The organism is Pseudomonas sp., assembly GCF_030150285.1.
GTDB lineage: Bacteria > Pseudomonadota > Gammaproteobacteria > Pseudomonadales > Pseudomonadaceae > Aquipseudomonas.
In genome coordinates this window covers 1-49498 of the sequence record NZ_JASLGE010000006.1, presented here as the reverse complement: position 1 = coordinate 49498, position 49498 = coordinate 1, and the positions used below count along the sequence as shown (strand labels likewise).

59 protein-coding genes and 3 pseudogenes are annotated in these 49498 nt (G+C 60.0%); 57 read left to right on the top strand and 5 right to left on the bottom strand.

The annotated features are described in order from the left end of the window. Positions 1-281: IS66 family insertion sequence element accessory protein TnpB (tnpB, locus tag Q1W15_RS00825; RefSeq protein ID WP_300719606.1), on the bottom strand; the 281-nt coding region annotated here is incomplete at its 3' end. Continuing rightward, complete coding sequence (locus Q1W15_RS00820) at positions 278-595, bottom strand: transposase (protein ID WP_300719605.1); 318 nt, start codon at positions 593-595, stop codon at positions 278-280. The genes tnpB and Q1W15_RS00820, both read right to left, overlap by 4 nt. A gap of 91 nt (positions 596-686) precedes the next feature. Here Q1W15_RS00820 and paaK point away from each other — a divergent pair, with 91 nt between their 5' ends. Continuing rightward, entirely contained in the window at positions 687-1955 is a 1269-nt protein-coding gene (gene paaK, locus Q1W15_RS00815) for a phenylacetate--CoA ligase PaaK (RefSeq protein ID WP_300719604.1), read from the top strand. A gap of 37 nt (positions 1956-1992) precedes the next feature. Continuing rightward, entirely contained in the window at positions 1993-4134 is a 2142-nt protein-coding gene (locus Q1W15_RS00810; protein ID WP_300719603.1) for a hypothetical protein, read from the top strand. 105 nt (positions 4135-4239) lie between these two features. Here Q1W15_RS00810 and Q1W15_RS00805 read toward each other — a convergent pair whose 3' ends face one another. Further along, positions 4240-4860, bottom strand: coding sequence for a hypothetical protein (locus Q1W15_RS00805; protein WP_300719602.1), 621 nt, complete (start codon positions 4858-4860; stop codon positions 4240-4242). Between the two features lie 375 nt (positions 4861-5235). Between Q1W15_RS00805 and paaA the strand changes: the two genes are divergently transcribed. From paaA to Q1W15_RS00535, 54 genes and pseudogenes are all read left to right on the top strand, one after another. Beyond that, positions 5236-6222, top strand: coding sequence for a 1,2-phenylacetyl-CoA epoxidase subunit PaaA (paaA, locus tag Q1W15_RS00800; protein WP_300719601.1), 987 nt, complete (start codon positions 5236-5238; stop codon positions 6220-6222). 1 nt (position 6223) lies between these two features. Next, positions 6224-6505: a 1,2-phenylacetyl-CoA epoxidase subunit PaaB gene (paaB, locus tag Q1W15_RS00795; protein WP_300719600.1), complete on the top strand. Its 282-nt coding sequence runs from the start codon at positions 6224-6226 to the stop codon at positions 6503-6505. 14 nt (positions 6506-6519) lie between these two features. Continuing rightward, a complete protein-coding gene (gene paaC / locus Q1W15_RS00790; RefSeq protein WP_300719612.1) occupies positions 6520-7287 on the top strand; it encodes a 1,2-phenylacetyl-CoA epoxidase subunit PaaC in 768 nt (255 codons plus the stop codon). Continuing rightward, on the top strand, positions 7274-7777 hold the full coding sequence (paaD, locus tag Q1W15_RS00785) for a 1,2-phenylacetyl-CoA epoxidase subunit PaaD (RefSeq protein ID WP_300719599.1): 504 nt from the start codon (positions 7274-7276) through the stop codon (positions 7775-7777). The genes paaC and paaD overlap by 14 nt, the downstream gene beginning before the upstream one ends. Positions 7778-7810: 33 nt before the next feature. Continuing rightward, on the top strand, positions 7811-8887 hold the full coding sequence (gene paaE / locus Q1W15_RS00780) for a 1,2-phenylacetyl-CoA epoxidase subunit PaaE (RefSeq protein ID WP_300719598.1): 1077 nt from the start codon (positions 7811-7813) through the stop codon (positions 8885-8887). Positions 8888-8943: 56 nt separating this feature from the next. Next, the gene (locus tag Q1W15_RS00775) at positions 8944-9252 is read left to right on the top strand and encodes a DUF485 domain-containing protein (RefSeq protein ID WP_300719597.1); all 309 of its coding nucleotides are present in this window, start codon (positions 8944-8946) and stop codon (positions 9250-9252) included. Continuing rightward, entirely contained in the window at positions 9249-10895 is a 1647-nt protein-coding gene (locus Q1W15_RS00770; protein ID WP_300719596.1) for a cation acetate symporter, read from the top strand. Before Q1W15_RS00775 ends, Q1W15_RS00770 begins: the two co-directional genes overlap by 4 nt. Before the next feature lie 71 nt (positions 10896-10966). Then, positions 10967-12175: pseudogene (locus Q1W15_RS00765) on the top strand (OprD family porin). Positions 12176-12205: 30 nt separating this feature from the next. Beyond that, positions 12206-14278, top strand: coding sequence for a phenylacetic acid degradation bifunctional protein PaaZ (gene paaZ, locus Q1W15_RS00760; RefSeq protein WP_300719594.1), 2073 nt, complete (start codon positions 12206-12208; stop codon positions 14276-14278). A 67-nt stretch (positions 14279-14345) separates the two neighbouring features. Beyond that, positions 14346-15098, top strand: a complete 753-nt coding sequence (locus Q1W15_RS00755) for an ATP-binding protein (RefSeq protein ID WP_300719593.1) — start codon at positions 14346-14348, stop codon at positions 15096-15098. Positions 15099-15279: 181 nt separating this feature from the next. Continuing rightward, entirely contained in the window at positions 15280-15495 is a 216-nt protein-coding gene (locus Q1W15_RS00750) for an AlpA family transcriptional regulator (protein ID WP_300719591.1), read from the top strand. A 12-nt stretch (positions 15496-15507) separates the two neighbouring features. Beyond that, positions 15508-16359, top strand: coding sequence for a ParA family protein (locus tag Q1W15_RS00745; RefSeq protein WP_300719589.1), 852 nt, complete (start codon positions 15508-15510; stop codon positions 16357-16359). Further along, the gene (locus tag Q1W15_RS00740; protein ID WP_300719587.1) at positions 16349-16552 is read left to right on the top strand and encodes a hypothetical protein; all 204 of its coding nucleotides are present in this window, start codon (positions 16349-16351) and stop codon (positions 16550-16552) included. The genes Q1W15_RS00745 and Q1W15_RS00740 overlap by 11 nt, the downstream gene beginning before the upstream one ends. Next, positions 16545-17864 carry a ParB family protein gene (locus Q1W15_RS00735; protein ID WP_300719586.1) on the top strand — a complete coding sequence of 440 codons (1320 nt, stop codon included), beginning with the start codon at positions 16545-16547 and terminating at the stop codon, positions 17862-17864. Before Q1W15_RS00740 ends, Q1W15_RS00735 begins: the two co-directional genes overlap by 8 nt. Next, positions 17861-18421: a DUF2857 domain-containing protein gene (locus Q1W15_RS00730; RefSeq protein ID WP_300719584.1), complete on the top strand. Its 561-nt coding sequence runs from the start codon at positions 17861-17863 to the stop codon at positions 18419-18421. The genes Q1W15_RS00735 and Q1W15_RS00730 overlap by 4 nt, the downstream gene beginning before the upstream one ends. A gap of 3 nt (positions 18422-18424) precedes the next feature. Next, on the top strand, positions 18425-19576 hold the full coding sequence (locus Q1W15_RS00725; protein ID WP_300719582.1) for an STY4528 family pathogenicity island replication protein: 1152 nt from the start codon (positions 18425-18427) through the stop codon (positions 19574-19576). A gap of 178 nt (positions 19577-19754) precedes the next feature. Then, complete coding sequence (locus Q1W15_RS00720; protein ID WP_300719580.1) at positions 19755-20516, top strand: PFL_4669 family integrating conjugative element protein; 762 nt, start codon at positions 19755-19757, stop codon at positions 20514-20516. Beyond that, positions 20504-20971, top strand: a complete 468-nt coding sequence (locus Q1W15_RS00715) for a DUF3158 family protein (protein ID WP_300719578.1) — start codon at positions 20504-20506, stop codon at positions 20969-20971. The genes Q1W15_RS00720 and Q1W15_RS00715 overlap by 13 nt, the downstream gene beginning before the upstream one ends. After that, the gene (locus Q1W15_RS00710; protein WP_300719576.1) at positions 20968-21384 is read left to right on the top strand and encodes a single-stranded DNA-binding protein; all 417 of its coding nucleotides are present in this window, start codon (positions 20968-20970) and stop codon (positions 21382-21384) included. Before Q1W15_RS00715 ends, Q1W15_RS00710 begins: the two co-directional genes overlap by 4 nt. Beyond that, positions 21362-21691, top strand: a complete 330-nt coding sequence (locus Q1W15_RS00705; RefSeq protein ID WP_300719574.1) for a hypothetical protein — start codon at positions 21362-21364, stop codon at positions 21689-21691. Before Q1W15_RS00710 ends, Q1W15_RS00705 begins: the two co-directional genes overlap by 23 nt. 248 nt (positions 21692-21939) lie before the next feature. After that, on the top strand, positions 21940-22218 hold the full coding sequence (locus tag Q1W15_RS00700) for a type II toxin-antitoxin system RelE/ParE family toxin (RefSeq protein ID WP_300719572.1): 279 nt from the start codon (positions 21940-21942) through the stop codon (positions 22216-22218). 11 nt (positions 22219-22229) lie between these two features. Further along, positions 22230-22514 carry a HigA family addiction module antitoxin gene (locus Q1W15_RS00695; protein WP_300719570.1) on the top strand — a complete coding sequence of 95 codons (285 nt, stop codon included), beginning with the start codon at positions 22230-22232 and terminating at the stop codon, positions 22512-22514. Between the two features lie 153 nt (positions 22515-22667). Beyond that, entirely contained in the window at positions 22668-23570 is a 903-nt protein-coding gene (locus Q1W15_RS00690) for a hypothetical protein (RefSeq protein WP_300719568.1), read from the top strand. A gap of 246 nt (positions 23571-23816) precedes the next feature. Continuing rightward, entirely contained in the window at positions 23817-24209 is a 393-nt protein-coding gene (locus tag Q1W15_RS00685; RefSeq protein ID WP_300719558.1) for a hypothetical protein, read from the top strand. A gap of 375 nt (positions 24210-24584) precedes the next feature. Then, positions 24585-25049 carry an STY4534 family ICE replication protein gene (locus Q1W15_RS00680; protein ID WP_300719556.1) on the top strand — a complete coding sequence of 155 codons (465 nt, stop codon included), beginning with the start codon at positions 24585-24587 and terminating at the stop codon, positions 25047-25049. Positions 25050-25138: 89 nt separating this feature from the next. Continuing rightward, positions 25139-25432 carry a hypothetical protein gene (locus Q1W15_RS00675; protein WP_300719554.1) on the top strand — a complete coding sequence of 98 codons (294 nt, stop codon included), beginning with the start codon at positions 25139-25141 and terminating at the stop codon, positions 25430-25432. A 166-nt stretch (positions 25433-25598) separates the two neighbouring features. Beyond that, a complete protein-coding gene (locus Q1W15_RS00670) occupies positions 25599-25916 on the top strand; it encodes a hypothetical protein (RefSeq protein ID WP_300719552.1) in 318 nt (105 codons plus the stop codon). 94 nt (positions 25917-26010) lie between these two features. Then, the gene (locus Q1W15_RS00665; RefSeq protein ID WP_300719550.1) at positions 26011-26481 is read left to right on the top strand and encodes a hypothetical protein; all 471 of its coding nucleotides are present in this window, start codon (positions 26011-26013) and stop codon (positions 26479-26481) included. Further along, on the top strand, positions 26478-27113 hold the full coding sequence (locus Q1W15_RS00660) for a hypothetical protein (RefSeq protein ID WP_300719548.1): 636 nt from the start codon (positions 26478-26480) through the stop codon (positions 27111-27113). The genes Q1W15_RS00665 and Q1W15_RS00660 overlap by 4 nt, the downstream gene beginning before the upstream one ends. Before the next feature lie 3 nt (positions 27114-27116). Further along, positions 27117-27863 (top strand): TIGR03759 family integrating conjugative element protein, encoded by a 747-nt coding sequence (locus Q1W15_RS00655; protein WP_300719546.1) that lies wholly within the window; start codon positions 27117-27119, stop codon positions 27861-27863. Continuing rightward, the gene (locus Q1W15_RS00650; protein WP_300719610.1) at positions 27860-28411 is read left to right on the top strand and encodes a transglycosylase SLT domain-containing protein; all 552 of its coding nucleotides are present in this window, start codon (positions 27860-27862) and stop codon (positions 28409-28411) included. Before Q1W15_RS00655 ends, Q1W15_RS00650 begins: the two co-directional genes overlap by 4 nt. Continuing rightward, positions 28408-28827, top strand: coding sequence for an integrating conjugative element protein (locus tag Q1W15_RS00645; RefSeq protein ID WP_300719544.1), 420 nt, complete (start codon positions 28408-28410; stop codon positions 28825-28827). The genes Q1W15_RS00650 and Q1W15_RS00645 overlap by 4 nt, the downstream gene beginning before the upstream one ends. 1 nt (position 28828) lies before the next feature. Beyond that, a pseudogene (traD, locus tag Q1W15_RS00640) lies at positions 28829-30838 on the top strand (type IV conjugative transfer system coupling protein TraD); the annotation flags it as partial. 46 nt (positions 30839-30884) lie between these two features. After that, positions 30885-31628 carry a TIGR03747 family integrating conjugative element membrane protein gene (locus Q1W15_RS00635; RefSeq protein ID WP_300719608.1) on the top strand — a complete coding sequence of 248 codons (744 nt, stop codon included), beginning with the start codon at positions 30885-30887 and terminating at the stop codon, positions 31626-31628. A 36-nt stretch (positions 31629-31664) separates the two neighbouring features. Further along, positions 31665-31865: pseudogene (locus tag Q1W15_RS00630) on the top strand (type II toxin-antitoxin system HicB family antitoxin); the annotation flags it as partial. Positions 31866-32035: 170 nt separating this feature from the next. Further along, complete coding sequence (locus tag Q1W15_RS00625; protein ID WP_300719542.1) at positions 32036-32377, top strand: RAQPRD family integrative conjugative element protein; 342 nt, start codon at positions 32036-32038, stop codon at positions 32375-32377. Beyond that, a complete protein-coding gene (locus Q1W15_RS00620; RefSeq protein ID WP_300719540.1) occupies positions 32364-32603 on the top strand; it encodes a TIGR03758 family integrating conjugative element protein in 240 nt (79 codons plus the stop codon). The genes Q1W15_RS00625 and Q1W15_RS00620 overlap by 14 nt, the downstream gene beginning before the upstream one ends. 11 nt (positions 32604-32614) lie before the next feature. Continuing rightward, entirely contained in the window at positions 32615-32953 is a 339-nt protein-coding gene (locus Q1W15_RS00615) for a TIGR03745 family integrating conjugative element membrane protein (protein ID WP_300719538.1), read from the top strand. A gap of 12 nt (positions 32954-32965) precedes the next feature. Beyond that, positions 32966-33358 (top strand): TIGR03750 family conjugal transfer protein, encoded by a 393-nt coding sequence (locus Q1W15_RS00610; protein WP_300719536.1) that lies wholly within the window; start codon positions 32966-32968, stop codon positions 33356-33358. Further along, complete coding sequence (locus Q1W15_RS00605; protein ID WP_300719534.1) at positions 33355-34014, top strand: PFL_4703 family integrating conjugative element protein; 660 nt, start codon at positions 33355-33357, stop codon at positions 34012-34014. The genes Q1W15_RS00610 and Q1W15_RS00605 overlap by 4 nt, the downstream gene beginning before the upstream one ends. Continuing rightward, complete coding sequence (locus tag Q1W15_RS00600; protein WP_300719532.1) at positions 34011-34850, top strand: TIGR03749 family integrating conjugative element protein; 840 nt, start codon at positions 34011-34013, stop codon at positions 34848-34850. The genes Q1W15_RS00605 and Q1W15_RS00600 overlap by 4 nt, the downstream gene beginning before the upstream one ends. After that, positions 34840-36222, top strand: a complete 1383-nt coding sequence (locus Q1W15_RS00595) for a TIGR03752 family integrating conjugative element protein (RefSeq protein WP_300719530.1) — start codon at positions 34840-34842, stop codon at positions 36220-36222. The genes Q1W15_RS00600 and Q1W15_RS00595 overlap by 11 nt, the downstream gene beginning before the upstream one ends. Continuing rightward, positions 36203-36619: a TIGR03751 family conjugal transfer lipoprotein gene (locus tag Q1W15_RS00590; RefSeq protein WP_300719528.1), complete on the top strand. Its 417-nt coding sequence runs from the start codon at positions 36203-36205 to the stop codon at positions 36617-36619. The genes Q1W15_RS00595 and Q1W15_RS00590 overlap by 20 nt, the downstream gene beginning before the upstream one ends. Continuing rightward, positions 36619-39441 (top strand): conjugative transfer ATPase, encoded by a 2823-nt coding sequence (locus Q1W15_RS00585; protein ID WP_300719526.1) that lies wholly within the window; start codon positions 36619-36621, stop codon positions 39439-39441. Before Q1W15_RS00590 ends, Q1W15_RS00585 begins: the two co-directional genes overlap by 1 nt. A 64-nt stretch (positions 39442-39505) precedes the next feature. After that, positions 39506-39817, top strand: coding sequence for a type II toxin-antitoxin system RelB/DinJ family antitoxin (locus Q1W15_RS00580; protein ID WP_300719607.1), 312 nt, complete (start codon positions 39506-39508; stop codon positions 39815-39817). Continuing rightward, positions 39814-40131, top strand: coding sequence for a type II toxin-antitoxin system RelE/ParE family toxin (locus Q1W15_RS00575; protein WP_300719524.1), 318 nt, complete (start codon positions 39814-39816; stop codon positions 40129-40131). Before Q1W15_RS00580 ends, Q1W15_RS00575 begins: the two co-directional genes overlap by 4 nt. A 268-nt stretch (positions 40132-40399) precedes the next feature. Further along, positions 40400-40876 (top strand): hypothetical protein, encoded by a 477-nt coding sequence (locus tag Q1W15_RS00570; protein ID WP_300719522.1) that lies wholly within the window; start codon positions 40400-40402, stop codon positions 40874-40876. A 272-nt stretch (positions 40877-41148) separates the two neighbouring features. Next, positions 41149-41652, top strand: coding sequence for a DNA repair protein RadC (radC, locus tag Q1W15_RS00565; protein ID WP_300719520.1), 504 nt, complete (start codon positions 41149-41151; stop codon positions 41650-41652). A 64-nt stretch (positions 41653-41716) separates the two neighbouring features. Beyond that, a complete protein-coding gene (locus Q1W15_RS00560; protein ID WP_300719518.1) occupies positions 41717-41974 on the top strand; it encodes a DUF1778 domain-containing protein in 258 nt (85 codons plus the stop codon). A 299-nt stretch (positions 41975-42273) separates the two neighbouring features. Further along, complete coding sequence (locus tag Q1W15_RS00555; protein ID WP_300719516.1) at positions 42274-42573, top strand: hypothetical protein; 300 nt, start codon at positions 42274-42276, stop codon at positions 42571-42573. Between the two features lie 110 nt (positions 42574-42683). Further along, entirely contained in the window at positions 42684-43619 is a 936-nt protein-coding gene (locus tag Q1W15_RS00550) for a TIGR03756 family integrating conjugative element protein (RefSeq protein WP_300719514.1), read from the top strand. Positions 43620-43622: 3 nt separating this feature from the next. Next, complete coding sequence (locus Q1W15_RS00545) at positions 43623-44990, top strand: integrating conjugative element protein (RefSeq protein ID WP_300719512.1); 1368 nt, start codon at positions 43623-43625, stop codon at positions 44988-44990. Position 44991: 1 nt separating this feature from the next. Beyond that, positions 44992-45318: a hypothetical protein gene (locus Q1W15_RS00540; protein WP_300719510.1), complete on the top strand. Its 327-nt coding sequence runs from the start codon at positions 44992-44994 to the stop codon at positions 45316-45318. Continuing rightward, on the top strand, positions 45315-46823 hold the full coding sequence (locus Q1W15_RS00535; RefSeq protein WP_300719508.1) for a conjugal transfer protein TraG N-terminal domain-containing protein: 1509 nt from the start codon (positions 45315-45317) through the stop codon (positions 46821-46823). The genes Q1W15_RS00540 and Q1W15_RS00535 overlap by 4 nt, the downstream gene beginning before the upstream one ends. A gap of 1 nt (position 46824) precedes the next feature. Here the strand turns inward: Q1W15_RS00535 and Q1W15_RS00530 are convergent, their stop codons facing one another. Continuing rightward, positions 46825-47175 (bottom strand): DUF3742 family protein, encoded by a 351-nt coding sequence (locus tag Q1W15_RS00530; RefSeq protein WP_300719507.1) that lies wholly within the window; start codon positions 47173-47175, stop codon positions 46825-46827. Between the two features lie 226 nt (positions 47176-47401). On the opposite strand from Q1W15_RS00530, the gene mobH reads away from it, so the two are divergent. Then, positions 47402-49006: a MobH family relaxase gene (gene mobH, locus Q1W15_RS00525; RefSeq protein ID WP_300719505.1), complete on the top strand. Its 1605-nt coding sequence runs from the start codon at positions 47402-47404 to the stop codon at positions 49004-49006. Positions 49007-49054: 48 nt separating this feature from the next. On the opposite strand, the gene Q1W15_RS00520 is transcribed toward mobH, so the two are convergent. Then, positions 49055-49498: transposase (locus tag Q1W15_RS00520; RefSeq protein ID WP_300719503.1), on the bottom strand; the 444-nt coding region annotated here is incomplete at its 5' end.

Here is a 49498-nt window from a genome sequence, read left to right as displayed (position 1 = left end):
ACCAGCGCCTGAAGCTGCTCGGGACTGAACTCCATTTGGGCACCATGTCGACTGCTGGGCCAGTGAAATTTTCCTTGAGTCAGTCGGCGAGCCGCCAGCCAAACGCCAAACCCGTCATGTACCAGGACTTTAATGCGAGTGGCGCGACGGTTTGCAAATAGATAAGCGCAGTGCGGCTGCGCCGCACCAAAGACTGCAATGACACGAGCCAACGCGGTCTCAGTGCCGGCGCGCATATCCAGAGGCTCGGTGGCCAGCCAGATCGCATCGATGCGGATCATGGAGCAAGCCCACGAACAAAACGGGCGCAACCCTCGGGATCGGAAGACGGCCATTTCACCGTGATGGTTTGCTCGCCAAAAGGCAGCTCAATGATCACTGACGGCTCAGTCGCTCGCTTTGGAGCGACCTTTAGCGGTACGAACGCCGGCAGCGTTGCGGGCGGTTGATCTCGATAAAGCGGCAGCCACTTACGGATCACGTTGGCATTAATGCCGTGACTGATGGCAACGCTGGAGATGGATACGCCGGGTTGTAGGCATTCCTGGACAACCTGGGCTTTAAATGACTTGGGGTATGAGCTTCGTTGGCGCATTTAAGGGTTATCGCGTCCGCTTAAAAATAGGCGGACAACATCGCCCTTAGTTTGGGAGTTCGGAAGGTGTGTTCACCGTTCGCTTACCGAGTTGCGCCAACAGCAACTCGAACGTCTACGCTGGAGCCTCGATCATGCCTATCGCCATGTGCCTTTTTACCGGCAACGATTCAATGACTGGGATATTCATCCCGACAAACTCAAATCGCTGGATGATTTGAGTCAGTTCCCCTTCACCAGCAAAGCTGACCTGCGCGATAACTATCCCTTCGGCATGTTTGCCGTCCCTCAACAACAAATCGTTCGCCTGCACGCATCCAGTGGCACCACGGGCAAGCCCACTGTCGTGGGTTATACCCAAAAAGATATAGATACCTGGGCCGATCTGGTTGCCCGCTCGATTTATGTGGCCGGCGGCCGCCCTGGCGAAAAGGTGCACGTAGCTTACGGATACGGCCTATTTACTGGGGGGTTGGGCGCGCATTACGGTGCTGAGCGGTTGGGCTGTACCGTTATTCCGGTATCCGGAGGCCAGACAGCCAGGCAAGTACAACTGATTCAGGACCTTCAACCCGAGATCATCATGGTCACACCCTCCTACATGCTCAACATTGCAGACGAGATAGAGCGTCAGGGCATACCACGCGATCAGCTCGCACTGCGGCTGGGTATTTTCGGTGCCGAACCCTGGACCGATGAAATGCGCTCGGCACTTGAGACTCGACTGGGCATTACCGCGCTGGATATCTATGGGTTGTCGGAAATCATGGGACCCGGCGTTGCCATGGAGTGCGTACAAGACAAAAACGGCGCCTCGCTTTGGGAAGATCACTTTTACCCGGAAATCATTGATCCGCAGACTACTGCCGTTTTGCCCGACGGAGAACTCGGCGAACTGGTTCTGACGTCACTGAGCAAAGAAGCGCTGCCAATGATCCGTTATCGCACCCGTGACATGACCCGCCTGCTACCTGGCACCAGCAATGCAATGCGCCGCCTGGAAAGAATCACCGGGCGTAGCGATGACATGCTAATCGTACGCGGCGTGAATGTGTTCCCAACCCAGATCGAAGAACAAATTCTGAAGATCAATCAGTTCGCTGAAGCCTATGAGATCCATCTGTCCCGCGAGGGCAACATGGACCAAATGCAGGTGCATGTAGAACTCAGAAGCGGATATCAATATTCGCAGACCGAGGATCACAACGTCCTCTGTGAGGCACTGGCGCAACGCATCAAAGCGCACGTCGGCATCTCGGCACATATCGTTTTACAGCCCACGTACTCAATTAAACGTTCAGAAGGTAAAGCCTGCCGAGTCATTGATCGTCGGCCTGGCGCACCCAATACCAGCAAGTAACGAGTCCTGATACAGGACATTGCGGAAGAGAGAGCAGATGAGCATTCGCGCGATATGGAATTGGCACCACTCAAAAGACCCCCAGCACCAGGCATCAATTGCCGAACTGGCGCAACACGCGCGCCATTACCGACACCCTGACTCGGCGCACATTGCCTACCCCCTGGTCGTACAGGACAAGCTTGGAGTACTTCCCCAGCGTAATTATCGCATTGGGATTATAGGAGCAGGTTCGGCAGGGACAGTGGCGCTGTTCGAACTCGCCCGTCTGGCACAGCAACTGAGCGCACCGCATCGTATTCAAGTCAGTCTGTTCGATATGGATCCTCTGCACTTTCTGGCACCACAGCCCACCAAGCAGGATGTAAGTCCTATCCATACCCGTAAAGCTGGACGCGTGTGGGCAGCGCGTGTAGCAACCGATGCGGCAACCGGTGTTCAAAACGACCGCACGATTTATGAAGTCGGCGCTATGCGTTTCCCGGAAACAGCCGGGCTGATTTGGCACTACGCCTCCCAGGTTTACGAGCCAGCAACCCGACTGTCAGTGTTCCCCAACCCGGGCAAAGTGGCCACTGAGTTTGTTTTCGGGGCGGACACCGAACGCTACAACCATACCCACTGGGACAATCCAGAGTGCACTACCCGCCAACTGTTGCGCCTGATTCTGCGCTACCTGCCGGGTATTGACCTCGACACTGGCAAACCTACCCATGCCGCGCGATTCAAAATCGGTGATCGCGATCCCTTTGCTGTTTCGGCGCTATTGGCCAGCCCATCCAGCAATGAAACCGTACTGACCCAGATTGAGCAGGATTGGCTGGCTTTTGTTGCTCAGTACGACGGCACCACGCTGGCAAGCGCAGGCCGTCAAATCATTGAACACGCATCAGCCCAAGGGGAACTGCCCTACATCCCCGGCTTAGACCCTCAAGAAACGATCAACCATTGCGTAGAACTGTTTGGGCGATTTGGCTTCGGGACTGGAGGTTTCAAGCCCTTGTTCGGCATCTCCCTGGTTGAAATGATGCGCCTGATCCTGTGGAACTTTAGCAACGAGTATTCACTGCCCAGTGAAGAAAACTCTGACTTTATTGAGCGGCTATACAGGCATGCCCTGGAACTGGGAGGCGCAAGCTTTGCAGTTGAATTTATCAGTGCCAGGGTCTCGGACGCTTATCATCACCACGCGCCCACCAGCACAAAGCGCCAGGCAGCCCTGAGCTACTACCTCAACACGGCCAAAACACCGGTACTGGAACAGTCAGAGTTTGATTACATCATCCTGGCGCTGCCACAAACCCAGTTAGTTCCCATCATCACCCGCGCGGGCTACAGCCCCAACGGTCGAGATGAGACTCGCCTAGGTGATGCCGGTTTAGGCTTGCCAACCGAGCGGCGTAAAGAGGTGTACAACGCTTTGCAGTTGAGCGTGGAAAACGACGCCCCAACTGCCCGAATCATCAGTGCAATCAATCTGTTACCCATGGTCCGCGCTTCAAAAGTGTTCGGCCTGATTCGAAACGAAGATGCCCAGTCGGCCAATGTGCCCACCGTACAAGGGCAACCGGTGCAAGCCGTTATATCCGACTCCGGACTGGCCGCCAGCTATATTGTTCCCAGCCCAATTGCGGGGCAGGCCTATTCGAGCTTTCTCGCCAGCTACACCTGGAACGACGATTCGACCCGCCTGCAACGGGATTTCGGCCACTACCCGCAAAATAGCCAAGACCATCCGGGCGAATTCAGTCCAGACCAAATGTTCAGTAGCATGATCAACCGCGCCACCCGCGACATCTATGATCCCGAGACAAACAGCTACCGACGCTGGTGGCTCGGCGACATTCTGAACAAAGTGCAAACCGACAGCCGATTCGTCTTCGACTGGAGCACCGCCCGCTCCGCAGGTGCTTTCAAACTGGACAATCCGGGGGATCACTACCACAGCAACTTGTGCTTCCGGTTTCATACACACGCTCGTTCGCCGGCGCTAAACAATCGCTTCTTTCTTGCTTGCGACAGTTACAGCCACCTGGGCGGCTGGCTGGAAGGCGCCTTTATGAGTGCAATCAACGCTGTCAGTGGCTTGCTTGTTGCCGCGAATGGCGGTGATGTTAGAGCACTAAACAAGCAGGCACAAAAACTATTTACCACCCTGGACAACCTGGACACACACTGACCGCATCGATGTAAAGCCCATCCATGCGGGCGTGTCTGAAAGCTCACCGTGTTACTAAGCCCTGAGCTATAGGGTCAAAGCCTGGGATCCGCCTGGCCGTGTGATTCAGGACTTGTTTAGCAGCCGGATAGCAAACAAAGCGCCTTGGCCAACGTAGTGATCTACTGCGGTCATTAAAGCTTTCACCGCGTCTGTGGGGTAGCCCGCAGTAATGGCCAATGAAGCTACCGAGCCCATAAACCATAGGACCCAATCCTTGCGAGTCAGGCGCTTGGTCGCCTCAGCTGCTTCATCCAGCTGCTCCTTGAGTAACGTGAACTGCTCTTTGCTGAACAGGGCACTTTTACGCACTTCTTCAAGTACAAGGTCCAGACCATGCCGGATGGTTTCTCTGTCTTGCGGTGTAAAGGAGGACTGTGTGTCATGAGGCTCAAATGCACCGAACAATTGCGGCTGAATCGGCACTTTATCAAGCCGAACCGTCGAACTGCTGTAACTACTTTTCATCAGTCTTAACTGCACAAAACCATCGGCACCAGTGTTGACCAGAACTGATTTTCCAACGGTTAGACTCTCCTCTCGATCGGGGAACGTCTGGCCGCCGATAACAAGATTCGCACCAGCGGTTGTACAGTTACGCGCGGTGATGATGACGTTAAAAGGCTTGAAATCTTCGGCTTCATCTTGCCTGAGCTGGTGGGAAACAGGTTGAAATGCTGTAGTCATGAGCATCCTTGTCCAAGGTGGGCTGTAAGCCGGGAGCATGCAGGATAGAGCGAGTCGATTGCATTTTCAAAACGAAAAAGACCAGTCACATTCCGATGTGTGAATTCATAGGTAAAAACAGCGTCTGTAGCGCGTTCGACGACTCCCGCGACCAAGGCAGCAGTATCGATCAAACCATCCTCGCCGCGCATATATGCGCAAATTATCACGAATAAATATTACTTTTTGTGTCCTGAAAAACGCTCACACCAACCAATAACTCAATAAATTCAAATAGCTAAATACCGACCATCTAAAACGATACGCAAACATCATGATTGTTAAGATTTAACGTGTCACTTATAACGTTCTCCAAAGCCTCATCGGAGCGTTGGCATGTACGCGCAGCAAGTGGATACCGGTATCCAACACCTCAAGACCCTCGGCGAGATGACACCCGAAGAGCGCGTCTTTCAAAGCAAGCTGGATGCTGAAATCAAAATCGAGTCAGACAGCTGGATGCCGGATGCGTATCGTCAAACATTAATCCGACAGATTTCTCAGCATGCCCACTCTGAAATCGTAGGCATGCTGCCCGAAGGTAACTGGCTGACCCGGGCACCATCGCTCCAGCGAAAGTTGCAGTTGATGGCCAAAATTCAGGATGAAGCCGGACATGGGCTGTACCTCTATAGCGCCCTGGAAACCCTGGGCGCCTGTCGAGATGAGCAAGTCGCCAAATTGCTCAGTGGCAAAGCCAAATACTCGAGCATTTTCAATTACCCCACCCTGAGCTGGGCCGATATCGGCGCCATTGGCTGGTTGGTGGATGGTGCAGCGATCGTCAACCAAGTGGTGCTACAGCGCACGTCTTACGGGCCATATGCCAGGGCAATGGTGAAGATTTGCCAGGAAGAAAGCTTTCATCAGCGCCAGGGCTATGAACTGCTCATGACGATGATGAGCCACGGCAGCCAGGCGCAAAAGGACATGGTTCAAGATGCAATCAATCGACTGTGGTGGCCATCGCTGATGATGTTTGGCCCCAGCGACGAGCACTCCCCCAACAGCGCCCAGTCGATGGCCTGGAAGATCAAGCGCCAAAGCAACGATGAGCTGCGCCAGCGTTTTGTCGATCAGACGGTCCCGCAACTTGAACTCCTCGGTTGCTCGGTGCCAGACCCTGCATTGCGGTGGAATGAAGAACGCGGCCATTACGATTTTGGTGAGATTCAGTGGGACGAATTCCACTCTGTGCTGGCCGGTAACGGCCCTTGCAATGAGGAGCGGCTAGCCACCCGCCGTCAGGCTCACGAAGAAGGTCGTTGGGTACGCGAAGCAGCAATTGCCCATGCGCAAAAGATGCTTGAACGGAGCCGCTGATATGTTGCCCTTGACGTTGTTTGAGGTATTTGTCCGCAGCAAGCATGGCTTGAGCCACAAGCATGTCGGCAGTGTGCAGGCCGCTAATGCGGCGATGGCACTCGAACACGCGCGCGAGCTTTATACCCGGCGCAATGAAGGGATCAGCCTGTGGGTGGTGGAAGCTTCGGCCATCAGCGCTTCAAACCCTGAACACAAGGAGTCGTGGTTTGAGCCTGCTGAACACAAGACATTTCGGCATGCCAGTTTCTATAAGTTGCCTGATGGGGTCGGGCATATGTGAGGGTGAACGTGATGATGCATTCGCAATCCACACAAGACGTGTTCGAGTATCTGCTGCGCCTGGGTGACAGTGCGTTGATTCAAGGCCAACGCCTGTGCCAATGGTGCGGTCGGGCGCCCTTTCTTGAAGAGGAACTGGCCTTGATGAATGTGGGCCTGGACCTTGTGGGTCAAGCACGTCACTGGCTGGAGTATGCCGCGGAGATACAAGGTCACGACTGCACAGCAGATCGTCTGGCCTTTCATCGCGACGAGCGAGCTTATCGCAACCTGCTGCTGGTCGAACAACCCAACGGGGACTATGCACTGACCATGCTCAAGCAGTTTTTCTACGATGCCTGGCACCTGCCGGTACTCCAAGCGTTGTGCTGCTCCAGTGACCGGAGAATGGGTGCAATCGCCGCCAAGGCCGTGAAAGAAGTCACCTATCACCTGCAGCGCTCCAGTAACTGGGTTGAACGCTTGGGCAATGGCACGTCTGAAAGTCATCAGCGCATGGTGGGGGCCAATAACCGGCTCTGGCGTTTCACTGCTGAGCTGGTGACTCCCGACAAAAGCGAACAGATGCTTTGGGCTGAAGGTGTTGGGCCTGACCCGGCCACAATCAGGGTTGCGTGGGAGCGTGAGGTAGTCAGTACTTTTGATCGGGCCACCCTGCCCGTCCTGCCTCCCCCACACCCTGGCTACCTGAGTGCTCGACTCGGCCTGCATACCGAGCACCTGGGGCTTTTACTGGCTGAGATGCAGTCGCTGCCGCGAGCTTACCCCGATGCATCCTGGTGAGCTGATTACCAGCGATCTGGGCGCCCGCGCCTGCCAAGATCGAGATCTGGACATGGCGTGGGCAGTACTTGCCCAGGTCATGGACCCGGAAATACCTGTAGTCAGCGTGATTGATCTAGGGATTATTCGTACCGTTGGCTGGCAGCGCGGACATTTGTGGGTGCAGATCACACCCACCTACTCCGGCTGCCCGGCAAGCAAAATGATTGAGCACGACATTCGCTCAGCACTTGAGCAAGCAGGTTTCAGTTCACCACTGATCGAACAGCAACTCAGCCCGGCATGGACAACTGACTGGATTACCGAACAAGGCCGAGCACGGCTGCTGCAATCAGGCATCGCAGCACCGCCTGTTACGACGGTCATTGATTGCCCGCGCTGCGCCAGCCCCCACACCGAGCTACTAAGCCGGTTTGGTTCCACCGCCTGCAAGGCCTTGCACCGCTGTCGAAGCTGTGGCGAACCCTTTGACTGCTTCAAGTGCCTCTAAACCAGCCATCCACTGACCGCGCAAGCCCATACCATGAACAGATTCCATCAGTTGAAGGTCAAAAATCTACGTACGGAAACCCCCGAAGCGGTGTCGTTTGCGCTGGAAATCCCACCTCATCTGCGTCCGTTATTTCGTTTCTGCCCCGGACAGCATGTGGTGATCTGTACTCAGGTCGACGGTGAAGAAATCCGCCGCTCTTACTCCATTTGCTCAGGCATCAATGACGACGAACTGCGCATCGCCATCAAGCGCGTTCCAGGAGGACGCTTTTCAAATTTTGCCAACGCACATTTTTACCCAGGCCAAACACTGAGCGTCATGCCTCCCAGCGGCGTGTTCAGGCTCCAGCCCGACTCGAAACACCAGCATCGTTATTTGGCAGTAGCCGCAGGCAGCGGGATTACGCCAATTTTTTCGATAATCAAAAGCACCCTGGAAACCGAGCCCCTGAGCCAGTTCACGTTGCTTTACGGCAACCGCAACCGTGCCAGCATGCTTTTTCGTGAAGATCTGGAGGATCTGAAAAACCGCTTTATGCAGCGTTTAAACCTGATCTGGATCTTCAGCCGTGAGCCACAAGATATCGACCTCTTTAACGGTCGAATCGATGCACTGAAAAGCGAGCAGTTTTTAACCCGCTGGATCGAAGTCAATCGCCTTGAAGCTGCCTACCTCTGCGGCCCGCAATCCATGGTCACTCAAATGCGTGAGCGTTTGATCGAACACGGAATGCCGACGCAGCGTATCCACTGCGAACTGTTCCGCCTCGAAAACACCAACCACCGTTCTTCAGCGACAACACCTGCGGCGGTAGAGACCTCACTCACTTGTCATATCACCGTCATCCGTGATGGCCGGGCATTGAGCTTCGAGTTGAGTAGCAACAGCCAAAGCCTGCTGGAGGCCGGCAACGCCCATGGCGCGGACCTGCCCTACGCCTGCAAGGCTGGCGTGTGTTCAACCTGCAAGTGCAAGGTCATCGAAGGCGACGTCGAGATGCTCAACAACCAGGCCCTGGAAGCCGATGAGGTCGCGGCGGGCTTTGTATTGTCGTGCCAGAGCTACCCCCGAAGTCCACACGTGACCCTGGACTTCGACCAGCATTGACGTATCGCTACCGATCATTGCAACACCCCATAAAAACAACAAGAAGAGAAACCGCCATGACTGACCAATCGCTCGAACCCATCCTCGCTCATCCCGATTTTGTGTTGCTGGTTCGGCGCAAGCAGCGACTGTACTGGTCGCTGACCGCCGTTGTGCTGCTGGTCTATTACGGTTTCGTGCTGCTGGTAGCTTACGCGCCAGCCGCGCTGGGGCGGTCATTGAGTGGTGGCGTCACCAGTGTCGGCATGCTGGTCGGTGTGCTGATCATGCTCCTGGTGATTGGCCTGACCGGTTTTTACGTCTACCGCGCCAATCACCTGATCGACCCGCTTAACGACACACTGAAACAGGAGTTCGAGCCATGAAACGTCTCTTGTCATTCGTGCTGTTATTGACATTGTGGGTCACTGAACTGGCCACAGCCGCGGACAACACCAGCCGCTCCATGAACTGGAGCGCCATCAGCATGTTTTTGCTGTTTGTCATGTTGACCCTCGGCATCACCCGCTGGGCCGCCCTGCGCACCCGCACCACCAGCGATTTCTACACGGCTGGTGGGGGCCTGAGCGGCATGCAAAACGGCCTCGCCATCGCCGGAGACATGATCTCGGCAGCATCTTTCCTGGGTATTACCGCGATGATGTTTATGAGCGGTTACGACGGGCTGTTGTATTCACTGGGAGTATTGGCAGGTTGGCCGATCATCCTGTTCCTGATCGCCGAGCGTTTGCGCAATCTGGGCAAGTACACCTTTGCCGATGTGGTGTCCTACCGCCTGGAGCAAACGCCGGTTCGCATGACTGCCGCCTTTGGCACTCTGACCGTAGCCCTGTTGTACCTGGTGGCGCAGATGGTCGGCGCAGGCAAGTTGATCGAGTTGCTGTTTGGCATCGACTACCTCTATGCGGTGATGCTGGTTGGGGTATTGATGGTGTTGTACGTGACTTTCGGCGGCATGCTCGCCACCACTTGGGTGCAGATCATCAAGGCAGTGATGCTGCTCTCAGGCACCAGCTTTATGGCGTTTATGGTACTCAAGCACTTCGGATTCAGTACCGAAGCCATGTTCGCCGCCGCCAGCCAGGTACACGCCAAAGGCACCGCCATCATGGCCCCAGGCGGGTTACTGTCGAACCCGATCGACGCTATCTCCCTTGGCGTGGGCATGATGTTTGGTACGGCGGGGCTGCCCCACATCCTGATGCGCTTTTTTACGGTGCGCGATGCCAAACAGGCGCGCAAAAGCGTGTTCTATGCCACCGGCTTCATCGGCTTTTTCTACCTGTTGCTGATCGTCATCGGCTTCGGCGCCATCACCATGGTGGGAGCCGAGCCGATGTTTCGCGACGCCCAGGGAGCGATTATCGGCGGCGGCAACATGATCGCGGTGCATCTGGCGCAAGCAGTGGGTGGCAGTCTGTTTCTAGGTTTTATCTCTGCCGTCGCCTTCGCCACCATTCTGGCCGTGGTCGCCGGACTGGCCCTATCAGGTGCCTCTGCAGTGTCCCATGACCTGTACGCCTGTGTGATGTGCAAGGGTGAAGCCAGCGAGACTGCGCAAATGTTGGTGTCCCGAGCAGCCACACTGGTCATAGGTATTTTGGCCGTTGGTCTTGGCTTGCTGTTTGAGTCGCAAAACATCGCCTTTTTATCCGGGTTGGTGCTGGCCATTGCCGCGTCGGTCAATTTCCCCGTGCTGTTTCTGTCGATGTTCTGGAAAGGCCTGACAACCCGGGGCGCGGTTGCAGGCAGCCTGGCAGGGCTGGTCTCGGCCGTTGCGCTGGTCATTCTGAGCCCGACGGTCTGGGTCAAAGTGCTGGGGTTCGACAGCGCCGTGTTCCCCTACTCCAACCCGGCGCTGTTCTCCGTGAGCCTGGCCTTTTTCTGCGCCTGGTGGTTTTCGGTCACTGACCGCTCGACACGGGCAGAACACGAACGCGGCCGCTTTATGGCGCAGTTTGTTCGTTCCATGACCGGCATTGGCGCCACAGGTGCCAATCACCACTGAACTCGCTCACTCAATCGCAAGGGATAACAATAATGAACCTCGCGCTGAAAACCCAAAACCATTACTGGTTGATGCTGATCATCCTGATTGCGTCCATGCTCGCCCCCGACGCCATGGCCGAGTTTGTCAAAGACAGCACCGGTCGCCTTGAACTGCGCAACCACATGCTTAACCGTGATTTTCGCCACACGGGCGCAGCCCAATCCAAAGCTGATGAGTGGGCCCAGGGATTCACCCTGCGTCTGGAGTCCGGCTTCACCGAAGGCAACATCGGTGTTGGCCTTGACGCACTGGCTGAACTGGGACTTAAACTCGACAGCAGTGGCGAGCGTCGAGGTACCGGCCTGCTGCCTTATGGCGCCAGTCAGAAGCCTGCCGACTCATACAGTGAGTGGGGGCTGACCGCCAAAGTCCGCGCGTCGAAAAGTCAATTCAAGTACGGCACTTTGCAACCGACCCTGCCCGTGGTGACCTACAACGACACACGCCTGCTCGGCTCTACATTTCAGGGTGGCTGGTTGACCAGCCAGGAACTGGACGGCCTGAGCCTGAATCTCGGGCGACTGACGCAAACCAACCTGCGTGACTCCTCAAACCGTGAAGACATGGGCTACGGCAAGGCGCGAAGCGATGCCTTCGACTTCGCTGGCGGCACCTATGCCTTCAGTCCCGATCTGAGTGTCAGCTATTACTACGGCAAGTTGACTGAGGTCTATCGCCAGCAGTTCTTGGGGCTACTGCATCGACAATCGCTGCCCGGCGGTTTTGCCTTGCGCAGCGATCTGCGTTTTTTCGACAGCCGGGGTGACGGCGTCGAGCGCGCTGGCAGTATCGACAACCGCAACCTCAGTGGCATGTTCACCCTGTCCAGGGGCGCCCACAAAGTCAGTGCCACCTATCAACAACTGTCAGGGGGCAGCGCCTTCCCTTTCCTCAACGGTGGCGACCCTTAGGTAGTCAATCTGGTGACTTACAACACGTTTACCCGTACTGAAGAAGACTCATGGCAATTGCGTTATGACTACGATTTCGCCGCGTTGGGCGTACCCGGGTTGACATTTATGAGCCGCTACACGGACGGACGCCACGTCAAGGCCGGCGCGGTCAACAATGGCCGCGAATGGGAACGCGATACCGATATTGCCTATGTGATCCAGAGCGGGCCATTGAAAAACCTCAGTCTGCGTTGGCGCAACCTGACTTTTCGCTCAGGCAATGGCCTGAGCACTGCAATTGATGAAAACCGCCTGATTGTTGGTTACACCCTGGCCCTCTGGTAGCCGGTTCTATCACCTGAACGGAGTAATGCAATGCCCACTTCATTTTCGTCAACATTGCAAAGTTTCATCGCCGGCCGCTGGCAAGGCCTGCATGGCGTCCAACCTTTGCGCAGTGCGCTAAACGGCCAAACACTGACCTATATCCACTCCGAACCACTGGACTTCGCCGAGGTCCTGGAACATGGACGCAGCGTCGGCGTTGATGCCCTGTTGGCCCTCGACTTCCAGCAGCGTGCCGCCCGATTGAAAGCGTTGGCGTTGTACCTGAAACAGCATAAGGAACAGCTGTACGCCATATCTTATTACACTGGCGCCACACGCAACGACAGCTGGATCGATATCGAAGGAGGCATCAGCACCTTGTTCAGCTATGCCAGCCAGGGTGCCCGCGGACTACCGAGCGGCAATATCTACCATGAAGGTCCCCCTGTGGCGCTGGGTGCACAGGGCCATTTTATGGGCACGCATATTCTGGTGCCTAGGGGTGGCGTTGCCGTGCACATCAACGCCTTCAACTTTCCGGTGTGGGGTTTGCTGGAAAAATTTGCCCCCAGCTTTCTCGCCGGGGTGCCATGCGTAGTCAAACCTGCGACCTGCACCAGCTACCTGGCCCACGCATTGGTGCAATTGATGGACGCATCGGGTCTATTACCCACGGGCAGTCTGCAACTGATTATCGGCGGCACGGGTGATCTGCTGGACAGGCTCAACAGCCAGGATGCGGTGACCTTTACTGGCTCAGCCAGCACCGCAGCCAAGCTGCGCGTCACCCCCAACCTGATCCATCACGCCGTGCCTTTCAATACCGAGGCTGACTCCCTGAACTGCGCGATTCTAGGGCCGGACATTTCCCCGGGCGAACCTGAATTCGAGCTATTTATCCAGGAAGTGGCCCGGGAAATGACCGTCAAGGCCGGGCAAAAATGTACCGCGATCCGACGCGCCATAGTGCCGGAGGGCTTGATTGGGGTTGTCACTACGCATTTGTGCGAGTACCTCAGCCAGATCGTGACCGGCGATCCTGCGCTTCCTGACGTTACCATGGGCGCACTCGCCTCCCACGAACAACTGGCCGATGTCAGCGCCCAGTTAAATGCCCTACTGGCCAGCAGCGAGGTCTTGCTCGGTGCAGGGAATGACTTCAAACCACAAGGTGAGGGGGTCAGTGATGGCGCGTTTTTCGGTAGCACCTTGCTTCTGGCACGTGATCCGCATGGTGAGGGTGGGGCAAATGCCATCGAGGTGTTTGGCCCTGTCTGCAGCCTGATGCCCTACCATGACCTGGATGAAGCGCTGGCCATCGCTGCGCGCGGCAAAGGAAGCCTGGTGGCCAGTCTTGTCACCCGTGACCCGAAAATCGCTGCCCACGCTATCCCCATCGCCGCCACTCACCACGGCCGCCTACTGGTACTCGACAACAGTTGCGCAGCCGAATCCACCGGTCACGGCTCCCCCTTGCCTCATCTCAAACACGGCGGGCCGGGTCGGGCAGGCGGCGGCGAAGAGCTCGGCGGCCTGCGGGCAGTCAAACATTATCTGCAACGTGCTGCGGTGCAAGGCTCACCCAGCATGCTGGCGGCCATCACGGGTGAATACATACGGGGTGCTGAGGTCTACGAAAGTGATGTACACCCATTCCGGCACCATTTTGAAGATTTGCGTATCGGTGAGTCACTTCTCACTCATCGCCGGACCGTGACCGAAGCCGATCTGGTGAATTTTGGTGGTGTGTCGGGTGATTACTTTTATATGCATTTTGATCAGGTCGCGGCCCAAGACTCACAGTTCGGACAGCGCGTGGCCCACGGCTATTTTGTACTGGCGGCCGCGGCCGGGCTGTTTGTCTCCCCGGGCCCCGGCCCCGTGCTGGCCAATTATGGTTTGGACAATCTGCGTTTTGTGGCACCTGTCGGCATCGGCGACACCCTGCAGGCCCGCCTGACCTGCAAGCGAAAAACCGACCAGGGTAAACAAAGCCCCCAAGGCCAACCACAAGGTGTAGTGACATGGGATGTGGAAGTGAGCAACCAGCACGATGAGGTGGTGGCCAGCTACGACATCCTGACCTTGGTGATGAAACGCGAGCCCAGGCTGAGCCCATGAACATTCTGTTTTATTGGTGCTCACCGGGAGTAACCCGCATGCACTAGCCGTTTCCAGCAGGGTAAACATGAAACGCCATTCCCCAGCTTATGATCCATCGATCAAGGCGTATTACAGCCCTCTGGAAGCGGCAATTCGCTGGAGTGACCTCTACCCGTTTGAAAGTGCGATCATGCAAAAAATAGGGTTTCGCGCCTGTCCTGAGCCTGAGGAATACCCAGAATGGCCTGATCTTTTTCTAAATCTTGAGCGGATCTATGATGCTCTGCACAACGGTGATCTGGCCTGCGGTAAACATGGGTATACCTTGTGGAACCGGGTGCTGATCAACGAAGCGGACCTTACGATTAGGCATGTTGATCTGAAAATCTGGATGGGCCATTTCTACCCGACCCACAAACCACCGTTCCTGTTCACAGCTCTCGAGCGAAAAATGATTGAAGGCATCAACACCGACTCACTCATGCACGCACTCACAGAAAATAAAGCCCTGGCACTGCGTTATGAGTCTTGCCGCAGGGACTACGCCTTATTAAGAAAACAGCATCAGGATTTAACCAATATTCACAGCAACTTGATCCAAAAGCTCAGCGTCGAATCACCCAGCGTTCGAAGCGACACCACCTACCTCAATATTATCGGGGCCATGCTCACCTTAATGCTGGGCAGCTCGCCAGCGGGCACGCCGTACTCGGCCTTCAGAACCCAAGAGGCGGTCATCGACGCCCTGCTCGCTCACCATGGCCACCGGCTGGGGATTTCCACCAGAACCCTACAAGGTAAATTTGCGGCTGCAAAACGCAGTATTAATGATGAGTAACGCTCGAGCCTTATTCGGAAGAGAGGCCGAGCTATCTGTACAACTCAAAAGATCCTGGACTCTTACCCCCCTGCCCGATTCACCGCATCTGCGGTGATGCATGCCGCAGGTGCGGTGGCCGTCAGCCAGGACAAGCTATTGAATACCGATCACCCCTCATGAACCTTCAGGAGTGATCACAATGGCTGGGAACATCTCATCAGACCCAAGTAATGACCGCCGCGTTATGCGTCGCATAGAAGTCGAACACATGACCGGCATCAAGCGTGCACATTTGTACGCGTTAATGCGCATCGGCCACTTCCCCAAATCCTTTCACGTCGGAAAGCGTGCGGTAGGCTGGGACTCACTGGAAGTGGAACAGTGGATCGCCGAACGCCGCGCCGAACGGTACTGACGGGAGATGACCATGCGTGTTGTTTCCTTGATCTCAACCAAAGGCGGTGTGGGCAAGACCACCACCGCAGCCAACCTGGGTGGTTTTGTTGCCGACGCAGGGTTGCGGGTACTGCTGCTGGATCTGGATGTGCAACCTACCTTGTCCAGTTACTTTGAACTGGCCTGGCAAGCACCTGCCGGCACCTACGAGTTGCTGGCCTTGCATGAGCGTGACCTGGCTCAACTGATCACGCGAACCAGCCTTCCCAATCTGGACCTTATTGTCTCCAACGATGGACTGGGCCAACTCAGCACGTTGCTGTTGCATGCACCCGACGGGCGATTGCGACTGCGCAATTTGCTGTCGATATTCCAGGCTCACTACGATCTGATGCTGATCGATACCCAAGGGGCACGCAGCGTGCTACTGGAGATGGCTGTACTGGCTTCAGACCTTGCGCTGTCGCCGGTCACGCCCGAGATCCTTGCGGCCCGGGAGCTGCACCGAGGCACCCTGCAAGTTCTGGACGATATCGCGCCCTATCGCGAACTGGGTATCCAGCCGCCACCCATGCATCTGTTAATCAACCGTGTACATCCAGTTTCTGCTGATGCGAGGCAGATTCAGTTGGCGCTGCGCCAAGTGTTTGGTGTGGTCAGTCGCGTGCAGGTACTACGCACGGCGCTCCCTGCAATCGACGCCTACCCCCGCGCTGCCACTTCGCGTTTGCCCGTGCATAGAGTCGAATACCGTAAACCCTACGGTCGAGTCGCACCGGCTGCGCTGGAAACGATGCATGCCTTGGCTTGCGAGCTATTTCCGGCATGGCACGAACAATTTGCAACAGTCATCGGTCGTGGAGGCTTTCGCCATGACCCGTAATCACTTTGATTCTCGCATGCAGCGGCTGATCTTGCTGGCTCTGCGCGAGGGCTGGCAGGTGCAGATCAGCACTACCCTGCAATTGACCCTGCGCAAGCCTGGTTTCCCAGCGATTCACACAGGCGCACGCGCCAACGATGCGCGGCCTGCAATTGGGCGACATTCCCCCAACGACAGTAATGATCATGACTAAGGTATCGGCTCCCGAACTGGCTGCCCAACTACTGGCCCGGCCCTTTACCCGTGAGAGTCCGCCGGTTTCGATCGCCAGCGATCCACTGGTGGACACAGCGATGCAGGTCACGCTGGATCAGATCCAACCCTATCAGCTCAACCCGCGCCGTTCGACCAACCCGCAGTATGAGGCGATCAAGGCATCAATCCGTCAACGTGGACTGGACCAGCCGCCCAGCATCACTCGTCGTCCGGGTGAAGAGCATTTCATCATCCGCAACGGCGGTAACACACGCCTGGAGATCCTTAACGAACTATGGCAAGAGACTGCCGACGAGCGCTTTCACCGCTTCTTGTGCCTGTTCCGCCCCTGGACCCCACGGGGGGAGATCCTGGCCTTGACTGGGCATCTGGCTGAAAACGAATTGCGCGGCCATCTGAGCTATATCGAGCGTAGTCAGGGGGTCGAACAGGCACGGCAGTTGTATGAGAAGGAATGCGGGCATGCACTGAACCAGCGCGAACTCGCCGAACGCCTGACCGAAGACGGCTACCCAGTGGACCAGCCGGCGATCAGCCGCATGGGTGACACCCTGCAGTATCTGTTGCCAGCCATTCCCGAGGCACTGTATGCCGGGCTGGGCCGCCCGCAGATCCGCAAACTATTGGCGCTGCGCAAGGCCGCAGAGCGCACCTGGCAGCAGCATATACCCGACGCCAAGACCGAATTCAAACCCGCCTTTGAGCACAGCTTGGCGCGATGCGACGGTGGTCTAACGCAGTTCTCGGTGGAGCGAGCACGCGATGAACTGATCGGCGATCTGGCCCAGCGCCTGGAACTGGGCTACGACGAACTGGCGCTGGACCTGGGCGAGACAGAACTGCATCGCGAATTGCTAAGTCAACTGCTGGAACCTGAAGTCCCGCTGCCGCACCCAGAACCAGGCAAGTTACCGGTAGCTTTGACCTTCTCCACACCTCCATCGAGTGCAGCAACGCCAGATAGCGAACCGCTGCGTAAGCACATCGCTAAGCTGGCGCAGGCGATCACCGAAAGATGCGCGCCAACAATTGAGGTACTGAAACAGACCAAGGGACTGGGCTTTGCCTGTCGCTGTGAGGATCCCTGTACTTTAGCTCCCCACGGCCAGGCCCTGTTCGGGTTTTGGCAGGCGTTGATTGACCCGGCCAATACCAAACCAGCCAATATCGGTGCGCTGCTATGTGGTACCCCGACCTGCGCCCCTTGGCTGGATGATGAAGCTCTGAACCAACTGTTTCATCTGATCAAGCTCGCACGCCAACTACCCCATGCCGGTGAACCGCGATGAAGACGCATCAACCACTGAATCAGGCGATGATCGCCCAGGTTCTGCAGGATCTGCGCAACGGGCAACTGCGCCGCTGCCTGGCCATGGGCTTTACCGAACAACAACTGGCCGCGCTCAAACGCCCGGAACTGCTCAGCGTGCTGGCCAACGCCCAGGTCAACTGGTGCACGGTAAAGGTCAACGAGACCGTGGTGCAGCGCATCCTGACCCAGGCCATTACGCTGCAGGAAGAAGTCACTACCATTGACCGTCTACTGCGCGCCGGCGCCAGTACCGAGATGATGAGCCAGTACCACGGCTTGACCCACCAAGAGGTGGCGACCCGGCGCAACATCCTGGGTCTGAGCCAGCGCAAGGGCCGCCATCCGGCCCTGGACGAAGCCCAGGATACCGAGCTGTACAACCGCTGGCAGCCCTTGCGTGAGCAGCGCAAGGTGGCGCTGAACGACGAAGCGGCCATGCTGCAACTGGCGCTGGAAGTGGCCGAGGCCATGAGCCTGCCGCTGGCGGTGGTCTGGGCGACGATCCAGACCTGGGTCGCAGACAACGTGGTTTAAGCTGTGGGCCGCCGTCCCGCGCCGCCCGACACGGCGCCGGTTCGGCCGGTACAGCGCGACCACTTTGTCTACAGTGGCCAACCTCACGACTGCGTACCAAGGGCACTGCTGCTGGACCGTCGCCTGTCGCCGCTGGAGCGCAATACCTGGCAGGTGATCCGCCTGCTGCTTAACGGCGACGGCATCACGACCTTGCCCACCTACGAACGCCTGCGTCCCTTTCTGACGACCTCGCCCTGTGCGGCGCAGGCCTCCTGCGAGACTGTAGCGCGGGCACTGAGCGTGTTGCGCCTGACCCGCTGGCTCAGCCTGGCACAGCGGCGCCGACCTGGCGAGGACGGCCTGTGGCAGGGCAATCTGTATGTCCTGCACGAAGCGCCGTTGACGCCTCCCGATGCGCTGCGCCTGGACAGCGATTACCTGACCTTGCTGAGCCAGTCACTGTGCCATGCCAGCAAGGCGGTGCAGTGGGTGGCCTATGACGCACTGAAAGCCTTGGCCGAAGATCCGCTGCTGACCACCCGCCCTTTGTCAGAGCCCCTGCAACGTCTGGCCGACTGGCTGGTAAACCACCATGAACACGCGACACCTCCATTGTCGCTGATGCCCCTTCTCGACGCCGAACCTACTTCGGATTCCGAAGTACGACCTGCTTCGGATTCCGAAATCACCTTACCTGCTTCGGATTCCGAAGCAGGTCTGACAGCCCCGGAATCCGCCTGCCTTCGGAATCCGAAGCAGGTCCCTAGTACTGTATTGGGTATTAGTAAAAGCTTTAGTACATCGCGCGCGAACGAAACGAATGCACCCACCTTGCCACCCCGCTTTTTGCTGCTGCGCCCACAAGAGCGCAGCGCGGCGCTGGTCACTTTGCAGCAAGTCGACCCGGCCTTGCGCCAGGCGGTGCTGGACGAGTGGCAGTTGCGCTGCGAGGCTGGCGGCGTGCAACGCCCCGAGGCATACCTGTTTGGCATCCTGCAAAAAGCCCTGCGCGGGGACTTCCACCCCTGGGCCGCGCAGGCCAAAGCCAAGCCCGTACCACGCGCACCGTCACCGGCGCAGCCACCCCCGCTGTCAGCCGAAGAGCGACAAGCGCGGCTGGACAGCGCGCGCCGTCATCTGACCGAACTGCGTACGTTGCTCGGCATCCCCTAAACCCCGGCGAGTTGTTCCAGCAACGTCCACTGACGACTTATGTCACTGACATAAATTCAACTGGGCGGATTTTTCAGGAGGGCTGCAAACCGGGCAATGCCTCGCACCCATTGCCCACAGACAACGCCTGCACGGCTTGCCAGCCTGTGGTCTCGATTGTTGTGTGAGCCTTTAGCCCATGGCCCTGCCCACCCACGCCCCGCTCGGCAGCCTGCGCAGCCAGATGCAGCTGACCTTGCACACCCACCATGCCATACGCCTGTGGCACGGCCGTCTGCCGTCCGGGCATCTGCACGGCATTCTGGGGCTGAACGGGTTTGTGGCGCAGGTCAACCGCATCCATCGCGATGCGGCCCAGGACGACCCCTACGCCGATGCCTGGCTGCTGCGCATCGAAGCCAAGCTCGACACCGCCCGTGCCGAATTGCTCGACCTGCGTGCGCAACTGAGCGACGCCCTGACCCAAGCCCCGGCCGCCCTGCATCTGGGCGACAACCTCAACCTCGCCCCCGTGCAACTGCCCGTCACGTTCAATGCGCCGTTGGGTTTTCTGGCCCTGTACCTGCTGGCCGACTACGACGAACTGGCCCGGCGCGCCCTGCTGGCCCAGCACACGGCCCTGATCGACCCACCCACCCTGGAACGCTGGCTGGAGGATGGCGCGCATGTGCTGCGCAGTTTGTTCAGCCTGGTCCAGACGTACCGCACCAGCGGCGTCAGCCGCAGTGACATCGCCGCCGGCAACGCCAAGTCGCTGCACGCCCGCGAGCAGTTCGGCGAACTGCCACAGCCCATCCTAGACGGCAGCCACCGTGCGCGGTACGCCCCACTGTTACGGCACCCTGGGCCAAACGGACAGGGCAATGCTGCGCCAGTGCCGAATGCGACCGAAGCGTTGGACGAAGTCAGATCAGAACCGGTGCCGCCATGCACACCTTGAGCCCGCTGGAACAGATGGCCTCCCTAAAAGGCCTTTTCAAAGGTAAGGGGCAACTGCTGGCGCTGGCCGAGGCCTGCCTGGCGGGGCGTGATGAGCTGATCCAGCAGGCCCTGCCCGTCACCCTGACCCGCGCCCGTATTTCGCCTTTGCACCTGTTGCCGGTGCAGTTGAGCCGCCAGGCCACCTCGGCGGGTACGGTGTTCCTGCGCTGGCGCCGGGTCGATCGTGCAGCCATGGGCGTGGCGCAGTGGCAGGCCCTGCTGCTGGCTCCCGGCACACCTTCAGCCCTGGTGCCAACCCTGTACCAGCTCGAATGCCAACGCGTACTGCTCAACGCCCAGATCAGCCTGACCCACTGCCTGGCGCAACTGGCGCAACGCACGGCCGACCAGTTGGCCCACGCTGAGCGCATCCACCAACAGCGCCAGGACAATCCTGCCGCGGAGGCTCCATGAGCACCTACTTCATCGGCGAGGGCAATATCGGTTCACCGCCCGACTACCGCGAATTCCCCCGCGACAACGCCGAGCCGCGGCGTCTGCTGCGGCTCAACGTCTACTTCGACAACCCGGTCCCGACCCGCGAAGGTTACGAGGACCGCGGCGGTTTCTGGGCCCCGGTTGAGCTGTGGCACACCGAGGCCGAGCACTGGCAAGCGCTGTTCCACAAAGGCATGCGCGTGTTGGTCGATGGCCGCACCGTGCGCGAAGAATGGGAAGACCGCGACGAGCAGCCCCGCGTGACCTTCAAGATCGAGGCCCGGCGTGTGGCGATCCTGCCGTATCGGCTGGCGCGGGTGGTGCTGCAACAGCCCGCTGAGCCACCTGCCCCTAAGCCTGCCGATCATGAGCCTGCGGGCGAAGCCTGAGCCAGACCTGCGCTATGGCAGCGTGTGCAGCTGCATCAAAGCCGTCAGCATCGCCTGGCACGCGCTGCGGCTGCAAGCCGCCTGGTTTGCCGAGATTGATTCGTTCCCCTGTGCGGTACTGGCTCACTACTACCCGCAGACCTCCAACCATGGCAACCCGCGTGACTACACACGCATCACCTGGCGCGGACGCCTGCCGCAAGACTGCCCGGACGGACCGCGCTACAAGGCCATCGGCAACAGCATGGCCGTGCCGTGTTTGCGCTGGATCGGCGAGCGATTGATCACGGTCCTGGGCACCGGTTAATCCGGAGCGGAGCAGCACCGGATTGGCGAGGGCTTGCCGCGCTTCTTTTCTGCACGCTGACCTGGCGTTCGCCGAGCCTTTCGGCAACCGCCCAGGCAGCCGAGGTCTTCAACGCTGCGCCGCACAACCCGTGCCGACCGCCCCGTCCCACGCGCCTGCCCCGGCGCCATTGCTCGCAGGAGCCGCACCATGCCACCGATCCGTCCTTGCTTGAACAGTGTAAGGCTAGACCTTACACTCATCCCCGTATGATCAGGCGTTTCAGGCACAAAGGCCTGAAAGCCCTGCACCTGCGTGGTGATCCATCAGGCGTACGTGCCGACCATGTTGCTCGCCTGCTGCGCCTGCTGGCCTCACTCAACGTGGCGCAAGCACCACTCGACATGGACCGCCCCGGCAACCGCCTGCACCCGCTCAAGGGGCGTTATGCCGGCTACTGGTCGGTCAGTGTCTCGGGCAACTGGCGTGTGGTGTTCTGCTTCCACGGCACCGATGTCGATCTGGTCGATTACCTTGATTATCACTAAGGAGGTTGATGATGCTCATGCACAACCCGCCTCATCCGGGTGAAGCCATCCGCGAGGATGTGCTACCCGCCATCGGCCTGAGCCTCGCGGCCTTGGCCCGGCACCTGGGCTACTCGCGCGGCCAACTGTCCACCGTGCTGCACGGCCATGCGGCGATCTCCGCCGACCTGGCCTACCGGCTGGAACTGGCCGGTCTGGGCAGTGCCAGGCAGTACCTGGCCGAGCAAGCTGCCTACGATCTGTGGCAGGCACAGCACCGCGAACATCCGTCGATTGCGCGACTGCAACTGGCGTGAGTCCTACCGCCCCCTCGCTCAGGCTTGGGGGCGTTTTATACAACCCGTCAGCGGAAGCTGTGATCGCTTGGGCAGAGAAAAATCTTCACGTAGTATCTGGGATTAATAGCCCTACGCGCTGTTCTCCTTGACCCCTGCCGGAGCACTCACCACATGGATGCCGCCCGCGACTGCAAAACCCTGAAGATCGTCGAAGCTGATGATCTCAAGCTGCTCGATCATGTTGACACTTACGGGTACAAATGCCCCGGCCACAATTGCGAGGTGCAGGCCTTTCCGCGCGCCTTTCGCCCTGAAAACCTGGTAAGGGCGCATTTCCAGGTCAGGAGTTCGCACGGGGCCGATTGCGACGTGGCGGCCGAAGAGGCCATCATCGAGCGTGGCAGCAAAGCCAGTGTTCAGCAGGAATTGGAAACATCACCCGGCCTCTCACCGGCGCGCCTGCAACTGGTCGATACGCGCCAGATCGTGAATCCTGAGCTTGTACCCAGCGAGCTACGAGCACAGGCCGACGGTCGTAACACGTCCAAAGGCAACACGGAGCAGCGCCCCGCAGGGCGTCGCCCCGCCAACAGCATTCGCCCCATCTGCAAGTCCTTCCTGCGCTTCCCATTCGATCGCCAGTTGTCGCTGCATATTGATGGCATTGACACTACGACCTACCAGACTGTCTTCAAGAAGCTGCGCTCAAAGGGTTTCGAGCAGTTCACCCAACAACGCGTTTTCTATGCGGAGCTGGCATGGACCGCCGCCGAAGAGAGGATCGAGCACTTGACTATCCCGCTCAATGCAGGCGAGTGGATTGAGGGAAAACTGGTGTGTTACAGCGTCGTCGTGAGCTGGACCGAATGGTCAAACACGGCACGGTCCCGGCTTAAAAACGAACTCGAAACAGCTCGCCAAGAGAACATGGCCGCCAGCAAGAGCAAGGCCAAGACCCGTAGCTATCTGTTCTTCATCGGCTCGCAAGATGCACAGACACCGTCACTGTTTCATGTCGACGACCAGCGTCTGATTTGCACGGCCCATGACCTGCTGGTGTTCCCTACTGCGTAACCAAGAGCAACGGGGAGCCTTAAAAACGGCTGCCTCCAGCAGCGGATTGCTGCTGCACACATCCTCGGCACAGGCCCACGCTACCCCCAGCACTGCCGACCCCGTTCGGCACCTGCCCAGGTAGCCCCGATCTTCAAGGCTACGACGCGGCACCCGCCGCGTTGATCCAACGGCCTGTCCGCACACCTCACAGGCACCCATCCCTTCCAGCGGCCCACCGCCGTCACTGATTGGAGGTTCCTCACCATGCCCCCACAAATCCCAGAGTCTGCACTCTCGGACCTGATCAACGCCCATCAACAGCAAACCCTGGCACCGGAGCAGTTCTTCCAGGCTTGGAAGAAGGCCATCCTGCTCGCCGGGCCGCATTACTTCGGTATCGAGCGCCGAAGCGACATCAACATGGTCCGCAGCAAGTGGGACCTGTGCCCTGATGTCCCACTGATCGAATCAGCCATTGGCGCAATGAGCCATGGCGAGCAGATCTTCATTGCCGCGCTGGTCAGCTTTTACAATGATGAGACCGGGGGACGCCTGCTGCAGCGAGTCGGCGTCCGCGGCCTGGCCGACTTCGGCCTGCTGGATTCGCAACGACGCACCCTGCTCGCTCACCTGCTCATCCACTACAGCGGCTGGTAGCCCCGACGGGACATCTCCCGTTGGGGGCTGTCCCTCATGACGTCCATCCAGGAGAGCATCCCTGTCCACCGATACGGGCCTGTCCGCTCAACTGGTCGAGACATTGCACCTGCGAGGTTTCGCTTACATGCTCCTTAGGTGAAACCGGGGCACAACGCACTGCACATTGATCCGCGCAGCGCGACGGTCACCGGGCCACGCTGACGCCATGTTCCGCCGACTCGCTCGGCAACATACCCAGGTGGCCCCGATCTTCAAGGCCACGGCGCCAACGCGCTGATCCTCCCCGCCAGTCCAGCGCTGGCATCCGACCCGTGGGGCCACGTCCCGACGGGGCGTCTCCACGTTCATGTCCTATCGAACCAGGAGACTGTCATGTCCCACTCATCTGCCGTCGCCAGCGAGGCGACCTACTTCGATCTGCACACTCAGGGTCTGGGTTACCTCAACCGTATCCGTGAGGTCACCCCCAGCCGCGGCAAGGCGTTTCTGGCCTGCACCATCGCCGCACTCAACGGCCCGACCGAGGCACCGGAGTACCGCTACTTCGATGTCACCGTCTGCGGTGCCGAGGCCCAGCAATTGGTCAACCGTTATGCCGAAGCTGTCGATCAGGGCCACAAGGTGCTGATGGGCTTTCGCCTCGGCGATCTGTGGACCGATCTGTTCCGCTACAGCCGTGGCGACAAGGCCGGAAAAACCGGCGTCAGCCTGAAGGCCCGGTTGTTGTTCATCAGTTGGATCAAAGTCGATGGGCAACTGGTGTATCAGGCCCGACCCAAGGCTGAACCTGAAGCCGGCGCAACCAAACAAGCTGCGAATGCACCGGCAACGGCCTAATCCCTCAAGAACCCGTGTTCTTTTCATCCATCCGACGGCGTCACGACGCGCGCGTTGTGGCGCCGGCGCACGCTTTGGAGGAATCCATCATGGAGACCGCATGTTCTACCACCCCGCGCTTTACGCCGGGCATGATCGTCGCTACGCAAGGGGTTCAGGCCCTGATCGAGCGCAACACCTTCAACCCCATCCACTACCTGCAGCGCCACCTCGACGGTGACTGGGGCGATGTCGATCCCGAGGACTGGGAGGCCAATCAGTCCGCACTGGAGCACGGCGATCGCCTGCTGTCGGTCTACCGCATCACCGATGAGGTGACGTTGTGGATCGTCACCGAGTGGGATCGCTCGGTAACGACGATGCTGCTTCCTAGCGAGTATTAGCCCCAAAAAACAGCATCGGCCCCTATGGGGCCGATGCCTTAATGACTCCACGCTGGTCGCATCACTGTTAAATATGACAGTAGCGAAATGCCATCGCCTTTCTCTAGCCTGTGCGGCTTTATGAACAACATCGTCATTAATCGCGATGATAAGCAGGAAGCGCTTCATGAACCATACATTGCCCAAGATTAGACCGTCCCACCTGGCACTCGCCATGGTGCTGTGCACTGCGCCCGTGCAGACCCGAGCAGCCAACACCGACTGCGGGGCAGACAAGGCCATGCGGATATACCCCATTGGTAGCACAACGGTTGGTGATGACGCCTATGCCAACGCAGCCGGCATCCGCAAATACAGGGTACGAATCATCAAAAACGCGGACAGCCCCGGTGCCAACAAACGTATCTTCAACGTCACCATTCCTGCCCGTCTCACCATTTTGGCGGATACCAAGAACACCGTAACCGCCATGACATGCCAATGATCAGCCTTCAAAACCGGTAGGTGATCAGCGCGCTTTACGGGCTGAAGACACGCCGTTTGCACGTCAGAGTGCTCCCGTCTTTTGGGAGCCCATCATGTTTATATCCGGTACTGACCGTTGTTTCGTTGTCGCCATAGTGTCCGCCTTACTGGTCAGTTGCAGCTGCGCACCTGCCCCGATGGCAGTGATTGAACGTGTTTCATCTGTGCAGCCGTCCAGGGTCCCAACGGTTGCGCGAGGCCGCTACACCCTGATCGAACTGCGCCCCGAGCTGCAGCAGCAAGACCTGCAACAGCAGATCATCAACCTACACATCCCCGCCTCTGCTTCGACCACCGTCGGCGATGCCATGCGCTATGTGCTGCGCCACTCGGGCTACCGGCTGTGCGAAGGCGATCCAGCGCTGGCGACCTTATGGGCCCTGCCCCTGCCGGCGGCCCATCTGCAACTCGGCCCGCTGCCGCTCAACCAGACGCTGCAACTATTGGCAGGTAGCGCATGGCGACTGTCGGTGGATGAACGCACACGGCAGGTCTGCTTTATCGACGGAGAGGTTCAGCCATGAGCTCAACGCCCCTCAACAGCCCGCGCTTGACTCGTTTGATAGTGGTCGCATGGCTGGCCTTGCTCAGCATCGCCGTGGTCATGCTCGCGCTTTCCCTGAACCGCCTGGATGCACAGCGCCGTCAGGACGCACCCGACGCGCAGATTGCCGAGCTGCAAACCCGCGCCTTGGCGCTGGAGGCGTTCCGCACGGCCGTCGAGGCCGCACCTGCGGTGGTGACCGAAAGCGATTTCCAGCAGATGCGCGAGCACTGGCAGCAACAGTGGGATGGCCTGAAACGGCGTCAGCAGGACTTTGCCAGCGCTACCGAACTGGCTGTACTGCAAGGCCGTTTGGCCACCCTGGCGCAACAGGTCAGCAGCGCCAAGCCAGTCGTAAAAAAGCCGCGCGCCCACGCTGCCAAGCCACGCTCCGCGCCGACAACTCTGACCTTCCAAGTCCTCGGCGTGGAGTCGCGCGGCGGTGAACGCTTTCTGGCCATCCAGCCCAATGACACGGCCGGACTGGCCTCCGTCCACCTGCTCCGAGTCGGCGAAACCGAAGGCCGCTGGCAACTGGAAGCACTGGGCTCGCGAACCGCGCACTTTCGGATCGACCATCAAACGCGGCACCTACTGCTGCCCCAGGAGTAAGCCATGGCCAAGCAGACACCCTCCCGCGCCAAGCCCGCTCTGGCTGCCGCCGTCCTGGCCGCCCTGTTGATCGGACTAGACTCGACCTTGGCCGGTGGCGAAGCCACCAGCGACACCCGCCTCAGCCAACAACGCGCCAGTCGCGAAGCCCGCAGCGATGAACAACTGGCCCAGGACTGGGGTCTGCAAGCCGAAGACTGGGTGCGCTACCGGCAGCTACAGCAGGGGCCGCTGGGTGTCTACTCGCCGAATTTGGACCCGTTGACCGCACTCGGCATCGAGGCGCGCAGTGACGACGAACGCCGTCGCTTTGCCGAACTGCAGGTGCGCGCCGAATCAGCGCGGGTGACCAAGGAACTGGCCTATCAGCGCGCCTATGACCAGGCCTGGAAGCGACTGCACCCAACGCTGCAAGTGGTCACGCTCACCGGGGCCACCCATAGCAGCCCCGTGCAGTTGCAGGGCAATGGCCGTCTGGCGCTGTTTATCGAGGACAATTGCATGACCTGCACCCTGCAGGTCAAGAAACTGCAGGCGGCGGGCCGTGACTTCGACCTGTATATGGTCGGCAGCAATAACGACGATGCCCGCCTGCGGCAGTGGGCGCAGCGGGTGGCACTGGATCCGCGCAGCGTGCACGAGCGTCGGGTCACCCTCAATCACGACGCAGGCCGCTGGAACAGTTTGGGCGTGGCGGGAGACCTACCGGCGCTAGTGCGCGAGGTGAATGGACAATGGCAACGTCAATGACCGGCCACTGCGCGGCGCTGGTACTGATCCCCGCACTGCTGGATCCCACCGTGCTGGCCGCACGCGAGCTGCCGCCACCGGCGTATCAACTGGCCGCGGCGCAGGCCCAGGTACCGCCCAATCTGCTATATGCCGTGGCCCTGCAGGAAAGCGGACGCAGCCTTCGCGGGCGCGTGGTGCCATGGCCGTGGACGCTCAATGTCGCCGGGCAATCCCGCCGCTACGCCACGCAGCGCCAAGCCTGTGCCGATCTGCGCCAGGTCTTGCGGGTCACGCCCGCGACGCGGGTGGATGCGGGACTGGGGCAACTCAATGTCGGCCATCAACGCCACCGCGTGCGTCAGCCCTGCGAACTGCTGGAGCCCTACCGCAACCTGCGCCTGGCCGCGACCATCCTGCGCGAACAGTACGATCCCGACCAAGGCTGGTTGATGGCAGCCGGGCGTTATCACAGGCCCGCGGGCGGCGCGCCGGCCATGCGTTACCGGCAACGTGTCGGGCGGCATCTGGCCCGTGTCGCCGCGTCCGTGCAGGAAGGGCAGCCATGAAACGCCTGGTAATGATCGCTCTGCTCAGCCTGCCGGGCATCGCGGCTGCGCTCGAAGAATCCGACGACCTGCCGCCTATGAGCTACGACGAAGCCGCCCTGCTGCCGATCCGCTCACCCTCGCTGCGCCCCGGCCCGGTGGAACCGCGAGCGAACAACCTGCCCGGCATCACCGCGTTGTTCCTGATCGGCGATGACCCGCGCTCCCACGCCTGGCTGCAACAACGCCTGCCCGAACTACAGCGCCTTGGCGCCGCCGGGCTGGTGGTCAATGTCGAATCAGCAGTTGCATTGCAAGCCCTGCGCGACCGCGCCCCCGGCCTGAGCCTGACTCCGGTGCCCGGCGATGACCTGGCCCAACGGCTGGGCCTGAGCCGCTACCCGGTGCTGATCACCGCCACGGCGATCGAGCAATGACATGGTTCAGACCGTCGAAGTACTGCTGCGCCCGGCGGTGGAGCTGTACACCGTCGCGGTGTGTGCGGGCAGCGCGTTGCTGTGTCTGGCCGCTCCCTGGGCGCTGGCGCTCAATGCGGAAATAGGCCTGGGGGGAGCGCTGGCGTTTATCGGGTTTGGCGCAATCCGCCTGCGGCAGGCTTGGTTGATCCTGCGCTACCGCCGCAACATCCGCCGCCTGCCCCGCTACGCCCTGCGCGACAATCAGATCCCGGTCAGCCAGGAACGGCTGTTCCTTGGCCGCGGCTTCCGCTGGGAGCCGCACCACACGCACCGCCTGCTGCAAACCTACCGTCCGGAGTTCCGCCACTATGTCGAAGCGCCCTGGCGACTGCGTTATGCGCGACACCTGGAACAGCGTCTGGAGTTTGCCCCTCATCCCTTACCCCATCTGGCGCGGCTCACCGCCTGGGACCACCCACTGAACCCCGTACGCCCCTTGCCCGCCGTAGGCGGCCTGCCCCGCCTGCACGGTGTAGAACCCCATGAAGTGGAGGTCAGCCTGCCCCTGCGCGAGCGGGTCGGCCACACCCTGGTGCTCGGCACCACCCGTGTCGGCAAGACCCGCCTGGCCGAACTGCTGATCGCCCAGGACATTCGCCGTGGCGAAACCTGCATCGTGTTCGACCCCAAGGGCGATGCCGATCTGTTCAAGCGCGTCTATCAGGAATGCCGGCTCTGCGGCCGGCTGGACACCCTGTATGTCTTTCACCTGAGCTGGCCCGACAGTTCGGCGCGCTACAACGCCGTGGGCCGCTTCGGCCGCATCACCGAAGTGGCCAGCCGCATCGCCGGGCAGCTCTCCAATGAAGGCAACAGCGCCGCCTTCCGCGAGTTCGCCTGGCGCTTCGTCAACATCATCGCCCGCGCCCTGGTCGAGCTCGGTCACCGTCCGGACTACCTGCTGATCCAGCGCCATGTGGTCAACATCGACACACTGTTTATCGAATACGCCCAGCACCTGTTCGCCCACAGCGCGCCCAAGGCCTGGGAAGCCATCGTGCAGATCGAAGACACGATCAACGAGCGCAACACGCCACGGCATATGCTTGGCCGCGACCGCCGGGTGGTGGCGATCGAGCAATACCTGACCCAGATGCCCCTGTTCGACCCCGTGCTCGAAGGCCTGCGCAGCGCCGTGCGCTATGAGCGCACCTTCTTCGACAAGATCGTCGCCTCGCTGCTGCCCCTGCTGGAGAAATTGACCAGCGGCCGCATCGCCCAACTGCTGGCCCCGGACTACGCCGACCTCAACGATCCCCGACCGATCTTCGACTGGATGCAGGTGGTGCGCCAACGGGCGGTGGTCTACGTCGGCCTGGATGCCCTGTCCGACGCCGAGGTGGCCGCCGCCGTCGGCAATTCAATGTTCGCCGACCTGGTATCGGTCGCCGGTCATCTCTACAAGTTCGGCTTGGACGACGGCCTACCCGGCGCAGAAAACCGCCCCATGGCTCCGATCAACGTGCACGCCGATGAGTTCAGCGAACTGATGGGCGACGAATTCATCCCCATGGCCAACAAGGGCGGCGGTGCCGGGGTACAGGTCACTGCCTACACCCAGACCCTGAGCGATATCGAAGCCCGCCTCGGCAACCGCGCCAAGGCCGGGCAAGTGGTGGGCAACTTCAACAATCTGATCATGCTGCGGGTACGCGAAACCGCCACCGCCGAACTGCTGACCCAACAACTGCCCAACGTCGACATCGCCAGCATCTCCCCCATGAGCAGTGCCACCGACAGCTCCGACCCGCAAGGCCGCACCGCCTTCACCTCCAGCAGCATGGACCGCATCACCACCACCAGCGTGCCGCTGCTAGAGCCCGCGCATATCGTCGCCCTGCCCAAAGGCCAGGCGTTTGCCATGCTGGAAGGCGGCACGCTGTGGAAGTTGCGTATACCGCTGCCGGTCCACCAGCCCGAGGATGGTTTGCCCGACGACCTGCGCGCACTGACCGAACATATGCGCCGGCAGTGCTCCGACGATGACACCACCTCAAACCGTGCAACCCACGACCATGCGTGACCCGGCCAGCGTCGCCCAGCAGCAACAGGCCCGGCAGCAAGGACTCGTCGCGGCATTGATCACCCTGCCATTGCGCTTTCTCGGTGTGCTGCTCGGCTCCCTGCTGCTGTGCCTGCTGATCGAACTGATCGGCCTGCACCTGTTCTGGCCGGAGCAAGGCTGGCGGCATGCGCAGGGCATGATGAATTTTGAACTACAACAACTCTCGACCCACTTTACCCGTAGCGTGGTGGTGCAGGCACCGGGGCAAAGCGCCTACCGGCTAGTGGCCTGGCTGCACCAGACCCTGTTGCTAGACAGTGGATTGCTGGACTGGCTTATACGCATGAACGAGAAGGCGCAGGCTGCCAATCCTGCGGCCGGCTTCAACGCCACCCTCGCCCACGCCGTGGTGTACCTGGAGCGTTACGTACTGGCCGGATTTTACACCACGGCGACCTTTCTTCTGCGCCTGCTGGTGTTGGCCATGACCCTGCCGCTGTACATACTGGCGGCGCTGACTGGCTTGGTGGATGGACTGGTACGGCGAGACCTAAGACGCTTCTGCGCCGGGCGCGAATCTGGTTTTCTCTACCACCGGGTACGGGAGACGATCTTGCCGCTGGCAGTGCTGCCGTGGGTGGTGTACCTGGCATTGCCGGTGAGTTTGCATCCGCTGTGGATAGTGTTGCCGACCACGGTAATGGTGGCGTTAGCTGTGGATGTCACAGTGGGCAGCTTTAAAAAATACCTTTGAGGCTTAGGTGTTCGATCGGATCGATGTCGGTTGCTGTTTCATGAAGCGGTGGATGATTATCTAGAGACCTGCCTGAAGCTCGGCCACAAACCGGAAACACCTTGCAAAGGCTCGTTCAATGTTCGTGTTGGCCATGATCTGCACATGGCTGCCGCGCTGGCAGCCAGCCGCAAGAACGTGACACTGAACGATCTGACTCGTCAGACGCTGAATGACTATCTGGAGCAGCACGCTTGAGAAGTACTGCGTCAATGCTACAAGTTGCCCCTTGATCCACAAGCCCACCCTTGCGGTACTCCCCACCGCGCTGCTCGCAAAAAAAAGGACTAAGGCTTGCGCCCATTTGAAGCTGCAGCAGGCTGATGAACACCGCAGCATCTGCCCTTCAACTCCAAGGGTTACGGCAGATGCACACACCCCAATCGGGCAGTTGGCACGCTGTGTTTTGCGCGATGGTCCTCCTGCTAGCACCTCCCTTAGCAAAGTCGTCTGATACGACGCAGGAACCCGCGTGCCTGGCGGACCTGATCCGCCAACTCGACCTGATAGAACGCTTGGCCGAAGACAGCGCCCGCCTCCCCCGCGACGACACCTTACGCTACCACTTCGACTACAACCGCTTTCGCGATGATGTACAGCGCATGCGCCAAGGCATCCGTGACCATTTGAGCCCGCAACGCGCACAGCCGCGAGATCCGCTGCCGTTGTCCGCAGAATATCGCCGAGAGGCCGATCATGAGCCTGAGTAACGAGCAAAGCGCCGCCTTTTTGGCTCACGGCGGATTTACACCCGCTGCCAGTGCGTCGCTGTTGATCGCGATGGTGTTTGCCGTGCTGCTGGTCTGGGGCGTATGGGCGTTGCGCACGGCGTATATCGGCTGGGCCGAGCGCAGGCTGACCCAACGTCAGTTACTGGGCGTCGCCGTACGGTTCATCGCTATGTATTTAGCGTTGACCTACTTCCTGCTGTCTTGAGGGCGTCTGCTATGAAGCATTTCGGCCCGCCCACTTTCATTTTACTTGCGCCAGTCATTTCACCAATACAGGCGCAGGGTGCGCTGCCGTCGCTGGAAGATCCGTCCCGAGGTGCTGGCGACGGCATCCTGATCACGATGCAAAACTATGGCTACGACATCGTGATGCTGGTGGCGTTGCTGGTGATCGCCTCGATGTTCATCGGGGTCTGTTACCACGCCTATACGACCTATTCGGAGATCCACGCCGGGCGCAAGACCTGGGGTCAATTCGGCCTGACCGTGGCAGTGGGTGCGTTGTTGCTGGTGGTCGGAATCTGGCTGCTGACCAAAGCCACCGGCATCTTGTAGGGAGTGCCCAGCATGCACAGCGCCGCACGTTCTGATCAGACCCTGACCTTTTTACCCCATCGCCTGAACCGCCAGCCGGTAGTGGTACGCGGGTTGACCGCTGATGAACTGTGGGCCTGCACCGGCATCAGCGCGATGCTGGGATTGCTCGCCGGATTGCCGCTGGCCTGGCTGAGCCGCAGTGTGGCGATGGTGCCAACGTTGATGCTGGTCGCGGTGGCATGCGGGGTGTTTTTTGGCGGAGGTCTGCTGCGCCGGCAGAAACGCGGGCGGCCTGATGCCTGGCTGTATCGGCAGTTGCAATGGATGCTGTGTCAGCGCTATCCCCTGCTGGGCCGCTACTTAGGCGGTGAAGGCTTGATCCTGCGCTCGGGGGCCTGGAGCACCCGTCGGACCCGGGCATGAGCCGCTTCAAGAATGAGGTCACGCACCTGCAGGCCCATGTGCGCACTTTACGCTGGGGCGGCGCGGCATTGCTGGCGTTGACAGCACTACTGGCCGTCGGCTGGTGGAGCGCGCCGCGCGACTTGACGATCCATATCCCGCCGGATCTGCGCTCGGGCAGTGTGCGCAAATGGTGGGAGGTGCCGCCCGGCACGGTGTACAGCTTTGCCTTCTACATCTTCCAGCAGCTCAACCGCTGGCCCACCAATGGCGAGGACGATTATCCGCGCAATATCCGGGCGCTGTCTTCATACCTGACCCCGGCCTGCCGGGGGTTTCTGCTCGATGAAGCCGCCCGCCGTCGTGACAGCGGCGAGCTGCGCCAACGGGTGCGCGGGGTCTACGAGATTCCCGGTCGTGGCTATGGCGACAAGCCGATGGCACGGGTCAAGGCACTGTCCGACGACGATTGGATCGTCACCCTGGACCTGAGCGCCGATGAGTACCACGGCGCCGAGCAGGTCAAGCGGGCGCTGGTGCGCTACTCGCTGAAGGTGGTGCGACTGGACATCGACCCGGAACGCAATCCCTTCGGTCTGGCGCTGGACTGCTACAGCGAAGCGCCGCAGCGCATTGCTCGCGCGCCCGATGACAACCGCGAGGAACCTTCACCATGAAACGATGCCTGTGCGGCGCCCTGCTCTTGCTAGTCACCCCACTGGCCAGCGCCGTGGAGATTCTGCGCTGGGAACGCCTGCCTCTGGCAGTACCGCTACAGGTCGGCCAGGAACGCGTGGTGTTTATCGAGCGCAACGTCCGTGTGGGCACTCCCACCTCGCTACAAGGCAAGCTGCGGGTACAGAGTGCCGGCGGCGCACTGTACCTGCTGGCCAACGACACAATTGCGCCCAGCCGTTTGCATCTGCAGGACGCCGACGACGGCACGCTGATCCTGCTGGACATCGCCGCCGAACCCGTCAAGGCCGGAGAGTCGCCACTGGAGCCGGTACGAATTGTCGAGGCTGAACGGGCCACACCCCGCGAAGAGGTGGGCGCCCCTGCTGAACGCCCTGTGCCACCGACGCCATTGCCGGTGGCGCTGACCCGCTATGCCGCACAGAGCCTGTACGCGCCGCTACGCACCGTCGAGCCAGTCCAAGGCTTGGGGGCGGTGCCTCTGCGTGATGACCTGGTGCTGGACACCTTGATGCCGGAACGGCCGCTCACCTATCGGGCACTGGCCGCGTGGCGGCTGGAGGATCTGTGGGTCACGGCGGTGCGCCTGCGCAATACCTCATCACACTGGATCGAACTGGATCCACGTCGGCTGCAAGGGGATTTCATCGCGGCCACCTTCCAGCACCCCGACCTTGGCCCTAAGGGTGAAGCCACCGACACCACCGTGGTGTACCTGGTGACCCGAGGCCATGGCCTGGCCGGATCGCTGCTGCCCGCAATCAGCCCGGTGGATGCGGCATTGAATCTGCCCCGGAGCCGCGACGATGAAGAGTAACGGCCTGCTCAAGTGGCTGATGCTGCCACTGATCCTGTTGCTGCTGTATGTGGGCATAAAGTGGGCCGGATCATCACGCGAGGGTGCAGGTGACGGCACCCGCGTCGACCCGCTGACCCGTGACGAAATGCAGGCGCTGGGCATTGAGGGCGACACCCCGCGCGACACGGTCGCCACGCTGGTGGCACAGGTCAAACAGCTGCGCGGCGAATTGCAGGGCGCGCTGAAAGCCAACCAACAGGAGAAGGCCGAGAACGAGCGCCTGCGTCAGCGCGAGGGCACGATTGAACAGCGCGTACAGAGCGCGCTGCAGGACGGACGCGAGCAGTTGAGCGAGACCCAACGCCAGACCAGCGGCCTGATCGAGGATCTGCAGCGGCGGTTGGAGTCGATGGGCACCACCGATCTGCCCGTGGGCCTGGGGCTAGAAGACGGCGATGGCCAAGGCTTGATACGTGATTCGTTGATCTGGGTCGAGCCGCAGGATGGTCGTGATCCCAACGCCAAGCCACGCAAGCCGGTGGCCTTCCCTACCTCCTTTGGCCCCGCGCAAAAGCCGCTCGAAGACACCGCCGCCCGACTCGACGCAGCGGGCAAGGCGTTGCAGGGGAAAGCCGCATTGCAACCGGTCTACACCGTGCCGGCCAATGCCACGTTGATGGGCTCGGTGGCGATGACGGCGCTGATCGGCCGCGTGCCGGTGGATGGCACGGTCAACGACCCCTATCCGTTCAAGGTGCTGATCGGCCCGGACAACCTGACCGCCAACGGCATCGACCTGCCGGACGTGGCCGGCGCGGTGGTCAGCGGCACGGCCTCGGGGGACTGGACCCTGTCGTGCGTGCGTGGGCAGATCCGCTCGCTGACCTTTGTGTTCCGCGACGGCACAGTCCGCACCGTGCCCTCGAAGGGCTCCAAACGTGAGGCTGAAGGCGACGAACAAGACAGCGATACCCGCCAGGGGCTGGGCTGGATCAGTGACCCGTATGGCATTCCCTGCGTGACTGGTGATCGGCGCAGCAACGCCCAGCAGTACCTGGGCTCACAGGCGCTGATCACCGCTGCAGGTGCCGGGGCGGCGTCATTGATTCAGGGCAACAACAGCATGACCTATACCAGCCCCGGTAATCCGCTGGGCACGGTGGGCATCACCACCAACGAGGCGCTGGGGCGGATTCTGGCCGGGGGCGTGCAAGAGATGGCGCAGTGGGTCAACAAGCTCTATGGCCAGGCGTTCGCCGCGGTGTATGTGCAGCCCGGCGCCAGGGTCGCTGTGCATATCGAGCGGGCGATCAATGTCGACTACAGCCCGAGCGGGCGCCGGGTCGATCACAAGCAAGGAGACAACGGCCATGTCGTTGAACTGGATTAAATCCGCGCTGCTGTCCGCTTTGCTGGTGCTGAGCGGCTGCGCTACCGACCCGGAAAAACTGCTGCCCCATGGCGATGCGACCATGCTGGACATCTGGAACCAGCAGACGGCAGGCGGTAGCGATGCATCTAGCCGCAGGCTGCTCGACGCCCGGCAGCCCCTGCGCCGACCCTTACAAGCGCCCGTGCCGGTGATCGATCAAACCGGTTACACCCGTACCGCACAGAGCGAGATTTACCGCCAGTTCCAGCGCCTGCCCAACCCGGATCTGGTGCTGTATGTGTTCCCGCACCTGAGCGGCAGCGAGTCGGTGCCGGTGCCCGGTTACAGCACCGTCTTCCCGCTGTACCAACGGGTGCAGTACGCCTTGCCCGGCGAACGGGTCGAGGATTACTGATGAAGCGCGTGCACCGTCAGCCGGGCGATGCCTGGCAGCGCTATCTGGCGCGGTTGCGCGGCCGGGGCATTCCCGCGCCGGGGCGTGATAACGCTCGCCGCCCAGCCACCCGTGCCGACGAACAACGCCTGTATGCCGCCCCGCCCTCCTTCGTCGATCTGCTGCCCTGGGTCGAGTACCTGCCCGGTTCGCAGAGCTTGCTGCTGGAGGACGGTCAGTCAGTGGCGGCGTTTTTCGAACTGAGCGCGGTCGGCACCGAAGGCCGCGAAGACGAGTGGCTGTGCACCGTGCGCGACGCACTGGAAAACGCTTTGCAGGACAGCTTCGATGAGCTGGATCAGCAGCCGTGGGTGGTGCAGCTGTATGCCCAAGACGAGACTGATTGGGACGCGTATCTGCACGGGCTACAGGCTTATCTGCAGCCACGGGCGCAAGGCACCGCGTTCAGTGATTTTTATTGCCGCGTGATGCGGCATCACCTGCAGGCCGTGTCCAAGCCCGGCGGCCTGTTCGAGGACAGCACCGTCAGCCACCTGCCCTGGCGCGGCCAGAACCGTCGCACGCGCTTGGTGGTTTATCGGCGCACGGCGGGCACACCGTCACGGCGAGGCTTGCCCGCGGAAGCCGCGCTGACCGCCGTCTGTGAACGCCTGCTCGGCGGGCTCGCCAATGCCGGTATTCATGCGCGCCGCCTGGATGGCGTGGCGATCCACGCCTGGCTGCTGCGCTGGTTCAACCCTAACCCGCCATGGCTGGGTACGGACGCCGAGGCACGCAGACGGTTCTATCGCCTCGCCAAACTGCCTCAAAGCCCTGCCGCTGACGAACTGGAACTGGCCAGCGGTACCGACTTCGCCCAGCGCCTGTTCTTTCGCCAACCGCGCTCAGACACACCACACGGCGTGTGGTGGTTCGATGAACAACCGCATCGGCTCATCAGCGTGGATCGGCTACGCAGCCCGCCGGGCATTGGTCACCTGACTGGCGAGACGGCCAAGGGCGGCGATGCCTTGAACGCGGTGTTCGACCAACTGCCGGAAGGCACCGTGCTGTGCCTGACCCTGGTCATTACCCCACAGGATCGGCTGGAAGCCCAGCTCAATCACCTGAGCCACAAATCCGTGGGCGATACGCTGGATTCGCAACAGACCCGCGAGGATGTCGAGCAGGCCCGCAGCTTGATCGGCCGTTCGCACAAGCTCTATCGCGGCGCGTTGGCGTTCTACCTGCGCGGCCACGACCTGCCCGAACTGGACGCCCATGGCCTGCAACTGGCCAACGCCTTGCTCAACGCTGGCCTGCAACCCGTGCGTGAAGAAGACGAGGTAGCCCCACTCAACAGTTACCTGCGCTGGTTACCCTGCGTGTTCGATCCAGAGCAGGACAAACGCCAGTGGTACACGCAACTGATGTTCGCCCAGCACGCGGCCAATCTCGCCCCGGTCTGGGGCCGCAGCGAAGGCACCGGCCACCCCGGCATCACCCTGTTCAACCGCGGCGGTGGGCTGATCACTTTCGATCCGTTGAACCGCCTCGATCGGCAGATGAACGCGCACCTGTTCCTGTTCGGCCCCACCGGCTCGGGCAAGTCAGCAACCCTGAACAACCTGCTCAACCAGATCACCGCGATCTACCGACCCCGACTGTTTATCGTCGAAGCCGGCAACAGCTTCGGCCTGTTTGCCGACTTCGCCCAGCGCCTGGGCCTGAGCGTGCACCGGCTCAAACTGGCCCCCGGCGCCGGAGTCAGCCTGGCCCCCTTCGCCGATGCAAGGCGGCTGATGGACAACCCCAGCGAGGTCAAAACGCTGGACGCCGAAGCGCTGGACGACGACAGCACCGAACAGGAAGACGAGCGCGACGTACTGGGCGAGCTGGAAATCACTGCCCGCCTGATGATCACCGGCGGCGAGGACAAGGAAGAACAACGCCTGACCCGCGCCGACCGCAGCCTGATCCGCCAGAGCATCCTCGACGCCGCCCGCCTCTGCACCCAGCAACAGCGTACGGTACTGACCGAAGATGTGCGCAACGCCCTGCGCACTGCCGGCCAGGACCTGGGCCTGCCCGAATCGCGGTGCACCCGCCTGCTGGAAATGGCCGACGCCATGGACCTGTTCTGCCAAGGCAACGACGGCGAACTGTTCAACCGTGACGGCACGCCCTGGCCCGAGGCCGACGTAACCCTGGTGGACCTGGCCACCTATGCCCGCGAGGGCTACAACGCCCAGTTGTCGATCGCCTATATCTCGCTGATCAACACAGTCAACAACCTCGCCGAACGTGACCAGATGCTCGGCCGCCCGATCATCAACGTCACCGACGAGGGCCACATCATCACCAAAAACCCGCTGCTCGCCCCCTACGTGGTCAAGATCACCAAGATGTGGCGCAAGCTCGGGGCGTGGTTCTGGCTGGCCACGCAAAACCTCGACGACCTGCCCAAAGCCGCCGAACCGATGTTGAACATGATCGAATGGTGGATCTGCCTGAGCATGCCGCCGGATGAAGTAGAGAAAATCGCCCGCTTCCGAGCACTCACTCCGGCGCAGAAAGCCCTGATGCGCTCGGCGCGCAAGGAAGCTGGCAAGTTCAGCGAGGGGGTGATCCTGTCCAAGTCGATGGAGGTGCTGTTCCGCGCCGTGCCGCCCAGCCTGTACTTGGCCATGGCGATGACCGAGCCGGAAGAGAAGCATCAGAGACACCAATTGATGCAGGCACAGGGCATTGACGAGCTGGAGGCTGCGTTTCGGGTGGCGGCGCAGCTGGATCGATGCCGCGCAATTGAACCGCTGGTCACCCACCTGCCCGCAAAGGACTGAGCGCATGGAACTTGTCATGCACTTGCATTACATTTGCCTTGTGACCACTCTAGGAACCCTTGCCATGGCCAGTAATGCCCTGATCCAGACCCGCATCGACCCGGACGTGAAAGACCGCGCCACCGCCGTCCTGAACAGCCTTGGGCTAACCGTCTCCGACGCTGTGCGCATCCTGCTGACCCGTGTCGCCAACGAAGGTGCCCTGCCCCTTGGCTTCACCTCCGACCCCGAAACCTATGACGCCTGGTTCCGTGCAAAAGTGCAGGAAGCCCTGGACGACCCACGTCCGGCCATTGCCGCAGAAGACGTTGAAGCCCATTTCGCCAAACGCCGCGCCAAGGCCCAACGCAAACTGTTGGGCGGTGACACCCAGTGAAGCTGGAGTGGTCGCCGTGGGCCCTGAAGGATCGCGATGCGATCTTCGATTTCATTGAGCAGGACAACCCGCGTGCGGCCATCGACATAGACACCCTGATTGCCGAGCAAACCCAGCGCCTGATCCCGTTTCCAGAGAGCGGTCGAATCGGGCGTTGCGCCGGCACACGTGAACTGGTGGTCGATCGCACGCCCTACATCGTGGCCTACCAGATCTACGATGATCGTGTCCGCATTTTGCGGGTACTGCATGAGGCGCAGAGCTGGCCGCAGGATCTGCACGCAAGGAAACAAGCAAGTTCACCGAAGGGATAAACCTGCCCAATGAGCTGGAGGCGGCGTTTCGAGTGGCAGCAGAGATCGATCAAGCCAGGGCATTGATTCCGGAACGCAGGATTTGCCGCCCGTACAGGCAGATTGAAATTGACTGAACCGGTGCACCCGATGTTCTCCAACAACATCGACAGACATTGCCCCTGTCACAGGCGTTCACATAATTTCTCTCCCACCAACAGGCTGGCCGCTAATCTTTTCACTGCAGTTCAATACGCAGCCTTTCTCTTGCCTAAGCTGAGCCACACCTATGACCACCACAACTATTCGCATGTTATGCCTATTGCTGATGATGACCTCGCCTTTTAGCGCGCATGCTCACGAACTCGAATCGCTGACCCTGATTACCCTGGCCGATGGAACCCGTGGCACCAAGAACGCTATCGACCTCGGACCACCAGGCCCTTCGCAGGGTGACCTTTTCGTCTTCGACCAACCGCTGATGAACGAAGATCGGCAAGACATCGGTAGCAATAGTGGCTACTGCGTCAACACCCTGCCGAACTCACACAGTCAATGCCAATGGACGCTGCTGTTCACCGACGCCACAGGGAAAGTCGAAGGCACCCTTGTCGTGGCAGGCCAAGAACACGAAGAGGGCCTGTCAGTGGTCGCCGTGATCGGTAGCACCGGAAAATATGCTGGCTATGGCGGCGAAATGACTTCGCAACCCAACTCAGACGGCACCTTTACCCAGACACTGAAGCTCTCCCGCCCATCCTCTTGAAAAACGCAATGCGGCAGTTCCCATTGGCGCTGTGATCCAGTAAGCCTGCGCAGTTTACTGGGGGCCGAACGGCTCCATAGGACGCTTGTTTATGTCGTGGTGTCTGGCCCTGTCAGGCACCCGCCCAGGTGGTCGCGATCTTCAAGACCACGTCGCGCAGTCAGCGCGTTGATCCACCGTTCCTGCCGCCCAATGCCGGGCGCGCTTCTCATCACACCCTTGGGGTTCCTGCCCCTTGGGCCGGGACTCTGCCGTTTGTTCAGGAGATCCCCATGGACATTTGCAATCTCATCCCCGACGCCCCAGCGCCAGCCACCCCGTCCACTGCCCTGAGCGTCCAGGAAGAGCATCTGATTCATCACGCCTTGCGCGTGCTGGAGCAGCATCTCTTCAAACACGGGCCTTGCCTGATAGATCCACAGAGCGTGCGTGACTACCTGCGCCTGAAACTGGCCGGTGAAAAGAACGAAGTGTTTGCCGTGCTGTTTCTCGACAGCAAGCACCGTGTCCTTGCCTTTGAGCCCCTGTTTCAAGGCACTGTCGAAAGCGCCACGGTCTATCCGCGGCGCGTGGTGCAGCGGGCACTGGATCACAACAGTGCCGCCGTCATCCTGGTACACAACCATCCATCCGGTTGCACCCAACCCAGCAATAGCGACGTGATACTGACCCATGAATTGAAAAGACTGCTGGAAGGCATTCAAGTCCAGGTACTGGACCACTTCATCGTCGGCGAGGGCGAACCGTATTCTTTTGCCGAATCGGGCCGTCTTTAAGTGACGCTCGTAACTGCATACGCTACCTGCCAACACCCACTTATCGTCACTGGAGGTTCCGATGATGAGCAACATCAGATCGCGCAACTCCCGACTCATCCTGCACACCACCCCGCAACAAAACAGGGTGCTATGCAGGGCATCCAGGCAGGCCAACAAATCGCTGGCCAAGTTCATCCTCGACAGCGCTTGTCAGGTTGCCGAACAGACGTTGCTCAACGACGAAAAAGCCCAAGCCATTGCAGAGCTGCTAGACCGACCCGCACAGGACAATCCGGGCTTGAAAGACCTGCTGAGCCGTCCCGCTCCCTGGAGCACCTGATGCTCCGTGTCTACAGCCGTTGGATTTCAGCAACTTGCTGGAGTCCAACGGCTGTGGCGAACCTGCAAAGATTGGTTCGTTAAATCCATGATCGCGCCACAAGCGTAGGACGTAGCTGACAGAGGTATACGCCATCAGCGGTAAGCCTGCTCCTGATTTTTGCCTGCTGATTGTGAGAGCAAATTGACCTCCTTAGACTCTACTCGCCGTAGGGCAAAAACCTCACTCCACGACGAACAGTGCAACCTCTTTGCGAGAAAGAGCCTTGCCCATCGATCATGTCCAAGGAATCACCCTCTATGACAAGAACCTCCCGTGCCGCTCTTCTGCTGGTGCTGACCAGCGCTTTAGCAGCCTGTGCCAGTAAACCCAACGTACTGCAACTTCACAAAGTCACCGCCGAAGCAATCGGACTGGGCTCTACCGATGAACTGACCATGGGGCCGGTCACCAAGGGCAAGGAGGACTTTCTGGGGGGAGCCGAACTGACCTTCAAAGCCACCACGGCCAAGGGCCGCGTGTTCAACTGCTCAACCTTCATGACACCAGGCATCCTTCTGGATCCGCCGACGTACTCAAGGCTGACTTGCACCAAGTAAGCCCACACCCCTGATGCAATAGGGTCACACGCGACTGCGCATAGCAGCGCGACATCCGACCTCCATGGCGCTCAACTACCCCCTAAGTTTGCATACGGGTAGTTGTCTCCATGAATCATCGAGCCCTTTTTTGTCGTACGTCCCTGATCCTGCTGGCTATGTCCAGCAGCGCTTCAGCGATCGACAGCGCAACCCTTGTCACGTCCAGCCTGTCGCCAGCCTGCCTGGCCTACCGGGTGGTCGGGGTCTGCTACTGGCTGCGCTGTACGCCCTACGGTTGCCAGGTCAAGACCTCGGTCAAGGTTCGGCATTACGTGCCCGATGCCGTGGTGTCGAGCTATGCCGATACCGGTGCCAATCCGTGGCGCGAGGTGGCGCTGCTGAGCCCGGCCAATCCCAGCGCACAAGGCGGGGGCGACAGCACCACCAATCAGGCCCACGAAAACGCCCTGCTCACCTTCAAAAATGCCGATGTGATCGGCCATCCGGGCGCTCTGATTTTCAGCCGTTTTGCCAGCCAGTTCGGCTACAGCTGTGCCGGGGCCGGTTCGCCGTTGATGCCGTATCTGCTGAGCACCTTCGACAACCTGGCCTGGCGGCAGAACCTGCCCGAGATGCTCTACCCCGAAGCGCTGACGCCGGGCCGCCGTGAGGTCGGATCGATGGCGTCCGGCAATCTATGGGGGACGGTCTATCCACGCGGAGGATTCGTCCAGCAACCCGATGACCACAAGGCCGCCGCCGTGATCGCCCAGCGTGCCGGCGATGTCGTGACCCGTCGCGGCCAACCGCACCTGTACCAAGCATTGCTGGCCAAGGCCAAACCGGGCTACTGGCCTGCTACTGAACTGTTCGAAGGTGATGCCCAAAGTGGCCAATGGCAACCGCTGCAACCCGAGTTGTCGATGAGCTGCGCGGTGTTCCCGCACGCGGGCGCGCTGCCGCAGGCCGAGGACGGTGCCTATGCCTGGGCTTTGTGGCGGCCGTACAGCTGCTGCAAGCAACAGGGCCAGCTGTTTCTGGGCAGCACCGACTGGAGCGACTGAACGATGAACATTGCACGCCACTGTCTTCCTTCACTGCTTGGCCTCTGTCTCACCCTGATCGGCACGCCCGCCTCCAGCAATGATCAAAGCACCGGCATTCACGGCAGTGTGCTCGGTGACGACGTGCTGTACAGCATCGGCGGCGGACGCGCCGTGCCGATGGGCCCCGGCGCGAACATGCGCAGTCTGAGTATCGGCGTGGGCTGGAACAGCAACCTGATCTGTGGCGACATGAGCCTGGAAACCACGTTGCAGAACCAGTTGAACGGCATCACCAACGGCTTTCAGTCGATCATGAGCAACGTGATCCAGAACGCCACCAGCGCAGTGGCCTCGCTGCCTGCCATGGTCATCCAGCGGGCCAACCCCGGCCTGTACAACCTGCTGACCAACGGGATTTTGCAGGCCCGACTGGACTTCGATCGCTCCAAGACCACGTGCCGCGCCATCGCCAATCGCATGGCCGATATCGCCGGCGGGCAATCGGGCTGGGAGCAACTGGCCGAAGGCATGGCCTTGAAGGAGGCGCCCAACAAGACCGATGCGGTGGCCGCGATCGAACAGACCGAAGCCAAGCGCGGCAATCGGGGCGTGCCCTGGGTCGGCGGCGCGCAGGCCGGAGGTAGCGGCCAGGCACCCATCAAGGTCGTCAGCGATGTGACCCGCGCCGGTTACAACCTGCTCAATGGTCGCGGAGTGACCGACACCTCGCCGATCCCCCGCGCCAGCTGCGGCGGGCGTTTGAGCTGTCAGAGCTGGGCTTCGCCGCAGGCGGCGGCCGACTGGGCCAACCGCGTGCTGGGCGAACAGGTGCAGCGCACCTGCGAGGGCTGCAACAAGACCGACAGCACCGCTGGCACAGGGCTGACACCATTGATCCAGGATGAATACGACACCAAGCTCAGAGCGCTTCAAGATCTGATCAACGCACGCGTACCCACCACACTGGCCAATCTGGAGGCCGCCAGCAGCAACGCTTTACCGATCACTCGCGGGCTGATCGAGGCCTTGCGCGACGAACCTGATCAGGATCTGCTGGGCCAACGGTTGGCCTCTGAGGTGGCCTTGTCCAGCGTGCTGGAAAAAGCCCTGCTGCTGCAACGTACCCTGCTGACGGGGCGTCAGGAGCCCAATATTGCTGCCAATGCACTGGCACAGCAGGCCGTTGCTCAGGAAAGCGATTTACTGACCCTGGAAATTCAGAACCTGAAAATCGAACTAGAGATGCGACGTACGCTGCTGGCCAACGCTCCTAGCGAAATATTGAGGCGTAGCCAGACGCGTACCGAAAGCTCACGCGGTGTGTATCAGGGCGATCCCGTTCGCAATCGCGTTGAGCAAATCGAACGGCCTGTCGACGATAGTCGCTGATATGCACAAGCCCGACTTGAAGTATCTGCGACCCTTGAGTAATGGCCTCGCCTGGGCCCTATTGCTGTTGATGGCCGCAGTGATGATCAATGTGCTGGGCGATATGCAGTCCTGGCGCGATTGGGTCCGTGATCATGCACTGGGCTTGCTGCTATGGCGGATGGGGCTGTATGCCGCTCTGATATATGGCTGGTTGCGGATGCGCACGCGATTGCTGCTACGCGGGTCGGAAATCCGCCCTCGCCTGCGCCGTACTGAAGTAGCAGGCATCGCCGCGCTGGTGCTGCTGGAGGTCAGTAATATCCTGTCCGGTCTGGAGGCCCCATGAGCCTGAGCACCACTGACTATTTGGAGTATTACCTGACGCTGGTAGGCTGGATCGTCAACAACGGGTTGTGGCAGGTATTGGTCGCCAGCGGGGTATTCGCCCTGCCGTTTCTCGCCATCATCCTGCAGGAGTGGTTACGCGCCCGCGCCGAAGGTGCCGATGAAGGCAACAAGGGCGTGCTCTCGGCGATGAGAATTGAGAACCGGGTATGGGTGGCCATTGTGGTGATCCTGTTCGCCGGCATCCCGTTTATACCGGTAGATCTGAACACCCTACAGTTCGACGAAAGCCGATCAAACCAGTGTCAGGTGCGCGTCGCATCCCCCAGTGAAACCGGCTGGAGCAATGCATTCACGACCCTGAACAACCAAAGCGCCGAAGTGCCCGTGTGGTGGTTCTTTATCCATTCGCTGTCCAAGGCCGTGACAGGTGCAGCGGTTGCGTCCATCCCTTGCGGGGTCGATCTTCGACAGATGCGCATGACCATCGACAGTGCACGAATCAATGACCCCTTGCTGGCCCAGGAAATCGCCGACTTTACCCGTGATTGCTACGCACGTGCTCGCGCACGGCTGTTTATGGATCGTCCACGGCTGAACGACGATCAGATGAACGATGTCGCCTGGATCGGCTCTCGCTACTTTCTCGACAACCCGGACTTCTACGATCGCTATCGCTCCAGCACACCGCGACTTTCCTGGCCATATGAGGCAAACCGCGATGCAGGACTGGCACAGGTGCCCGGTGGTGGAGGCTACCCCAGCTGCCAGCAATGGTGGGCAGACAAAGACCTCGGCTTGCGCCCACGCTTGCTGCTGCAAGTGGATGCACCTGTGCTTACCCGCCTCGCGCGCTGGGCCGGTTTCGTATCCCGCAGTCAAGTCGATGATGCAGTAATTCGCGCCATTGTCGCGCCCAGACAACAAGCGATGAATCTCGGCCAGGTGTATAGCGATTACGGCGGCCAAGTGGAAAAAAGCATCGACAACATGATCACCCGTACTGCTGCCAATGTGGGTCTGACGGTAGGTTCATTGGGGGTTTTTCCGGCCATGGACGTAGTGCGCCAGGCGCTGCCGATGGTGCTGTCGTTCCTGAAAATGGCCCTGGTTATTTGCCTGCCGCTGGTGCTGGTGATCGGCACCTACGACCTGAAGACCCTGGTGACCGCCAGTTGCGTGCAGTTCGCACTGTTCTTCGTCGACTTCTGGTTTCAGCTGGCACGCTGGATCGATAGCACCATCCTTGATGCGCTCTATGGCAGCGCTGCGTCGCAAAACGACTTCAGTGTGCTTTTCGGATTGAATGACTCGTTCGGGGATATGTTGCTGAATTTTGTGATGGGAACGATGTTTTTGGTGCTTCCTGCATTCTGGATAACAGCACTTGCCTGGTCGGGTGTACGAGCCGGGAACCTGCTTCAAGGCCTTTCAGACGGTACAAGAGAATCCGGAAATGCCGCTGCCAAAGGAGCAAGCACCTCGATCAACGCAGCCAAGAGGTAGATCACTCGTCATCAAAGCGAGGGTCAGGATCATCGTTATAGTTTTTCGGGTCGTAATATAGGGTCTTGCGGTGATCAACATCGTGTTGGCCGTACTCACCTTCTGGCACAGCGGTTTTAGGCACCAGAACGATCGCCAAGACAAATAACAGCAACCAAAACGACAAAGTAAACAACGCAATAATCAGCGCAACACGTACGGACCAACTCAGCAGAAAAACGATCACCGTAGGCACCTGCTTGGCACGTAGCCAATTCCACAAGCGGCGTTCCTGATTAACGCCTCTACGGCAGTTATTACCCAACCAGCGTCCAAAACGCTCAGCCTTACTGCTGTTGGGATAACGAGTCATGGCATTCACCTCTACAGCAGCGGGCTTTTCAGCACCTCATAGTGGAAGGATATGCTCCAACAAATACCACACCTGCTCTGCTTTTTGCGTGCCACTTATCAGCCAAAAATGGCCCAAAAGGCCGAAATGGCTGGGGCAAAAGGCACAACGGAAGGGACGCTAATAGGAAAGGCCATATCCCGAAAAGGCAAAGGGTATTGCCACGCCCTGCACTACGGAGGTCGCCATGTTTCGCTGGCTCCCACACTGGAAAAAAGAATCTACAGCGCAATCCGACACTCACACCGAAGCGCCGCACCACTGGTGCCACCCACAATCCCCTGAAGAACTGCTGGCACCACCCCATCGACAAGCACTGCTGGAGCAAATCTGGCAGCGTACCGCCGTTTCACCTGCACAATTTGCAACGCTCTACCGTGGGCCATTGGCGCGTTACGCCGAACTGGTGCAACTCTTCCCCGCCTCCGAGAGCCATCACCACGCCCATTCCGGTGGACTACTGGATCACGGCCTGGAAATCGTGGTGTGCGCATTGAAACTGCGCCAGTCATATCTGCTGCCACCGGGCACCCCGCCAGAGGTCCAGACCCAGCAGGCCGAGGCCTGGACCGCTGGCATCGCCTACGCTGCATTGCTGCACGATATTGGCAAACTGGTAACCGACTTGCTGGTGGAAGACTGCGATGGCCAGCATTGGCACCCCTGGCACGGCCCACTGCGTAAGCCCTACCGCTTCCGACACAATCCGCAGCGGCAATATCGCCTGCATGGCGCGTCAACAGGACTGCTAGCTATTGCAGTACTCGGTCGCGAACCTCTGGATTGGCTCAGCGGTTTCCCGCAACTATGGGCCATGATGCTCCCCGCCCTCGCTGGCCAGCATGAGCACACCGGTATTCTGGGCGAACTGGTGATCCGCGCAGACCAGGCTTCCGTCGCCCAGGCCCTAGGTGGCGATCCCGTTCAAGCTCTTGCAGCACCTCGACACGCGCTGCAACGCAAGCTACTTGAAGGCCTACGCTACCTGGTGCGTAACGAATTCAAGCTTAACCAGCCCGAAGCATCGGACGGCTGGCTAACCGAAAGTGCCCTGTGGCTGGTCAGCAAGACCGCTTCGGACAAACTGCGCGCTCACCTGTTGTCCCAAGGCATCAGTGGGATCCCCGAACGCAACACCACCCTGTTCAACATCCTGCAAGAACATGAACTGGTAATGGAAAGCCCTACAGGGAAAGCCATCTGGAGAGCGACCGTGCACAGCGACAGCGGCTGGACTCAGACCTTTACCCTGCTCAAAATGGCACCGTCCTTGATCTGGGAGACAGAGCAACTACCTACGCCATTTGTGGGTAGTGTCGTGATGGAAGTAGGCACAGCCGCTGAAACAACCGATTTTCCTGCAGCAAACAACGAGTCAACTCCACAGGAGCCTCATGGCGTACAGTTCGTCAAATGGTTGCTCGATGGCCTGCGCCAACAACGCCTGACCCTGAACGACGCTAAAGCCCTTCTGCACACGGTCGACGGAACCCTGTTTATGGTCAGTCCCGGGATCTTTCATCGTTACCTGCAGGAACACCCAGAAATCACCCAAGGCTTGAAGCACGAAGCCTCAAGCGATTGGCAATGGCTGCAAAAGCAGTTCGAACACTTGGGGATGCACCGCAAGCGCTCCGACGACCTAAACTTATGGACCTGCGAAGTACACGGCCCCCGTAAGGGCAGGCGCTTGCATGGCTATCTCCTGCTTCACCCACAGCACATTTTGCCGGATGTGCCATTCGACAATCCTTATCTGACATTGATCTCTTCTGAGAAACAGCCAAAGTGAAGTGTTGTCGCTTCAAGGGTAACCGTCCGGGCATCCCATCTTGCGCAACTAAGTCGGTTGCCAACGATGTGGCAGTAGTTCCTGAATCTCACTTGCCCGCTGCGTCGGCAGCCGAGCGAAAACGTCCTTTAGGTAGGCATACGGATCATGTCCGTTGAGCTTGGCCGACTGGATCAGGCTTATCAGCGCAGCAGCGCGTTTGCCACTGCGTAACGACCCTGCGAAGAGCCAGTTTTTACGCCCAAGAGCCCAAGGCCTGATTTGGTTCTCGCACCAATTGTTATCAATGGGTACAGCCCCGTCATCGAGGTAGCGCGACAGCGCTGCCCAGCGCTTGAGGCTGTAATCCAAGGCTTTGGTGATGGCCAACCCTTCAAACACAAGCTCGCGCTGGGCGATCATCCAGGCATGCAAGGTCTGCATCAGCGGGGCTGCTTTTTCCTGGCGTATTCGTCGTCGCTCATCATGCTCCAGGTCTCGAACTTCACGCTC

What these genes read in the sequence shown, in the direction of transcription:
- Q1W15_RS00820 (WP_300719605.1), bottom strand. Translation starts at nt 595, where the DNA reads ATGCGCCAACGAAGCTCATACCCCAAGTCATTTAAAGCCCAGGTTGTC.
- Q1W15_RS00810 (WP_300719603.1), top strand. Translation starts at nt 1,993, where the DNA reads ATGAGCATTCGCGCGATATGGAATTGGCACCACTCAAAAGACCCCCAG.
- Q1W15_RS00805 (WP_300719602.1), bottom strand. Translation starts at nt 4,860, where the DNA reads ATGACTACAGCATTTCAACCTGTTTCCCACCAGCTCAGGCAAGATGAA.
- paaA (WP_300719601.1), top strand. Translation starts at nt 5,236, where the DNA reads ATGTACGCGCAGCAAGTGGATACCGGTATCCAACACCTCAAGACCCTC.
- paaB (WP_300719600.1), top strand. Translation starts at nt 6,224, where the DNA reads ATGTTGCCCTTGACGTTGTTTGAGGTATTTGTCCGCAGCAAGCATGGC.
- paaC (WP_300719612.1), top strand. Translation starts at nt 6,520, where the DNA reads ATGCATTCGCAATCCACACAAGACGTGTTCGAGTATCTGCTGCGCCTG.
- paaD (WP_300719599.1), top strand. Translation starts at nt 7,274, where the DNA reads ATGCATCCTGGTGAGCTGATTACCAGCGATCTGGGCGCCCGCGCCTGC.
- paaE (WP_300719598.1), top strand. Translation starts at nt 7,811, where the DNA reads ATGAACAGATTCCATCAGTTGAAGGTCAAAAATCTACGTACGGAAACC.
- Q1W15_RS00775 (WP_300719597.1), top strand. Translation starts at nt 8,944, where the DNA reads ATGACTGACCAATCGCTCGAACCCATCCTCGCTCATCCCGATTTTGTG.
- Q1W15_RS00770 (WP_300719596.1), top strand. Translation starts at nt 9,249, where the DNA reads ATGAAACGTCTCTTGTCATTCGTGCTGTTATTGACATTGTGGGTCACT.
- paaZ (WP_300719594.1), top strand. Translation starts at nt 12,206, where the DNA reads ATGCCCACTTCATTTTCGTCAACATTGCAAAGTTTCATCGCCGGCCGC.
- Q1W15_RS00755 (WP_300719593.1), top strand. Translation starts at nt 14,346, where the DNA reads ATGAAACGCCATTCCCCAGCTTATGATCCATCGATCAAGGCGTATTAC.
- Q1W15_RS00750 (WP_300719591.1), top strand. Translation starts at nt 15,280, where the DNA reads ATGGCTGGGAACATCTCATCAGACCCAAGTAATGACCGCCGCGTTATG.
- Q1W15_RS00745 (WP_300719589.1), top strand. Translation starts at nt 15,508, where the DNA reads ATGCGTGTTGTTTCCTTGATCTCAACCAAAGGCGGTGTGGGCAAGACC.
- Q1W15_RS00740 (WP_300719587.1), top strand. Translation starts at nt 16,349, where the DNA reads ATGACCCGTAATCACTTTGATTCTCGCATGCAGCGGCTGATCTTGCTG.
- Q1W15_RS00735 (WP_300719586.1), top strand. Translation starts at nt 16,545, where the DNA reads ATGACTAAGGTATCGGCTCCCGAACTGGCTGCCCAACTACTGGCCCGG.
- Q1W15_RS00730 (WP_300719584.1), top strand. Translation starts at nt 17,861, where the DNA reads ATGAAGACGCATCAACCACTGAATCAGGCGATGATCGCCCAGGTTCTG.
- Q1W15_RS00720 (WP_300719580.1), top strand. Translation starts at nt 19,755, where the DNA reads ATGGCCCTGCCCACCCACGCCCCGCTCGGCAGCCTGCGCAGCCAGATG.
- Q1W15_RS00715 (WP_300719578.1), top strand. Translation starts at nt 20,504, where the DNA reads ATGCACACCTTGAGCCCGCTGGAACAGATGGCCTCCCTAAAAGGCCTT.
- Q1W15_RS00710 (WP_300719576.1), top strand. Translation starts at nt 20,968, where the DNA reads ATGAGCACCTACTTCATCGGCGAGGGCAATATCGGTTCACCGCCCGAC.
- Q1W15_RS00705 (WP_300719574.1), top strand. Translation starts at nt 21,362, where the DNA reads ATGAGCCTGCGGGCGAAGCCTGAGCCAGACCTGCGCTATGGCAGCGTG.
- Q1W15_RS00700 (WP_300719572.1), top strand. Translation starts at nt 21,940, where the DNA reads ATGATCAGGCGTTTCAGGCACAAAGGCCTGAAAGCCCTGCACCTGCGT.
- Q1W15_RS00695 (WP_300719570.1), top strand. Translation starts at nt 22,230, where the DNA reads ATGCTCATGCACAACCCGCCTCATCCGGGTGAAGCCATCCGCGAGGAT.
- Q1W15_RS00690 (WP_300719568.1), top strand. Translation starts at nt 22,668, where the DNA reads ATGGATGCCGCCCGCGACTGCAAAACCCTGAAGATCGTCGAAGCTGAT.
- Q1W15_RS00685 (WP_300719558.1), top strand. Translation starts at nt 23,817, where the DNA reads ATGCCCCCACAAATCCCAGAGTCTGCACTCTCGGACCTGATCAACGCC.
- Q1W15_RS00680 (WP_300719556.1), top strand. Translation starts at nt 24,585, where the DNA reads ATGTCCCACTCATCTGCCGTCGCCAGCGAGGCGACCTACTTCGATCTG.
- Q1W15_RS00675 (WP_300719554.1), top strand. Translation starts at nt 25,139, where the DNA reads ATGGAGACCGCATGTTCTACCACCCCGCGCTTTACGCCGGGCATGATC.
- Q1W15_RS00670 (WP_300719552.1), top strand. Translation starts at nt 25,599, where the DNA reads ATGAACCATACATTGCCCAAGATTAGACCGTCCCACCTGGCACTCGCC.
- Q1W15_RS00665 (WP_300719550.1), top strand. Translation starts at nt 26,011, where the DNA reads ATGTTTATATCCGGTACTGACCGTTGTTTCGTTGTCGCCATAGTGTCC.
- Q1W15_RS00660 (WP_300719548.1), top strand. Translation starts at nt 26,478, where the DNA reads ATGAGCTCAACGCCCCTCAACAGCCCGCGCTTGACTCGTTTGATAGTG.
- Q1W15_RS00655 (WP_300719546.1), top strand. Translation starts at nt 27,117, where the DNA reads ATGGCCAAGCAGACACCCTCCCGCGCCAAGCCCGCTCTGGCTGCCGCC.
- Q1W15_RS00650 (WP_300719610.1), top strand. Translation starts at nt 27,860, where the DNA reads ATGACCGGCCACTGCGCGGCGCTGGTACTGATCCCCGCACTGCTGGAT.
- Q1W15_RS00645 (WP_300719544.1), top strand. Translation starts at nt 28,408, where the DNA reads ATGAAACGCCTGGTAATGATCGCTCTGCTCAGCCTGCCGGGCATCGCG.
- Q1W15_RS00635 (WP_300719608.1), top strand. Translation starts at nt 30,885, where the DNA reads ATGCGTGACCCGGCCAGCGTCGCCCAGCAGCAACAGGCCCGGCAGCAA.
- Q1W15_RS00625 (WP_300719542.1), top strand. Translation starts at nt 32,036, where the DNA reads ATGCACACACCCCAATCGGGCAGTTGGCACGCTGTGTTTTGCGCGATG.
- Q1W15_RS00620 (WP_300719540.1), top strand. Translation starts at nt 32,364, where the DNA reads ATGAGCCTGAGTAACGAGCAAAGCGCCGCCTTTTTGGCTCACGGCGGA.
- Q1W15_RS00615 (WP_300719538.1), top strand. Translation starts at nt 32,615, where the DNA reads ATGAAGCATTTCGGCCCGCCCACTTTCATTTTACTTGCGCCAGTCATT.
- Q1W15_RS00610 (WP_300719536.1), top strand. Translation starts at nt 32,966, where the DNA reads ATGCACAGCGCCGCACGTTCTGATCAGACCCTGACCTTTTTACCCCAT.
- Q1W15_RS00605 (WP_300719534.1), top strand. Translation starts at nt 33,355, where the DNA reads ATGAGCCGCTTCAAGAATGAGGTCACGCACCTGCAGGCCCATGTGCGC.
- Q1W15_RS00600 (WP_300719532.1), top strand. Translation starts at nt 34,011, where the DNA reads ATGAAACGATGCCTGTGCGGCGCCCTGCTCTTGCTAGTCACCCCACTG.
- Q1W15_RS00595 (WP_300719530.1), top strand. Translation starts at nt 34,840, where the DNA reads ATGAAGAGTAACGGCCTGCTCAAGTGGCTGATGCTGCCACTGATCCTG.
- Q1W15_RS00590 (WP_300719528.1), top strand. Translation starts at nt 36,203, where the DNA reads ATGTCGTTGAACTGGATTAAATCCGCGCTGCTGTCCGCTTTGCTGGTG.
- Q1W15_RS00585 (WP_300719526.1), top strand. Translation starts at nt 36,619, where the DNA reads ATGAAGCGCGTGCACCGTCAGCCGGGCGATGCCTGGCAGCGCTATCTG.
- Q1W15_RS00580 (WP_300719607.1), top strand. Translation starts at nt 39,506, where the DNA reads ATGGCCAGTAATGCCCTGATCCAGACCCGCATCGACCCGGACGTGAAA.
- Q1W15_RS00570 (WP_300719522.1), top strand. Translation starts at nt 40,400, where the DNA reads ATGACCACCACAACTATTCGCATGTTATGCCTATTGCTGATGATGACC.
- radC (WP_300719520.1), top strand. Translation starts at nt 41,149, where the DNA reads ATGGACATTTGCAATCTCATCCCCGACGCCCCAGCGCCAGCCACCCCG.
- Q1W15_RS00560 (WP_300719518.1), top strand. Translation starts at nt 41,717, where the DNA reads ATGAGCAACATCAGATCGCGCAACTCCCGACTCATCCTGCACACCACC.
- Q1W15_RS00555 (WP_300719516.1), top strand. Translation starts at nt 42,274, where the DNA reads ATGACAAGAACCTCCCGTGCCGCTCTTCTGCTGGTGCTGACCAGCGCT.
- Q1W15_RS00550 (WP_300719514.1), top strand. Translation starts at nt 42,684, where the DNA reads ATGAATCATCGAGCCCTTTTTTGTCGTACGTCCCTGATCCTGCTGGCT.
- Q1W15_RS00545 (WP_300719512.1), top strand. Translation starts at nt 43,623, where the DNA reads ATGAACATTGCACGCCACTGTCTTCCTTCACTGCTTGGCCTCTGTCTC.
- Q1W15_RS00540 (WP_300719510.1), top strand. Translation starts at nt 44,992, where the DNA reads ATGCACAAGCCCGACTTGAAGTATCTGCGACCCTTGAGTAATGGCCTC.
- Q1W15_RS00535 (WP_300719508.1), top strand. Translation starts at nt 45,315, where the DNA reads ATGAGCCTGAGCACCACTGACTATTTGGAGTATTACCTGACGCTGGTA.
- Q1W15_RS00530 (WP_300719507.1), bottom strand. Translation starts at nt 47,175, where the DNA reads ATGACTCGTTATCCCAACAGCAGTAAGGCTGAGCGTTTTGGACGCTGG.
- mobH (WP_300719505.1), top strand. Translation starts at nt 47,402, where the DNA reads ATGTTTCGCTGGCTCCCACACTGGAAAAAAGAATCTACAGCGCAATCC.